45 protein-coding genes (1 of these 45 running past the window's edge) are annotated in these 57,671 nt (G+C 69.8%); 21 read left to right on the top strand and 24 right to left on the bottom strand.

Annotation, left to right across the window (positions count from 1 at the left end; all coding sequences use genetic code 11):
* Positions 1–275 precede the first annotated feature (275 nt).
* Entirely contained in the window at positions 276–2,417 is a 2,142-nt protein-coding gene (locus ACSMFO_RS35520; protein ID WP_436462000.1) for a DUF6049 family protein, read from the bottom strand.
* Positions 2,414–2,938, bottom strand: coding sequence for an NUDIX hydrolase (locus ACSMFO_RS35525; protein ID WP_016338342.1), 525 nt, complete (start codon positions 2,936–2,938; stop codon positions 2,414–2,416). The genes ACSMFO_RS35520 and ACSMFO_RS35525 overlap by 4 nt, the downstream gene beginning before the upstream one ends.
* Before the next feature lie 147 nt (positions 2,939–3,085).
* Here ACSMFO_RS35525 and ACSMFO_RS35530 point away from each other — a divergent pair, with 147 nt between their 5' ends.
* The 4 genes from ACSMFO_RS35530 (at position 3,086) to ACSMFO_RS35545 (ending at position 7,765) form a co-directional block, all read left to right on the top strand.
* Entirely contained in the window at positions 3,086–4,504 is a 1,419-nt protein-coding gene (locus ACSMFO_RS35530) for a CCA tRNA nucleotidyltransferase (protein WP_436462001.1), read from the top strand.
* Positions 4,505–4,583: 79 nt separating this feature from the next.
* Positions 4,584–5,891 carry a sensor histidine kinase gene (locus ACSMFO_RS35535; protein WP_038522030.1) on the top strand — a complete coding sequence of 436 codons (1,308 nt, stop codon included), beginning with the start codon at positions 4,584–4,586 and terminating at the stop codon, positions 5,889–5,891.
* A gap of 16 nt (positions 5,892–5,907) precedes the next feature.
* The gene (locus tag ACSMFO_RS35540) at positions 5,908–6,759 is read left to right on the top strand and encodes a class I SAM-dependent methyltransferase (RefSeq protein WP_436462002.1); all 852 of its coding nucleotides are present in this window, start codon (positions 5,908–5,910) and stop codon (positions 6,757–6,759) included.
* A gap of 19 nt (positions 6,760–6,778) precedes the next feature.
* A complete protein-coding gene (locus ACSMFO_RS35545) occupies positions 6,779–7,765 on the top strand; it encodes an LLM class flavin-dependent oxidoreductase (RefSeq protein ID WP_436462003.1) in 987 nt (328 codons plus the stop codon).
* Positions 7,766–7,825: 60 nt separating this feature from the next.
* Here ACSMFO_RS35545 and ACSMFO_RS35550 read toward each other — a convergent pair whose 3' ends face one another.
* The 10 genes from ACSMFO_RS35550 to ACSMFO_RS35595 form a co-directional block, all read right to left on the bottom strand.
* Positions 7,826–9,748: a TNT domain-containing protein gene (locus ACSMFO_RS35550; protein ID WP_436462004.1), complete on the bottom strand. Its 1,923-nt coding sequence runs from the start codon at positions 9,746–9,748 to the stop codon at positions 7,826–7,828.
* 40 nt (positions 9,749–9,788) lie between these two features.
* On the bottom strand, positions 9,789–10,904 hold the full coding sequence (locus tag ACSMFO_RS35555; protein ID WP_436462005.1) for an ADP-ribosylglycohydrolase family protein: 1,116 nt from the start codon (positions 10,902–10,904) through the stop codon (positions 9,789–9,791).
* Positions 10,905–10,907: 3 nt separating this feature from the next.
* The gene (locus ACSMFO_RS35560) at positions 10,908–12,926 is read right to left on the bottom strand and encodes a YrhB domain-containing protein (protein ID WP_436462006.1); all 2,019 of its coding nucleotides are present in this window, start codon (positions 12,924–12,926) and stop codon (positions 10,908–10,910) included.
* 11 nt (positions 12,927–12,937) lie between these two features.
* Positions 12,938–15,184, bottom strand: a complete 2,247-nt coding sequence (locus ACSMFO_RS35565) for an ADP-ribosylglycohydrolase family protein (RefSeq protein ID WP_436462007.1) — start codon at positions 15,182–15,184, stop codon at positions 12,938–12,940.
* Positions 15,185–16,654 (bottom strand): TNT domain-containing protein, encoded by a 1,470-nt coding sequence (locus ACSMFO_RS35570; RefSeq protein WP_436462008.1) that lies wholly within the window; start codon positions 16,652–16,654, stop codon positions 15,185–15,187. It abuts the gene before it with no gap.
* 5 nt (positions 16,655–16,659) lie between these two features.
* A complete protein-coding gene (locus tag ACSMFO_RS35575) occupies positions 16,660–17,106 on the bottom strand; it encodes a hypothetical protein (protein ID WP_037334040.1) in 447 nt (148 codons plus the stop codon).
* Complete coding sequence (locus ACSMFO_RS35580; protein ID WP_436462048.1) at positions 17,103–24,200, bottom strand: toxin glutamine deamidase domain-containing protein; 7,098 nt, start codon at positions 24,198–24,200, stop codon at positions 17,103–17,105. Before ACSMFO_RS35580 ends, ACSMFO_RS35575 begins: the two co-directional genes overlap by 4 nt.
* A gap of 10 nt (positions 24,201–24,210) precedes the next feature.
* Positions 24,211–24,540 (bottom strand): WXG100 family type VII secretion target, encoded by a 330-nt coding sequence (locus ACSMFO_RS35585; RefSeq protein ID WP_360083597.1) that lies wholly within the window; start codon positions 24,538–24,540, stop codon positions 24,211–24,213.
* Positions 24,540–25,160: a YbaB/EbfC family nucleoid-associated protein gene (locus ACSMFO_RS35590; protein ID WP_436462009.1), complete on the bottom strand. Its 621-nt coding sequence runs from the start codon at positions 25,158–25,160 to the stop codon at positions 24,540–24,542. Before ACSMFO_RS35590 ends, ACSMFO_RS35585 begins: the two co-directional genes overlap by 1 nt.
* An 83-nt stretch (positions 25,161–25,243) precedes the next feature.
* Positions 25,244–26,506 carry an MFS transporter gene (locus ACSMFO_RS35595; protein ID WP_436462010.1) on the bottom strand — a complete coding sequence of 421 codons (1,263 nt, stop codon included), beginning with the start codon at positions 26,504–26,506 and terminating at the stop codon, positions 25,244–25,246.
* Positions 26,507–26,714: 208 nt separating this feature from the next.
* Here ACSMFO_RS35595 and ACSMFO_RS35600 point away from each other — a divergent pair, with 208 nt between their 5' ends.
* The gene (locus tag ACSMFO_RS35600) at positions 26,715–27,296 is read left to right on the top strand and encodes a YqgE/AlgH family protein (RefSeq protein WP_007032276.1); all 582 of its coding nucleotides are present in this window, start codon (positions 26,715–26,717) and stop codon (positions 27,294–27,296) included.
* Here ACSMFO_RS35600 and ACSMFO_RS35605 read toward each other — a convergent pair.
* The gene (locus tag ACSMFO_RS35605; protein ID WP_073845925.1) at positions 27,293–27,715 is read right to left on the bottom strand and encodes an SdpI family protein; all 423 of its coding nucleotides are present in this window, start codon (positions 27,713–27,715) and stop codon (positions 27,293–27,295) included. The two genes, ACSMFO_RS35600 and ACSMFO_RS35605, sit on opposite strands and share 4 nt — an antisense overlap.
* 65 nt (positions 27,716–27,780) lie before the next feature.
* Between ACSMFO_RS35605 and ACSMFO_RS35610 the strand changes: the two genes are divergently transcribed.
* The 3 genes from ACSMFO_RS35610 to ACSMFO_RS35620 all read left to right on the top strand — a co-directional run bounded on the left by ACSMFO_RS35610 (position 27,781) and on the right by ACSMFO_RS35620 (position 32,776).
* Positions 27,781–28,932: an esterase-like activity of phytase family protein gene (locus ACSMFO_RS35610; protein WP_436462011.1), complete on the top strand. Its 1,152-nt coding sequence runs from the start codon at positions 27,781–27,783 to the stop codon at positions 28,930–28,932.
* Between the two features lie 170 nt (positions 28,933–29,102).
* The gene (gene leuS / locus ACSMFO_RS35615) at positions 29,103–31,949 is read left to right on the top strand and encodes a leucine--tRNA ligase (protein ID WP_436462012.1); all 2,847 of its coding nucleotides are present in this window, start codon (positions 29,103–29,105) and stop codon (positions 31,947–31,949) included.
* Between the two features lie 89 nt (positions 31,950–32,038).
* Positions 32,039–32,776 carry an SDR family oxidoreductase gene (locus ACSMFO_RS35620; protein ID WP_436462013.1) on the top strand — a complete coding sequence of 246 codons (738 nt, stop codon included), beginning with the start codon at positions 32,039–32,041 and terminating at the stop codon, positions 32,774–32,776.
* On the opposite strand, the gene ACSMFO_RS35625 is transcribed toward ACSMFO_RS35620, so the two are convergent.
* Together ACSMFO_RS35625 and ACSMFO_RS35630 are read right to left on the bottom strand one after the other, a co-directional pair.
* The gene (locus ACSMFO_RS35625; RefSeq protein WP_037334062.1) at positions 32,777–33,496 is read right to left on the bottom strand and encodes a TetR/AcrR family transcriptional regulator; all 720 of its coding nucleotides are present in this window, start codon (positions 33,494–33,496) and stop codon (positions 32,777–32,779) included.
* A gap of 17 nt (positions 33,497–33,513) precedes the next feature.
* Positions 33,514–33,906 carry a hypothetical protein gene (locus ACSMFO_RS35630; protein ID WP_436462014.1) on the bottom strand — a complete coding sequence of 131 codons (393 nt, stop codon included), beginning with the start codon at positions 33,904–33,906 and terminating at the stop codon, positions 33,514–33,516.
* A 190-nt stretch (positions 33,907–34,096) separates the two neighbouring features.
* On the opposite strand from ACSMFO_RS35630, the gene ACSMFO_RS35635 reads away from it, so the two are divergent.
* The 7 genes from ACSMFO_RS35635 to ACSMFO_RS35665 all read left to right on the top strand — a co-directional run bounded on the left by ACSMFO_RS35635 (position 34,097) and on the right by ACSMFO_RS35665 (position 41,780).
* A complete protein-coding gene (locus tag ACSMFO_RS35635; protein ID WP_378411006.1) occupies positions 34,097–34,645 on the top strand; it encodes a YbaB/EbfC family nucleoid-associated protein in 549 nt (182 codons plus the stop codon).
* 24 nt (positions 34,646–34,669) lie between these two features.
* Positions 34,670–35,011, top strand: coding sequence for a hypothetical protein (locus ACSMFO_RS35640; protein WP_436462015.1), 342 nt, complete (start codon positions 34,670–34,672; stop codon positions 35,009–35,011).
* Positions 35,004–36,098, top strand: coding sequence for a WXG100 family type VII secretion target (locus tag ACSMFO_RS35645; protein WP_436462016.1), 1,095 nt, complete (start codon positions 35,004–35,006; stop codon positions 36,096–36,098). The genes ACSMFO_RS35640 and ACSMFO_RS35645 overlap by 8 nt, the downstream gene beginning before the upstream one ends.
* 36 nt (positions 36,099–36,134) lie before the next feature.
* The gene (locus tag ACSMFO_RS35650; protein ID WP_436462017.1) at positions 36,135–37,247 is read left to right on the top strand and encodes a DUF6346 domain-containing protein; all 1,113 of its coding nucleotides are present in this window, start codon (positions 36,135–36,137) and stop codon (positions 37,245–37,247) included.
* 462 nt (positions 37,248–37,709) lie between these two features.
* Positions 37,710–38,570 carry a ribokinase gene (locus tag ACSMFO_RS35655; protein ID WP_038521980.1) on the top strand — a complete coding sequence of 287 codons (861 nt, stop codon included), beginning with the start codon at positions 37,710–37,712 and terminating at the stop codon, positions 38,568–38,570.
* 68 nt (positions 38,571–38,638) lie between these two features.
* Positions 38,639–40,273 (top strand): phosphoenolpyruvate--protein phosphotransferase, encoded by a 1,635-nt coding sequence (gene ptsP / locus ACSMFO_RS35660; protein WP_038521977.1) that lies wholly within the window; start codon positions 38,639–38,641, stop codon positions 40,271–40,273.
* A 103-nt stretch (positions 40,274–40,376) separates the two neighbouring features.
* Positions 40,377–41,780 carry an MFS transporter gene (locus tag ACSMFO_RS35665; protein ID WP_436462018.1) on the top strand — a complete coding sequence of 468 codons (1,404 nt, stop codon included), beginning with the start codon at positions 40,377–40,379 and terminating at the stop codon, positions 41,778–41,780.
* On the opposite strand, the gene ACSMFO_RS35670 is transcribed toward ACSMFO_RS35665, so the two are convergent.
* Positions 41,777–42,442, bottom strand: a complete 666-nt coding sequence (locus ACSMFO_RS35670) for a DUF1707 SHOCT-like domain-containing protein (protein ID WP_360120922.1) — start codon at positions 42,440–42,442, stop codon at positions 41,777–41,779. The genes ACSMFO_RS35665 and ACSMFO_RS35670 overlap by 4 nt on opposite strands.
* An 87-nt stretch (positions 42,443–42,529) precedes the next feature.
* Between ACSMFO_RS35670 and ACSMFO_RS35675 the strand changes: the two genes are divergently transcribed.
* Positions 42,530–43,558, top strand: a complete 1,029-nt coding sequence (locus ACSMFO_RS35675) for a hypothetical protein (RefSeq protein WP_436462019.1) — start codon at positions 42,530–42,532, stop codon at positions 43,556–43,558.
* Here ACSMFO_RS35675 and ACSMFO_RS35680 read toward each other — a convergent pair whose 3' ends face one another.
* Genes ACSMFO_RS35680 through ACSMFO_RS35690 form a run of 3 tightly spaced genes read right to left on the bottom strand, consistent with a single transcriptional unit; the run spans position 43,559 to position 46,574 of the window.
* Positions 43,559–44,218, bottom strand: coding sequence for a response regulator (locus tag ACSMFO_RS35680; RefSeq protein WP_073845912.1), 660 nt, complete (start codon positions 44,216–44,218; stop codon positions 43,559–43,561).
* The gene (gene macS / locus ACSMFO_RS35685) at positions 44,215–45,381 is read right to left on the bottom strand and encodes a MacS family sensor histidine kinase (protein ID WP_436462020.1); all 1,167 of its coding nucleotides are present in this window, start codon (positions 45,379–45,381) and stop codon (positions 44,215–44,217) included. The genes ACSMFO_RS35680 and macS overlap by 4 nt, the downstream gene beginning before the upstream one ends.
* The gene (locus ACSMFO_RS35690; RefSeq protein ID WP_436462021.1) at positions 45,378–46,574 is read right to left on the bottom strand and encodes an AI-2E family transporter; all 1,197 of its coding nucleotides are present in this window, start codon (positions 46,572–46,574) and stop codon (positions 45,378–45,380) included. The genes macS and ACSMFO_RS35690 overlap by 4 nt, the downstream gene beginning before the upstream one ends.
* 272 nt (positions 46,575–46,846) lie before the next feature.
* Between ACSMFO_RS35690 and ACSMFO_RS35695 the strand changes: the two genes are divergently transcribed.
* Both ACSMFO_RS35695 and ACSMFO_RS35700 read left to right on the top strand, forming a co-directional pair.
* Positions 46,847–47,854, top strand: coding sequence for a hypothetical protein (locus tag ACSMFO_RS35695; protein WP_436462022.1), 1,008 nt, complete (start codon positions 46,847–46,849; stop codon positions 47,852–47,854).
* A 194-nt stretch (positions 47,855–48,048) separates the two neighbouring features.
* The gene (locus tag ACSMFO_RS35700) at positions 48,049–51,315 is read left to right on the top strand and encodes a beta strand repeat-containing protein (RefSeq protein WP_436462023.1); all 3,267 of its coding nucleotides are present in this window, start codon (positions 48,049–48,051) and stop codon (positions 51,313–51,315) included.
* 145 nt (positions 51,316–51,460) lie between these two features.
* Here ACSMFO_RS35700 and ACSMFO_RS35705 read toward each other — a convergent pair whose 3' ends face one another.
* Complete coding sequence (locus ACSMFO_RS35705) at positions 51,461–52,651, bottom strand: ROK family transcriptional regulator (protein WP_436462024.1); 1,191 nt, start codon at positions 52,649–52,651, stop codon at positions 51,461–51,463.
* Positions 52,652–52,742: 91 nt separating this feature from the next.
* On the opposite strand from ACSMFO_RS35705, the gene ACSMFO_RS35710 reads away from it, so the two are divergent.
* The gene (locus ACSMFO_RS35710; protein WP_436462025.1) at positions 52,743–53,909 is read left to right on the top strand and encodes an MFS transporter; all 1,167 of its coding nucleotides are present in this window, start codon (positions 52,743–52,745) and stop codon (positions 53,907–53,909) included.
* Here ACSMFO_RS35710 and ACSMFO_RS35715 read toward each other — a convergent pair.
* A complete protein-coding gene (locus ACSMFO_RS35715; RefSeq protein ID WP_038521960.1) occupies positions 53,906–54,676 on the bottom strand; it encodes a dioxygenase family protein in 771 nt (256 codons plus the stop codon). The two genes, ACSMFO_RS35710 and ACSMFO_RS35715, sit on opposite strands and share 4 nt — an antisense overlap.
* 60 nt (positions 54,677–54,736) lie before the next feature.
* Positions 54,737–55,093, bottom strand: coding sequence for a MarR family transcriptional regulator (locus ACSMFO_RS35720; RefSeq protein WP_436462026.1), 357 nt, complete (start codon positions 55,091–55,093; stop codon positions 54,737–54,739).
* 61 nt (positions 55,094–55,154) lie between these two features.
* On the opposite strand from ACSMFO_RS35720, the gene ACSMFO_RS35725 reads away from it, so the two are divergent.
* Positions 55,155–55,616 (top strand): MarR family winged helix-turn-helix transcriptional regulator, encoded by a 462-nt coding sequence (locus tag ACSMFO_RS35725; RefSeq protein WP_436462027.1) that lies wholly within the window; start codon positions 55,155–55,157, stop codon positions 55,614–55,616.
* Here the strand turns inward: ACSMFO_RS35725 and ACSMFO_RS35730 are convergent.
* Positions 55,592–55,963 (bottom strand): VOC family protein, encoded by a 372-nt coding sequence (locus ACSMFO_RS35730; protein WP_436462028.1) that lies wholly within the window; start codon positions 55,961–55,963, stop codon positions 55,592–55,594. The two genes, ACSMFO_RS35725 and ACSMFO_RS35730, sit on opposite strands and share 25 nt — an antisense overlap.
* Before the next feature lie 86 nt (positions 55,964–56,049).
* Here ACSMFO_RS35730 and ACSMFO_RS35735 point away from each other — a divergent pair, with 86 nt between their 5' ends.
* Positions 56,050–57,003, top strand: coding sequence for a helix-turn-helix transcriptional regulator (locus tag ACSMFO_RS35735; protein WP_436462029.1), 954 nt, complete (start codon positions 56,050–56,052; stop codon positions 57,001–57,003).
* 4 nt (positions 57,004–57,007) lie between these two features.
* Here the strand turns inward: ACSMFO_RS35735 and ACSMFO_RS35740 are convergent, their stop codons facing one another.
* On the bottom strand, positions 57,008–57,671 hold the 3' portion of the coding sequence (locus ACSMFO_RS35740) for a serine hydrolase domain-containing protein (RefSeq protein WP_436462030.1). Its footprint extends 515 nt past the window's final position; only the last 664 of its 1,179 coding nucleotides appear in the window; its start codon lies off the right edge, out of view; the stop codon is at positions 57,008–57,010.

The raw sequence follows: 57,671 nt of genomic DNA on the forward strand, positions 1-57,671 counted from the left end.
CGGCGGCTGCTGGGGAGGCGGCGGCACGGCCCGCCACGGGCGCTCACCGCGTTCGGGCGGGGGCTGCTGCGGGGGCGGCTGGCGACGCTCCGGACGGCGTGCCGGTCCGTCGGTACGGCGGGGCGGTGGCGGAGTACCTTCGCGCCGGGGACGGCCTGCACGCTCGGGCGGTACACCCGGCTCTCTTTCCAACGTGCGCCCAATCCTCGGTGCTCGGCTACGTGATGCCCGGCGGCATCGTTCGACCCAGGGTAATCGGGAACGGCCGGAAACACTTAAACCTGTGCGTCCTCGGTCACACGTGGGGCGGTTTCGTTCGTCCGATCGGCCCGCGAGTCCTTGATCCTCCGGTAGATCCGCCGGGACGACAGGAGCAGCAGCGCACCCGCCGCGGTGATGGTGATGATGATGGTGATCGCGCCGTACTCCGTGGAGGTCAGCTCGAACCGCGCGTCGGAACCGAGCGGGGTCCCGTCGGGCGTGGTCAGTGCCACGTCGACGCTGAACCGGCCCGCTCGCAGCGCCTCGACCGGCAGCAGCTGGTTGATGGCGCCGTTCGCCGGGACGGTCCGCTCCGGGACGGCTTCGGTGGGACGCAGGCCCACGTTGTTCTTGAGCACGGTGCGGACGTTGATGCCGACCGGAAGGCCGTTGGTGATGTACGCGGGCAGGGGCGACGCGCCGGAGGCCAGCGCGATCGTCTGCTTCGGCCGCTCCACGGTGACCTGGCCGCGGATCGCTTCGAGGTCGCCGCGGGCGTTGGCGGTGACGATCGCGGCGTCCGCGCCGCGCCACGAGGTCGACGCGGCCCGGATGAGGGCGAACCGGACCGGGGCGATCACGTCGGCCGGATTCACTCGTTTGGTGGCATCCATCGTCATCGCCGACGACAGGCCCAGCGTCTCGTTGTCGATCTGGGACATCTTCGCGGTGACGTCACCGCTGGTCGCGGCCGTCAGATCCTGCGGGTCGTAGTTGACCGACGCCGTCCCGGACGGGCTGTCGCCGAGCAACTCGGGCAACGGCGCCGCCTTGATCAGACCGGCGGTGTAGAAGTCACCCATCCGCTCCAGGAACGTGGTGAGTTCCGTGCCGCTCGCGGCCCAGTGCCGCGGCGGCGCGATCAGCAGCCGAGAACGCGCCGGACCCTCGGGCTGCCCGCCGAGCCCCGCCCGGAAGGCGATGGCGCCGAGCCCGTTCTGCGTGGAGCCCGAGCCGTTCAGCGCGGACGAGATCAGCGCGTCGATCGGCTGCGCGCGCAGGTCCGTTCCCTCGATCGACACCCCGCCCGAAAGCGGCGAGCCGGACTGGAGCTTGCCCGAATCGGTCAGCACGGTCTTGACGCCGGCTTTGCCGATCGCTTCGACGGTCTGAGAATCGAGGGCGCCGCCGGGCCAGAGCACGCCGTCCTGCGGCTGGATGCCGAGCAGGTTCTTGATCGTCCCGGCGCCGCCCAGCGCGCTCGCCATGAGCGCGGTGTCGGTGGCGTCGCCCGCGCGGACCTTCGACAGCGCGGTGAGGTCGGCGTCGGCGAACGGGAGGGTGACCACGCACCGGCCCGCGACCAGCGCCTTCAGCCTGCCGAGCCAGTTCTTCGCGGTCTCGACGCCCTTGCCGGGAGCGCCGCCCGCGACCTGGTAGCCGCGGGTCATCCCGTCGACGGTCGCGACCAGGTCGGGGTCGATGGCCAGGCACAACGACGACGAGACCTTCGTGTCGGCCTCGGCCGCCCGCGCCGCTTCGACCAGCGAGTCGAGACGGCCACCCGCGGCCAGTTCACCGGCGAGCCGTTCGTCCGCCAGGGTCAGCGGGCCGCCGAGCGGGGACGAGACGACGTGCACGGTGCTGTTCGCGATCGGCCACAGCAGGCTCGTGGACGGCGCCGACGTGGGACGCGACGCGGGGGCCCTGCCGGGGACGCCGAGCACCGGCATCAGCAGGGTGACCGCCGCCAGCCGTTCGGGGCCGCCGAAATCCGGGGTGCCGTTGACGTTGACCAGCAGCGGATACACGCCGGGCCTCGGGAACTGCAGTTTCGACGACTGGCCGAGCGGGACGGACAGGTTCAGCGCGGCGCTCTGCCCCGGCTCCAGTTCGTCCGGTTCGAGGTCGACGAACTCGGTCGCCCCGAGGTCCTTGAACTTGTCACCGGCGAGGACGTCGCCGATCTGCTGCTCGCTCTGCAGCCTGGTGCCCAGCTGCAGCCGCACGCTCAGCTTGCTGATCCGCCGGTCCCCGATGTTGGTGACGCGGCCGGTGACCGTGAGCGAGGCCGAGGTCGTGGTGATCACGCGGGGATTCAGCTGGTCGAGGTCCACGCGCAGCCGGGGCTGTTCCTGTGCCTGCGCGACCGCGACGGGCGACGCGGCCATGGCCAGGAACAGGATCGACAGGACAGTGGCGGCAAGCCGCTTCACTCAGGTGCTCCCTCGGCGGTGTGCTGTTGCTGCGCGAAGAGTTCTTTGGCCTTCCGGACCAGCTTGCGCTCGTCGGAGTAGGCGAGTTTGGTCTCCAGGTCGGCGAGCGGTACCCAGGCGACCTCGGTCACCTCGACATCCTCGTCCGAAAGTTCGCCGCCGGTGGATTCCAGGATGAAATGGTGCACCGTCTTGTGCACGCGCCGTCGCTCGGCCACGAACCAGTAGTCGATGGTGCCGAGGGGCTGCAGGACGCGCGCCGAGATGCCGGTCTCCTCCTTCACCTCGCGCACCGCCGTCTGCGCATGCGTCTCACCGTCCTCGATGTGGCCCTTCGGCAGTGACCACAGCAGTCTGCCGTGCCGGTCGAGCCGCCCGATCAGCGCGGCGTTCGCCCGTTCGGCGTCGACGACGAGTCCGCCGGCCGAGGTTTCGTCGACCGTGGTCAGCCGCCGCCCCCGCCTGCGCCTCCGCCGGCGGCCCGGCTTCGAAGCGCCGGAGCGGCCGGCTGATCCAGACATGCTGCGATGCTAGAGCAAACGGCGGTACGGGTACGCTGGCTCACCGTGCCCGTGTTGGGCCGGGCCGTAGTAGTACATCCAAATCGTGGTGGGATTGTCGTGAACAAGGTGGTCGCCGGGCAGGCGATTGCGGGGAAGAGCACTGCGATGCAGAACGCTGTGACGGAGCTGATGCGCATCTCCCCGCTGGCGGACGAGCTCGCGAAGCTCTTCGCGAAGGCGGGACACAGCCTGTACCTGGTCGGCGGCAGCGTCCGCGACATGATGCTCCGCAGGCTGTCGAGCGACCTCGACTTCACCACCGACGCTCGCCCGGACCAGGTGCTCAAGATCGTCAGCGCCTGGGGCGACGCGGTGTGGGACGTCGGCATCGCGTTCGGCACCGTCGGCGTGACCAAACAGGGCATGACCCTGGAGATCACCACGTTCCGCGCCGACAGCTACGACCGCGTCGGCCGCAATCCCGAGGTCACCTTCGGCGACAGCATCGAGGGCGACCTGCTCCGCCGCGACTTCACGGTCAACGCGATGGCGATCGACCTGGCGAACAAGACCTTCGTCGATCCGCACGGCGGCCTTCAGGCGCTGCAGGACAAGGTGCTCGACACCCCCGCGACCCCGCAGGAGTCCTTCGCCGACGACCCGCTGCGCATGCTGCGGGCCGCGCGGTTCTCCGCGCAGCTCGGGTTCGCGGCGGCGCCGCGCGTGGTCGACGCGATGGCGTCGATGGCGGAGGAGATCGACCGGATCACCGCCGAGCGCGTCCAGGCCGAGCTGTCGAAACTGCTGCTCGCGGACGACCCCCGGCCCGGTATCGAGCTGCTGGTGGACACCCGCCTCGCCGATCGCGTGCTCCCCGAAGTGCCGGGGATGCGGCTGGCGATCGACGAGCACCACCAGCACAAGGACGTCTACCAGCACTCGCTGACCGTGCTGGCCCAGGCGATCGACCTGGAGAAATCGCACGAACCGACCTCCGAGCCGGATCTGATCCTGCGGCTCGCGGCGCTCCTGCACGACGTCGGCAAGCCCGCGACGCGCGAGTTCCAGCCCGGCGGCGGCGTGAGCTTCCACCACCACGAGGTCGTCGGCGCCAAGATGGCGCGCAAACGTTTGCGGGCGCTGAAGTTCTCGAAGGAGATCGTCCAGGACGTCAGCCAGCTCGTGTTCCTGCACCTGCGGTTCCACGGCTACGGCAAGGGCGAATGGACGGATTCGGCGGTGCGGCGCTACGTCACCGACGCCGGCGACCTGCTGCCCCGGCTGCACAAACTCGTGCGCGCCGACTGCACCACGCGCAACCGCAAGAAGGCGGCCGCGCTGCAGGCCACCTACGACGACCTCGAGCGGCGGATCGAAGCGATCCAGGCGCAGGAGGACCTCGACCGGGTCCGGCCGGATCTCAACGGCGAGGAGATCATGCGCATCCTCGGCCTCAAGCCGGGGCCGGACGTCGGCAAGGCGTGGAAGCACCTGAAGGAACTGCGGCTCGACCGCGGTCCGCTGGAGCACGACGAGGCGGTGGCCGAATTGAAGAAGTGGGCCGCCGAGAACGGCATAGGCTGAGATAAACCCCGTTGGTCTCTGGATCCACGCGGTCTGACCGGAGATACTCCTGCCGGTGCTCCGGGCAGGGGGAAAATCCATGGCGAAGCGGCCGCCCAGTTTTCTGGTGACGTTGCTGCGTCGTGGCGCGCCCGCGCTGGCGACGGCGACGAGCGAGCTTTCGGACGAGGTCGGCGACCCGACACCGATGCGCGCGCTGCGGCGGATCCAGCAGATGTCCGGTCCCATCGACACGGCTCATCGCGACAACCTGCTGCTCAGGGCCGCCCGCTACGTCGCCCTCGTGCCGCTGGTCTACCGGCTCTTCGCGGTGCCCGGCGCGTTCGGCGTCTACGTCTCCACGCACGGCATGATCGGGATCGGCCCGGTCGGGCTGGTGGCGCTCGGCTCGGTCGGGCTTTCGCTGTACGGGATCCGGTGGATGCTGCGCTCGGCGCCGTTCCGCCCGCAGCACGCCGCCCGCCTGCTCGCGATCGACCTCGTGTTCACCCTGCTCGCGCCGCTGGCCGTCGGAGCGCTGGTGCCGGCTTCGGTCTTCACCGAGGCGATGGCGGTGCCCGGCAAGCACCTGCTCGGCGAGGTCGCGCTGCTGGCGCTGGCGCTGGGCATGCCCGCCGCCGCGGCGCTCGCCGTCGTGAGCTTCCCGGTGCGGATGCTGGCGTCGGTGTTCGGCACCGGTCACGCCGCGCCCGGCGACGCCATGGCCACCTTCCCGTCGATCCTCGGTGTCCTCTTCACCGCGAGCGGCGCCCTCGTCCTGATCGGCCTCGGCACCCGGCTCGCTCTCGCGTACGGCATCCGCAACGGCCGGATCGCCGAACGCGCCCGCCAGCACCGGATGCTGCACGACTCCGTGCTGCAGACCCTCGAAGCGATCGCGCTGGCCAACAAGGGTGACCCGTCCACGCGGCTCGCCGAGGTGCAGCGGCTGGCGCGGGCGCAGTCGATGGAGCTGCGGCGGACGATCGAGAACGAGGCTTCGGAACGGTCGGAGGCCGGTTCGCGGCCGCTGGGCGAGAAACTCGCGTCGCTGGCGGCGGAGATGGCGCGGGACGGGCTGCGTGCCCAGCTCGTGATCGCCGAACTCGACGACGACACGCTTTCCGAGGTGCGGCAGATCGCCATCCGCGACGCCGTCCGCGAGTCGCTGCGCAACACGCTCAAACACGCCGGGACGGACAAGGTCGTCGTGCGGGTCGAGGAGCAGGAAGGCGGCGTCGCGGTGATCACGCGCGATCACGGCGCCGGGTTCAGCCTCGACACCCGGCCCGCCGGTTTCGGCATCAGCGAGTCCATCACCGCCCGCCTGAACGAGGTCGGCGGGACCGCGAGGGTGGAGTCGGCTCCGGGCAATGGCACCAGAGTCACCCTTTGGGTGCCTTTCTGACGGTAAACAGGAGAACATGAAGAAAACGGACGTCCTGGCCGAAGCGCTCACCGCGTACCGCGACGGTGACCGGGCCAAGGCAGCGGACCTCGCCGAGCGGGCCGGATCCACGCTCGGCATCGAACTGCACCGATACCTGACCGAGGGCGGCGGTGGTGCCGTCTACGACCGGCCGGCCGCGTTCACGGCGTTCATCCGCGGCGGCGGGAACGTCAAGCTCTACCGGCAGCTCAGCGCCATGCTCGCCCGGCGCTACGGCACCGTCGGTTCCCTGCTCGACCTCGGTTGCGGAGACGGGCTGGCCGTCGTCCCGGCCCTCGAACAGGCGGACCGGCAGCCGGGCAGGATCGATCTCGTCGAGCCGTCGAGCGCGCTGCTCGCGGAAACACGCAAGCATCTCGACGGCACCCGCGGCCTGCACACCTGGGAGGCCACCGCGCAGGAGTTCCTCGACCGCGAAGACGACCAGCAGTGGCAGCTGACGCAGTCGACCTTCGCGCTCCAGTCGATCCCGACCGGCGAACGCACCGAGGTCCTGCGGGCGCTGCGGCCCCGCACCTCGTGTCTGGTGCTGGCCGAATTCGACGTGCCCGAGTACGACGAAGACTCCGCCGAGTACGTGCTTTCCCTGGTCACGCGCTACGAACGCGGGATCGCGGAGTACGGCAAGGAGGCGTCGCTGGTGGCGCAGGGGTTCCTGCTGCCGGTCCTGCTCGGCCTCGTCGAACCCGGGACGGGCCGGACGAACTGGGAGCAGCCCGCCACAGATTGGGCTTCGCAGCTGAAGGAAGCGGGCTTCACCGGCATCCGGATCGAGCCGCTCGCGGACTACTGGTGGTCGCCCGCGGTGCTGATCACCGCGTCCTGAGTTTGGTTACGTTGGGGGTATGGGGATCCTGCTTTCCGCGCTCGAACTCGCCATCGTCGAGGACGGCCGCGCGGCCACCGAAGTACTCGCTTCGACAGCCACCGTCACCACGAAACTGGAGGAACTGGGGTACCACCGCGTCTGGATCGCGGAGCACCACGGCTCGCCCGCCATCGCCACGGCTTCGCCGCCGGTGCTGGCCGCGCATCTGGCGGCGGTGACGTCGTCGATCCGGATCGGCTCCGGCGGGGTGATGGCGCCGAACCACGCCCCGCTGGCGGTCGCCGAGCAGTTCGCGACGCTCTCGGCGCTGCATCCCGGCCGCATCGATCTCGGTGTCGGGCGCGGTCCCGGCACCTTCGACGAGAAGATCGTCCGTGCGTTGCGGCGGGGCGCGGATCCGGCGACGGACGACGACTACCGCGCCGACGTCGCCGAATTGCTGCGTCATCTGACCGGGGAGAGCGGAATCCGGGTGCTGCCCGGCGAGGTCCCGACGCCGGAGCCGTGGCTGTTGTGCTCAAGTGCGGCCGGCGCCCGTCTCGCCGCCGAGCTCGGCCTGCCGATCGCGGTCGCACACCACATCCGGCCGCAGAACACGGCCGAGGTTTTGCAGGCGTATCGGGAGAACTTCAAGCCGTCCCAGTGGCGCGAAGAGCCGTACGTGATCCTCTGCGTCGAGACCATCTGTGCGGACACGGACGCCGAAGCGGCCTACGTCGCCGGGCCGTGCGCGGTGATCAAGTCTTACCTGCTCAACGGTGAGGGCGGCGACCTCGCCTTCCCGACCAGGGAGCAGGCCGCAGCGCACGAATTCACGCCGGAGTCGAAGGAGCTGATCGCGCGGTTCACCGCCGCACAGGCGCACGGCGGACCGGAGAAGGTGGTGCGGTCGCTGAAGGATCTCGCCGCGGCCACCGGTGCCGACGAGCTGATGCTGACGGCACCGGTGTACGACGCGGCCGCTCGGGCCCGGTCCTACGAGCTGGTCGCGAAGGCCTCTTAGCGCCCCGCATTTCGTCCTCTGAATGCGATCAATCGCATTCAGAGGACGAAATGCGGGTGGTCAGACGCGGGAAAGCGCGCCGGTTTCGAGATGCTGGGCGATCGGCCGGGGCAGCACGTAGGCCACGGCCCCGCCCGGTGTCCCGTTCCACGGCGCGGTGATGCCGGTGACCACGCGCAGCGGCCGCAGGACGCGGTAGAGACGGCGCTCCCGTTCGCGGTCCGCGGCCAGCGACGTCTCGATGAACCGCGCCGATTCGGCGTGCACGAGGTTCCCGGTCTCGTTCCCGAACCGCTGCACCGTGGTGCCCGCCGGGAGGACGACGATCCGCTTGCGCCGGAAGAAGTTCAGCGGCGGCTCACCGCGCAGCGGCAGGATCGGCCAGTCGGCCGGGTTGTCGGCCTCCTCGCTCGCGCCCACCGCGGCCCGTGCCGGATACAGCAGCAGGGTGCCGAGGAAGAACCGCGCCGCCTCTTCGATCTTGGCGAACGCCACCGGCTCGTCGGTCGGCGGACGGGACACCTCCCAGCCGCTTTCGGTGCGGCGCAAGGTCCAGAGCCCCGGCTCCGGTACCGCGTTCGCGCCGATCCGGTAGGCCGTCGGCGCCACGCCGTGCTCGGCCAGCCGCTGGTACAGGACGTCCAGCACCTCGACGGCCCGGATGTCGCGGACCGGTTCGCCGTCGCGTTCGACGCGGGTGCGGGCACTTTCGTCCGGCAGATCCGCGGCGGTCTGCGGCGGCCGCGGCTTGCCGACGATCTCCGCCTCGGCGGTCGCCCGCACCAGCTCGCCGACCAGCGGCGGCCGGAAACCGGCGGCCCGGATGTGCTCGACCAGCTCGGGCTCCGGCGGCACCCCGTACTTCCGCAGGTAGTGCGGGACGGCCGCGGGCCAGATCCAGACGCCGTCGGTGTGGAAGGCGTTCGGCACGTCCGGCGGGCCGTTCGGAGTGAAGATGTCGGGCTGCGGGCCCGGCCGGGTCAGCGCCACCGGCGAGCGGAAGAGATAGTCCAGGACGCCGCGCATCATCTCCGGCGGCACCGGCGGCCGGTTGACGACCGGACGTTCGCCCTCGTTGTGCGCGTCGACGACCTGCGCGTGCCGGAACACGACGTCGAGCGGCAGACCGGCCTTGGCCGAAAGCCAGGCCGGGACGTGCTTCTGGTCGCGCGGGAAGATCGCGAGCTCGGTCGCGTACGCGCGCGGAGACGGCTTCCCACCCTCGTTCGGCGCGAGCCGCCACGTCGGCTCCTGGTCGGCGTCGAAATCGAAGTCGAAGTGCGACTCCGAGTCGAGCGTGAACGTGCCCTGGAACCACGTGCCGGTCTCGGGCTGGTGCATCGCCGCGCGCAGCCGCGCGAACAGCGAACCGAGCTCCGGCGGCGCCGCGATCGACACCGACACCGGGCCGTTGCCCTCGTCGCCGACCGAGCGGACCTCGAGTTCGGAGTAGTCGCCGACCTGCCGGAACTGGGCGCCGACCCGCTGCCAGCCGGCGGGCAGCACCCGCAGCAGCGTCCGGCCGATGGCGCGCAGCAGCGCGGCCTGATCGCCCGTCCCCGGCTGAAGCCGGGATTCCGGCGTCTCGACGAAGTCGTGCCTGGTCTGCCACAAGGCCGTCAGCCGCGTCGGCGCGGCCGTGGTCGAGAAGTCCGTCAGGCCCAGTTCGGCCGCGCGGGCCGCGTCCTCGCCCGCCCAGCGCAATGTCAGGTCGCCGCCGGTGCTCGGCGCGATCTGGAAGTGCTCGTCGTCGAACCGGCCGTACGACTGCAGGCTGAAGGTCGCGCCCGCCTCGCCGTTCAGCACGACCCTGGCCGGACGGCCGTTCCAGTCGCGGTCGAAGCCCTCGGGCGCCGCTTCCCCCGGCGGCGCGATGAGCAGCAGCGTGCCGTCTTCGGTCGACCGCTGGGCCGCGAAGACGGTGTCCCCCCAGACGGCGTACAGGCCATCAGGCCGCTCCGCCGCTTGAACCCGGTAACGCACTATGTGTCCCCTCCCCAAGTACCCCAAACCGGAGGTAAATCTAGTGGGCCGGATAGCGGGCGTACCACCGGTCGTCACCCGGTGCGCTCCCGCCGAACTCCGCGAGCGCGTCGTCCGCCAGCCGTCCGATCACCTCGGCCAGCTCCAGCTTCGCGAGCCAGTCCGTGTTGAGCGCTTCCTCGCCGTACATCGCGCCGACGAGGTTTCCGCAGATCGACCCCGTCGAGTCGCTGTCGCCGCTGTGGTTCACCGACGCGAGCAGCGCGGCGTTCGCGTCCGTGGTGGTCAGCGCGACGTAGACCGACATCGAAAGCGCGGTTTCGCCGATGTTCCCCTGGCCGAGGGTTTCGAGCTTCTCCGGTGTCGGGGCCCCTTCCCGTGACAGGGCGAGCGCCTGGTCGAGTGCGACGCTCTGCTCCTCGTGCCCCCGGTACTTCTCCAGCTCGGTACGCGCGGTCGCGACGGCGTCGAGCAGCGGTTTCCCCACCAGCAGTTCGCGCACGATCACCGCGAAGGCGCCCGACGAGAGATACCCGCTCGGGTGACCATGCGTCAGTGCCGCGCTCTCGGCGCCGAGCCGGAACACCTCGGCGAGGTCGTCCGACCACAACGCGACCGGTGCCGCGCGCATGATCCCGCCGCAGCCCTTCGAGTTGTTCACCGGCCTGTCCATGCCGACGCGCACGCCTGTCCTGCCGTACGCCTCCAGCTCGCCGAAACAGGTGAGCCCGGGCGCGCGACGGCTGAACAGCTCGCGGTTCGTGATCAGCCAGCCGTCCGGTTCCGCGCTCGTGTCCTTCGGGCCGCGGGCCCGCTCCCACGGGATGCCCTGGGTGTGCAGCCAGCGCTGGTAGGCCTGTTGGAGCGACTGCTCTACTGGGGTGGTAGCAAAGGTCCCTTGCTCCCGGCGGGCGGCGGCATGGGCCCTGATCAGGCCTTCGAGGGTGAAGAGCGTCATCTGGGTGTCGTCGGTGATCCGCCCGACGCCGCCGTACGCGGGGATGAGGTCGGTGATCCCGGCGGGGCCGGCGATCTCGCGGATGCGGTCGATCGAGTCGAACTCGGTCTTCGCGCCGAGCGCGTCGCCGATCGCCCCGGCGAACAGGCTGCCGCGCAGCCGCGACCTGGTCGCCGGATGTTGAAGCCACTCGCGCATTGCCTACTGATCTCCTCGTGGATACCGGTTCGCGTCCCAGCGCCGCCGCTCTTCGGGCTCGCGGGGCAGGCCGAAGCGGTTGAAGTAGTAATAGGCGTCGCCAGCCAGATTGTCGATGACGCCGAGGCCGTCGTACGCGGCGAGCCAGGCCTCCGGCAGTCCGGGCACGGTGAGCCTGGCGCCCACCATCGCCCCGGTCAGCGCGGCCGTCACCGAGCCGCCGCGAGCGGCCAGCGCCAGCGCCGCTTCGGGGTCGTACCCGCGCTTGGCGGCGGCGAACAGGGCCCGGCCGAGCACCGAAAGCGGCGTCCTGCCGTCGCCGATGCTGTCGAACTGCTCGACGTCATCGCCGTCGATGTCGTTCCGGAGGTCGAGCACGGTTTTGACCAGCTCGCCGACCTCGCCGCTGTACTCGTCGAAGCCTTCGAGGAAGTTCGCGACCGCCGGTTCGCCGTTCTGGGCCGCGAGCTGGGCGCGGAACACGTTCACCAGCAGTTCGGCGCCGTGGACGACCTCGTGACCGGCCGCGGAACCGACCAGTTCGCGGACCACCTTCATCGCGTAGAAGGTGCTGTCGGCGGGACCCTGCACGCCACCGGTCACCGTCGCGGCGAGCGCGGTCGCCAGCATGGCCGAGAACTCGGCGGGTGCCGGTCCGGCGGACGCGGTGGCCTTGGCGACCCAGCCGTCCGGCCGTCCGCCCGCGGGCAGCGAGGCTGGGATCTCGGGCTTGTCCGGCGTCGGGTCCAGGCCGCGGATCACCGATTCGGTGTGGAACAGCAGCTGCCGGGTCAGGCCGCCGAGCGGCAGTCCGTCGGCGGGATCGGCGCCCGAGCCGAGTGCGTCTCCGAGCGCGAAGCCGACGTACGCGCCGAGAAGCCGCGGGTACGCGAAGCTGCCGACGGGGAGCGTCGGGTCGTAGAACTTCCCGAACGTCCAGGCGCTCGGACGCGGCTCGCCGTTGTCGTAGTAGTGCGTGACCAGCCCGTTCGCGAACAGGTCTTCGGGTAGTTCGGGCAGCGGACGGCCGTCGTACTTCGCCCGCGAGCGCTCGAACGACAGCGTCGAGGCCTGCGTGAAGAGGGTGAGCTCTTCGCCGCTCAGCGGGTAGCCGTTGTCCCGCGCCTGGTCGACGAGGCTCCGCAGATTCGCGACGGCCGGAGTGTCGTACTCCCCGCTGAAGTAGGTGGGACGTCCGACGGATTCGGGGCGCTCGGTCCCGGCCGGGAGTTCGAGGTCGGCGACCTGCCGCAGCGTCTCCGGGTAGACGTTGAACGTCTCCGGGCGGCCGGGGTTGACCAGCAGCCCGAGGCCCGGGGTGTCCTTGCCCCGGCGCAGGAGCACGCGGGGCTGGATCCGCTGCCACACCGTGTACTCCGACGGGACCTGGGCCTCGGAGGTGTAGACGACGAAGCGCACGCCCGCGTCACCGAAGTCGCGGACCTGCAGGTGTCCGTCCTTCGCCGGGGCCAGCACTTCGAGGTCGAGCATCCAATGGACGAATTCCTCCGGCGTGATCCACTCGACGCGGAGATACCCGAGAAGCGTCTCGACCGGGCTTTCCGGTGCCGGGCGGCCCGAGAATCGAGGTCCGGGGCGGTGCTCCGGGTTCGCGCGGACCGCGCCGGTCGGCTCGCCGAGAAGCGTGTGCTGCTCCCAGCGCAGGATCGCCGCTTTCGGCACGGGCAAGCCGGGGACCGCGGCCGGATCGAACTCGGGGTCGACGATTTCCGCCCACCGGGTGAACGCGTCCGGGTCGTCGCCCGCCGCCGAAACGGCCATCAGCTCCAGGTCGAGGCGGATCTCGCCGCCGTCGTCCGGGACGAACGCGACCGGGCTGGGGAACAGGCCCGTGCCGGGGTCGGTGCCGTCGAGCCAGCCGACGGTGTTGTAGGTGACGTTCCAGCCGTCGGTCGCGCGCACGACGTACTCGCGGCGGACCCGCAGCGCGCCGGTCCCCTCCCCGCCTCGGTCCGTCAGCCATTCCTCGACGCGGCTGACGGCTTCCTCTTCGTTCATCATCCCCATTTCGTTCACCAGCGGGGATACCGCTGGGACCAGCCGTCGACCTCGTGCAGCGCCGAATGGCGGTCGAAGTGCCAGAACGCGTCCGTGGCGATGTTCTCCAGCAGGTAACGCAGTTCCAGCTGCTCGACCCACTTCTGCGGCAGCCCCGGGATACCGGTGCGGGCGCCGAGCAGCGCGCCGGCGATGGCGCCGGTGATCGCGCTGCGGCCCGAGTGGTTGACCGCCCGCAGCAGCGCCTGCTCCGGATAGTTCTCGAACCCGGACAGCGCCGCGAACGCGCGGCCCAGCACGGAAAGCGTGCCCTTGCCGTCGCCGATCAGCTCCGGGACCCGCAGGTCGGGCAGGCCGTGTTTGCCGAAGAACGGCACCGATTCCGCGACCATCGCCTTGAGATCCGCCCAGACCGGTCCCCGCTGGTGCGGGTTCTGGTCACTGAAGATCTCGCGGGAGGTGTTCCAGATCGGGTAGCTGAACGCCTCCGAGGTCAGCGCCGGTTCGAACAGCCAGGTCAGGTAGGTCGCCGCTTCGACGTCGACCTCGCCGGGATGCGTGACCGCGACGAGGTCGCGCACCGCCTGCCGGACGCCGCCGCTCATCGCGCTCCCCGGCCCGGCCGCGGTCATCGCCGCCGGCAGCGCCGCGACCAGCGCGTCCGGCCCGCTCATCGGCATCGCCGTCGGCGAGACGGTCGCCAGCGCGTGGTACGCGTTCAGCTCGGCGTCGTCGGGGGTGCGGCGGACGCGGAGTTCCGGCACCTTCACGAGCCAGCCGTCGGCGTTGTCCAGCGGCGCGCCCTGGGTGTGCAGCCAGCGCATCAGCGAGTTGCGGGCGACCGTGCCGAGCGCCTTTTCGGCGTCGCGGTTCTCCGGCTGCTCGCGATGCGGGCTGCGGATCACGGCCTCGGTGTAGAACAGCAGCCGCTGGGTGAGCGGCCCGACGCGACCGGGCAGGTCGAAGGCGACCGTCAGGTCCGAGACGCCCTCGGGGCCGTACGTGTTGTGGATTTCGTCGAGCCGCATCCGATCGACAGCCGCCCCGAGTGCCTCGCCGAGCGCGAAGCCCACGTACGCGCCCGTGACGCGCTGCCAGCCGTAACGCGAGCTGGAGCGGTCTCGGTCGAAGTACTTGCCGAAGGTGTCCAGACGCGGCTGGATCTGCCCCTCGTTGTCGTAGCCCGGCGCCAAGCCGTTCGCCCGAAGGTCGTTCGGACGGGCGCGAGGCGGCTCCGGCTGCTTGAGCCGGGCCAGCCAAGACTGACCGAGGACGGTCTTCTGGCATTCCTCGGCGCTCAGCTCGAAGCCGCGACGGCGTGCTCGCTCGGCCGCGGCCAGTGGCGGCTTCACCGGCTCGGCCAGGCCCATCTTCGCGGCGGTTTCGGCGGCGAGGGCCTCCAGCTCCGGCTCCGCTTCCGGGCAGCGTTCGTTGACGTCGACACCCGGGCCCCGGCGGGGGAACCGCTGCGCGGTCTCGGCGAGCTCGGCGCCGCTGACGTCCTCGAACGTCGCGGGACCGCCGTTGATCACGAGGTTCGGCGGGCTCTCGTACCCGGCCAGGGTGGCGATGTCGACCTTCCAGTACCCGTGTTCGCGGGACGGGAGATTCCTGGTGGAACTGAAAACGCGCAGCTCGGCGCGTTCCTCGTTGAAGTAGAACCGCTCCGTCTTGCCCGACGCCAGGTCGAGCGGGACGTAGACCTCGCAGCGCAGCAGCCCGACGAGCAGCTGTTCCCTGGTCAGCCAGCCGACGCTGGCGAACGACAGCAGCGTTTCGAGCTTGTTCTCCGGCTTCGGGTAACCACGGCGGACCGGACCGGCCTTGTACTCGGGGTTCTCCCGTTCCTCCCCGGTCTGCACGCCTTCCGCGTTGACCTTGACCCAGCCCGCGACGACCGCCGGCGGGACGCCGAGGTCACCGAGACCGGACTTGGCGTACTCGGGGTCGACGACCTCGCGCCAGGCCTCCTGGCCGGGGAACGCGACCGGGACGCTGAGCCCGCCGGGTTGCGGATGCGCCTGGCGCAGCTCGCCGTCCGGCTCGCGCACGATCACCGACGGCGGCGGGAAGATCTCCTTCTCGGCGTGACCCTCGTCGAGGAAGGCGATCGTGTTGTAGGGGACCGACCAGCCCTCAGGGATGCGCAGGACCTTCTCGTGGTTCACGCGCAGGCCGGCGCCGCCCGGTTCGGACACGTCCGGACCGTGGACCGCGCGCAGCCACTCTTCGACCTTGGCTACCGCTTCCGCCGATTCCACCTACTCGATCCTCTCCAGGCTGCCGTCGGACACGTGCTCGGCGATGGTCCTCGGGAGCACGTAGGCCACCGCCCCACCAGGCATGTTCGCCCAAGGGACGGTGACACCGATGATCACGTGGAGCGGGCGTCGCAGCCGGTAGGTCCCACCGACGCGCTCCCGTTCCAGCGGCAGGGACGTCGTGGCGAACCGTACCCCTCCGTGGTGAACCAGATTGCCGGTTTCCTCGCCGAACCGCAGTACGACCGTACCGGCGACCATCCGGCTGACGCGCTTGTTGCGGAGCAAGGTGAGGGGAGGCTCACCCGGCGCCGCGTGCACCGGCCAGTCGGCGAGTTCCTTCGCCGTCTCCAGCGGCGTCTCGTGTCCGGCGGTCATCCGCGCCGGATGCAGCAGAACCGCGCCGAGAAGCTGATGCGACGCGTCTTCGAGCTTGTCGAAATACTTCGGCGAGACCGCGGCGCCGTCCGAGTAGGCCGCGACCTCCCAACCCTTCTCGGTGAAGTTGAGGCACCAGGCGCCGTCCGCGCGGTCGCCGATGCGGTAGGCCTCGGGCCAGACGGCGTGCTCGCCGAGTCTGCCGACCAGCACGACCAGGAGTTCTTCGTCGGTCAGCTCCGGATTCGGCGACGTCTCCAGCTCCGCGGCGATGTCGCCCTCGGTCTTCTTGACGTCGGAGCGGCCCGGTCTCGGTCTCGGCTTCCCGAGCAGATCCGCTTCCGCGGTCCGCCGCACCAGATGTTCGACGTACGGCGGCTGGAACCGCTGGCCGCGGATGTGCGCGACCAGCTCCGGCTCCGGCGGGATCCCGTATTTCCGCAGGTAGTGCGGCACGGACGCGTGCCAGATCCAGGTGCCGTCGGTGTGGTAGCTCTCCGGGACGTCGCCGTCGGCCTCCGGATCGAAGATGTCCTTGCCGAGGCCGCTGCCGGACAGGATCGCCGGTTCCCGTTCGAGATACTGCGCGACCAGCGGCGCTTCGGAGTCGTCGAGCTCCGGCCGGTCCACCACCGGCGGCTCGCCCTCGGTGTACGCGTCGACGATCCGGGCGTGCCGGAACTCGACGCGCAACGGAAGCTGCGCGCGCAGCCGCCACCAGTCCGGGACGTGCTCGTCGTCGCGCGGGAACGCGGCCAGCTCGTCCGGGTACGCAGAAGACGGCGGTGCCTCGGTCCACGACGGCTCGTCGTCGAGGGTGAAGTCGAAGTCGAAGGTGCCGTCGGGTTTCAGCGTGAACCGCGACTGGAGCCAGGTCCCCCGGCCGGTCGCGTACATCCCGGTGCGGAGCCTGCCGAAGAGCTCGTTCAGCTCGGGCGCGGGTGCGAGGTTGTGGCCCTCGAGTTCGGTGTGCTCCCCGGCCTGCCGGAAATCGGCGACCGCGGCGTGGGCGGGGTCGGTGATCCCCGCCAGGATGAGCCTGCCGATCTGGACCAGCAGTCCGCGCTGGTGTTCCGGAGTGAGTTGTTCCACGTGAATCATCGCGCCCGGTTCGGGAAACGGGGCTCCGCGCGGAACGACGGCGGCTCACCGGCGGCGCGGCGGGCCAGCTCGTCCTCCCACATCTTGAAGGTGCGTTTGCGCAGCGACTTGATCAACGCCGATTCCTGCGGCTCCACGCGCCGGTTCTCGCTCTTGGCCTGCTGGTAGAGGCCGTCGATGGTCTCGTACAGCGCGAAGATCGGACCGTCGCCCTTGAGTTCGTACGCGCGGGCGCGTTCGGTCTCCTGGACGAACTTCTCCTCGGGCACCTTGCTGATGTCCGAACTCGCCATCGCCCGCAGGACCTCGCGCACGTGCTCCGGCTTTTCGTCGAACTCGCCGGAGCTCAGGTTGAGGAGGTAACCCGTCAGGCCCCCGTCGGGAGTCGACTCGACGCGGTACGTCTTCCCGAAGTACGTGTAGAAGGACGGTGTCTGGATCACGTGCTCTCCTCCGGCGGCAGGCCCTTGCGGAGACCGGCCATGAACTTCTCCCGGACCCGGTCCATCAGGGCCGCTTCCAGCAGGGCCTGCTCCGGGGACAACCGCTTCTTGTTGTCCGCGTCCAGTGTCCGGTTGTACGTCGGGAAGTCGCGGCGGACCTCGTACAAGGCGTGTTCGTAGGCCGAGACGGTGTCGATATGCCGCAGGTGCAGCCGCAGTTCGGCGACGTGCCCGTTCGGCAGCCGGACGTTCATCTGCAGATCGCGGTACCCGCTGTCCTGCGGATTCGCGAACCGATCGTCGAAGCTGACGATCCGGAGGTCCGGATCGGCCATCACCGCGTTCAGCGCGTTGTAGACGTCGGCCAGCGTGTCGAACTGGATCTTCACGCCCACCAGGTCGGTGAGTTTCGACGCGTCGCCGTCGTAGCCCTCGATCTTCGCCTTCGCGCGGTCGTCGTCCTTCGGGCCGGGACGCCCTGAGGACTCTCCGTTGTTGTCGGCCGCGATCCGCTCGGCGATCCGGTTGAGGTCGCCCTGGTTCTGCGGCCACGCCTCCCGTTCGGCGTCCAGGAACTCCTGGATCTTCGCGGTGTCGCCCTTGTCCGCGCGATCGAAGCCGGCGTGGTACTGATCGCCCGGTTCCACGTCGGCGGCGATGTCCGCCGCCGCGTTCGCGAGGTCCCGCTGCTCCTGCGTCAGCGGGGTGTCGCCAGGACCGTCCTGGTGGACGTCGTCGATCATCCGGTGGCCGCGTTCCTCGACGTCACGCAGCGCGTCTTCGAGGATCGGGATGGCTTCCGGATGCAGCAGCAGGCTGCCGATCGTCATCGGGTTGTTCAGCAGCGAAGCCCGCAGGTACGCGTTGTCGGGGTGCTCCATCAGCCGGACGAGTTCCGGATGCGCGGGCAGGTGCTCGCGGATGAAGTCCCGCATCGGGCCGACGTCGTGCTTGACCCCGTTTTCGTCCTCGTGGACGGCCCGCTTCTTGTCCGGGTCGAGCCCGTCGACCGCGGCCGCGACCTCGGGATCGTTCAGGAACCGTTCGACGTCGGCCCGGGGTTGCTCGTCGTGGGCCATGCCGTAGCCCGCGTCGTGCGGCGGCGTCACGATCGGACGGCCGTCCGGCCCGATCCGCGACGGCTGCACGTCAGGGGTGTCTTCCCTGGCGAACGCGATCCGCGGGTCGACGGGCCGCGTCGACGAGGTCTCCGTCCGCGTGGTGTGCCCGTCGGTGTGCTGCGCGGCCGGGCCCTCCGGGACACCGACGTGCATCAGCTTCATGCCCAGCGGCGGATGCGGCAGGTTCATCAGCGCGCCCGACTGCGGGTCGAGGAACGCGACGCCGTCACGCGTGTTCGCCACCATCGCGACGTGCCCGCGCTCGACGCCGTTCTCGTCGAGGTACTTCACGGCGACGACCGCGTGGTGATCGGTCGGCATGCCGCGCATCTCGCGGATCACGGTGTCGTAGTCGGCACGGTCGGAGAACTGCCCGCCGAACCGCTCTTCGACGTGTTCCAGCGTGCCGCGGCTGTCCATCTCGTGCACGAGCAGCGGATCGGCGGTCGAATCGATGCCGTTCAGCCGGTCCATGTACGCGCCCGGCGTGCGGGTGCAGTTGGAGCGGTAGCCGTTCGCCAGCGCGTCGGGATCGTTGAAGTGCGGGTTGACCTCGCCGAGCCGCGGGTGCCGGTCGGCGATGTACGCGGCCTGCTGCTCGGGGCTCGCCGAACCGGCGTGGATCGCCGGTTCGCTCGGCGGGTTGGTCGCGACCGCCATCGACGAGTAGTCGCGCTCCGGGACCGGCAGTTCGGCCGTGTCGTCGGTGGCGGAGTGGTCCTGAGCGGGCTGCTCGCCGTACTCGGGACCCTTGTCGGCGTCCGCGACCCCGTGCTCCGCCGGGTTTTCCGCGGTGAGATGCGGGGTCTGCGGCTCGTCGAAACCACCGAGGCGCGCCATCGACTGCGCCTGGGCGAGACGGGCGAGTTCCGGTGCCTCCGCGGCGTGCCGGGCCCGCCGCTCGTCCATCTTCTGCTTGGCGGTCTCGGGGTCGAGGTAGCGCGGGTCGCCGGGAGTGACCTCTTCGGCGTGGATGACCCACTTCGGCCGGTCGACCAGCGGCGGAGTCTTGAACTCCTTGCTGTGCACGTAAAGCTGCGTGGCCGGCTTGTTGATGGCCTCGTTCTCGCCGGGGTTCTCGGCGAGCGACGAGACGTCCTTGCCCGTCTTCGAGACGATGTGGATCTCGACGTCCTGGCCGAACTTCGACTTCGTGTCCGGCGACGTCTTGATGGTGGAGCTGGTCATCGTCGGCTCGGGGACGGTCTGCCCCGGCTCGTAGTGCGCCGCCATGATCGCGGCGGCCCGCATGTCGCCCTTGGTGTCGATGCCGCGGATGGCCTCGCCGTGGAAGTCCGGCAGCTCGTTGAGCGCGCCGACGATCGCCCGGGTGCTGCGCTGCGCGTTCTCGAAGTCAGGGTGCGACTCACCCTTACGATTCGCTTCGTTGATCGCGTAGGCGTGTTCGCGCGAGTACGAGTAGATCGCTTCGGCCGCTTCGGGCGAGACGCGGTCCTTCAGCGGGCTCGCTTCGAGACGCCTCTGCGCCTTTTCGCGGGCCTGCTCGGCGAGGTCGGCGGAGTCGTAGCGGTCACGGAGGCTCTTGTGATCCTCAGGCGTGCCACGGAAGTTCTCGTCGCCGAGGTAACTCTCGTCGAGCCGCGCCGGCGTCTCTTCCGGACCCTTGAGCCGCTCGGCGATGTCGACCTCGGTCTTGGGCGCCTGCTCCTGAACCGGGGTTTCGGCTTCGTCGGTCTTGTCGGTCTTGTCGGCGTGGGTGGTTTCCGGTGCTTCCGGCGAGTGGACGTGCGGAGCGTCGCCGCCGCCCATCGGCATCGCCTTGATCGACGTCGGATCGTCGGGCAGTGTCGCGAGCCGCCCGGTCATCGGGTCGGCGAAGACGACGCCGTGCGGCGTGTTCACCGCGGCGACGATGCGCGTCTCGATCCGGTCCTTGGACCGCGGCGAGCCCTCCGGCGCGTTCGGATCGGCGGGGGCGTGATGCTCGAACGCCACCGCGGTCCGCGCGCCGACCGGACGTTCGCCCAGCTCACGGGCGACGTCGGCGAAACCGTTCCGATCCGACCACTGCCCGCCGAGCCGGTCGCTGACGTGCTGCAGCGGCGAACCCGCCGTCGCTGGCCCGGCGACGGCGTCGCCACCGTCCATCCGGTTCTCGAACGCGACGAGCGCCTCGGCCGAGTTCGTCTGGTAGCCGTCCTTCCACGATTCGGGCGCGTAGTAGTTGCGGGTGTTGGCCTCGCCGATCGCGGGAAGCTCGTCCATGACCAGCCGGACCTGCTGGTGCGGCGTCTCGGTCGAACCGGCGTGGATGACCGGCGTCCCGCCCTCTTCGAGCGGCTTCGCCAGCTCGGACCAGCCGCCGTCGGGAGCGTGCTCCCGCGGCGGCTTCGGGGTCTCCCGCACCGGGACGTCCGACGCGTCGACCCAGCCACCCTTGCCGTCGGCCAGCTTGGTTTCGAACGCGTCGAGGCCTTTGGACTGGAAGAGCTCCGGGTGATCGCGGCGCAGCTGGGCTTCCTGGTCGGCGGCTTCCTGCGCCAACCGCTCCTGCACGGCGTTGTTGTAGTCGCGCCGCTCGGCGACCTTCTGGTGGACCTCGTCCGGGCTCAGGTGGCCGTCGTCACCGGCGACGACCTCTTCGCATTCGACGATCCACTTCGGCAGGTCGTTCGGCGAACCGTCGTCCAGCCGCTTCTTGTAGTCCGGGTGGTCGGGATGCCCCGGGCCCATCTTGACGTCGGTGACGCGCAGCTGCGTGGCCGACTTCATCAGCACTTCGCGTTCGTCCTTTTTGGACGCGAGGTCTTCGATGTGGCGGCCGGTCTTCGACTGGATGCGCATCTCGACTTCGCCGGGGAAGGTGCTGCGCGGATGGTCCGGCGTGACCCGCGACGTGCTCAGCATCTGCGGGTCGACCATGACCTGGCCCTTGGCGTGCGCTTCGAGGAAGGCCCGGATCGCGCTCTCGTTGCCGTTGAAGTTCACCCGCCGCGAGACGAGACCGTCGTAGGCGGGCATCTCGTTGAGGCCGGAGGTGATCGCCTCGATATGCGGCCGGAGCGCGTCCAGCTCCGGGCCGCCGTGGCGCTGGGCGTGCGTGATCCGCTCGGCCATGTCGGTGCGCGTGTAGCTGTGCACCGCGTACGCGCCCTGATCCGACATCTGCTTGACGCGCGGATCTTCGTGGGCGTCGCGTTTGGCGAGACCTTCGCGGCGGACCTGCTCACTCCGCGCTTCCCCGGTGTCCTTGTCGAAACCGCGTTTGTCGATCTGCGTCTCGGCGAGCGCGCGGTAGGCGGCGGGATCGTCGGTGTGGAAATCCGGGTCGGTCAGATACGGCTCGTCGACAGTGGCCCTGTCGTCGGGCGTGGGCGCTTCGGTGTCCTTCGGTGCCTCGACGTCCTTCGGCGTCTCCGTGTCCTTGGGGACTTCCGTGTCTTTGGGGGCCTCGACGTCCTTCGGCGCCTGGGTGTCCTTCGGGAGCTCGGTGTCCTTGGGCGCGTTCGCGCCGTGGTCCTGAGGCACCTGCTGCGGCGCGTGCTCCACCGGCCGCACCGGCGGCTGCTGCGGCGGACGCTGCGGCTGCTGGGGACCCGCGTTCCCGTCGTGGCCGGGGCGCGGGGCCGGGACCTGCGGCGGACGTTGCGGACCACCGAAACGCGGCGGCTCGGCGCCGGGCGGCATCGGCCGTCCGGGCTGCTGTCCGGGACGTCCCGGCTGACCGGGGTGGTGCCCTGGCGGAGGCGGCGGCATCGGGCCGCGGTTGCCGGGGAACGGACCGTTGCCCGGGTGCTGGGGCCGCGGCGGAGGCGGCGGGTAGCCCGCCGGACCGCGCTGGCCCGGATGCTGTCCGGGCGGCGGAGGTGTCTGCGGGCGCGGCGGAACCCCGCCGTTCGGACCAGGTCCGGGGCCGGGCCTGCCCTGATAACCCTGCGGCGGCCGCGGCGGACCTGGAGGCTGTGGCGGTTGCTGAGGACGCTGACGCGGCCCACGATCCTGCGGGTGTCCACCGTGACCAGGGGGCGGCGGCTGCGGCCCGGTCGGACGCGGACCCATCGGGCCCGGCTGTCCTCGGTGCGGCATCGGTCCGCCGCCACCACCCGGAGGCGGCGCGAACCCACCCGGAGGAGGCGGCGGCTGCATCGGCTGCTGGCCCTGGAAGGGCATCGGCGCGGGCGGCTGGTCGAACCGCGGCTGCTGCGGTCCGCCGTTCCCGGCGAGACCCGCGGCCTGGACGCCGTCGTTCGGCCGGGGAGGCCGGGACGGATCGTGTCCGCCGGGCGGGAAACCACCTGGTGTGGGCCCGTTGCCCGGCGGGTTGCCGCCGGGCGCCATGCCGTAGCCACCCGACGGAGCGGACGAGCCGGACGCCATGCCGTAGCCGCCGGAACTCGACGGCGCGCCCGAGGAAGCGGCGGGCGGCATCGCGCTGGACTGCGACGGGCTCGGCGAAGGACTCGGTGCCGGACTGGACGCCGGTCCTTGTGACGGGCTGGACACAGGTCCTTGCGACGAGCTCGGTGCCGGGCTCGAAGCCGGTGTCTGGGCAGGGCTCGCCGCCGGAGCCTGCGCCGGAGTTTGCGACTGGGCGGCGGGCGACTGCTGCTGGTTCCCCGCCGCGGCCTGCTGCTGTTGTTGGTGCTGCTGACCGGATCCGTTGTCCGCGACCGGTGCGTTCTGGTGGGTCTGTGCCGCCCGCTGACCGTCGCCGGTGTCCGCCGGACGTTCCGGAGCCTGCGTCGAGGACTGGCTGACCCGATCGCCGTCGGCCGCCCGCTGGGGTTGCGGATCGGCGGACGAACTCCGCGGCGAAGGATCACTGTCCGAAGTGGACCGTGGCGCCGGGTCCGGCGAAGAGTCCGACCGCGACGAGGAATCCGACGAAGAACCCGAGTCCGACCGCGAAGAGCCCGAGTCCGAAGAAGAAGAGTCCGATCGCGAAGAAGAACCGGAATCCGAAGAACCCGGCGTACGCGAAGGCGTCCCGGAATCCCCCGAGTCCACATCCGGCGTCGAAGGCCCGTCACCCGCCGCGGGACCGGGCGTGTTCGCGGCCTTGATGTCGCCGATCTGGCTCTTCGCCCCGTCGACACCACCGCCGACCGCCCCGCCGGACGCGCCCATCAGCACGTCCTTGGCCGAAAGCTTGTCCAGGTCACCGGTGACGGCGGCCTGCCCGACCGTGCTGGCGACGCCTTCGGCCGCTCCGCGCACGGCACCCCGCGCCGCGCTGTCGACGATCTGGCCGCCGACGCTGTCGGACAGTCCCTTGGTGGCGCCCTTGCCGATACTGCTGCTGCCCGCGCCCACGACACCGTCGACGGCGCCGCTGATCGTGGAATCCTTGGTCTTGCTGAAATCCCAGCTGTCGCGGTCGCCCTTGGCCATCTGCAGGCCCTGGATCCCCGCGTCCATGGCGAGGTTCATCGCCGTGTTCTGCAGGACCTCTTTACCGATCTTCTTCAGGCCCTCTTTGAGAAGTTTCTCCAGGAGTTCCTTCGCGACCTTCTTGAAGCCTTCCTGCGCGAGCTTCTGCATCAGCTGGCGGAAGATCATCTGGACGGTCATGCGGGTGGCGATCTGCGCCGGCGCGATCCCGGCCGTCGAACCGCCGAACGTCACCGCCGCGGCCGCGATCATCGCGACGATCTGGGCGGCGAGGATCACCAGCGAGATGATGATCATGTACTTCGTGTACTCGACGTCCAGCGCGGTCGCGTTGCACGAGTCGCCGAGCGCCTTCGAAGAATCGGCGAGCGACTTGAAATACGCCTCGTCGCCCTCGACGAACTTCTTCCAGGCCTCGGCGAATTTCTCCGCGCCCTGACCGCTCCAGCCGCCGAGGACCTCGGTGGCGCCCTTGGTCGCGGTGTCGGCGATCGGCTGGATCGCCTTCGAGGCGTTGTGCCAGGCGTCGCGCAGTTCGCGGAGCTTGTCCTCGTCGCCTTCGGGCCAGCTTTCCCCGACGACGATCGGCAAGAGCCACTTGACCGCGTCGGGCATCTCCATACCCACGGCGCTAGACCTTCTTGTCCAGCGTCGACTTGATCTCTTCCTCGGCGTTCGTGAACGCGGTCATCGAGCGTTCGACGTTGTGCTGCATGCCCCGCAGCGCCTCGACGATGTTCGCGAACCCCTCGGACGAGCCCTGCGCGCCCGGCTCGTAGTCCTTCGCGAACTCCTTGCCCGCGTCGTCGCTGCCCCAGCACTGGCCGAGCGAGTTCATCGCGGCCAGCAGTTCCTTGCCCGCCTCGTCCAGCTGGTCCGCGGCGATCCCCAATTTGGCCGCGGCCGACTTCACCGCATCCGGATCCGCGGTGAATCCGGCGCCGCCCCCACCGTTCGGCATCAGACTCCCCTGGTCAGCCAGCTCGAAGGCGGCTCTTCCTCATCGTCGTCCTGCTGACGCACCCGTTTCGGAACCGGTTTCGGCGTCGGCGGCGCGGGCGGGGCGGCCGGTGGCGGAGGAGGCGGCGGCGTGTCGTCCTTGATCATCAGCGGGGCGTCGAAGTCTTCGTCGGACTTCGCCGGCTCCTCTTCCTCTTCGGCAGCGAGGAAGTCCGGAATGGCCGGCATCAGCCCTTGCAGCGAAGGCGCGCCTTCGATGAGGTCCGAAAGGTCCGGCAGCCCTTCGGTGATCGGGGCCATCAGCTCGGCGACCTGCTGCTTGACCTGCAGCGATCCCTGGCGGACCAGGGACAGCACGGTGTTGGCCAGCTGCGCGGGGTTGGTGCGCTCGAAGGCGTTCGGCTGGATCTCGAGTTTGGCGAGGGTGCCGGTCGCGTCGATGGTGGCGCGGACGAGGCCGTCCTGCGAGACCACCGTCGCCGAGGTCTGCGAAGCGGCTTCCTGCGCGTCCCGGAGCTGGGCCGTCTGGCGCTCGAACTGTTCGAGCAGCGTGTCGACCTGGTCCTTCATGGCGGCATTGCGCGCTTCGAGGCGTGCGCTGTCGTCGCCGGCCGTCGTCACTTGAGCCCCCGCTAGTGCTGGATCCCGGGCATACGCCACCCGGTGTCGGTAAGCGTCACCCTAATGCCAACGCCCGCGCCATATCACCGGATCTGGTGTTTTCGCACGGCGAGCAGATGACCGGCGGCTCCCGCCACGTAGAGGACGGTCGCCGTGACGAGCAGCCCCGGCGAGCGTCCGTCGGCCGGGATCACCGTCGCGGCCAATGAGACCGCGACGACCTGGGTGATGTTGAAGAGCGTGTCGTAGAGCGCGAAGACCCGCCCCCTCGCTTCGTCGGCGACGTCGAGTTGCACCGAGGAATCGACGCAGAGTTTCAGCACCTGTCCGGCGCCGGTCACCAGGAACGCCGCGAGCAACGCGGTGGGGATCGTCATCGGCAGGCCGAGCGCGGACTGCGCGGCCGCCGCCAGGACCAATGCCCCCACCACGACGCGAACCCTGCCGAACCGCTTGATCAGCCAGGCGGTCAGCAGCCCGGCGACGAGGATCCCTGCACCGGCGAACGCCGCCATCTCGCCCAGCCCCGTCATCCCGGCGGCGAAGTGGTCGCGCATCAGCAGCACCGTCACCAGCAGCGAGATCCCGTACGACGCGCGATGGGCGAACAGCGCGACGAACCCGGCCGTGACGCTGGGCGTGCGCCAGGCCGCCTTCGCGCCATCGGCCAGGCCGCGGGCGACGGCGAGGGCCGGGTTCGACGGCTCGTCGACCGTCGACGGCCCGAGCAGTCCGCGCGCGAATCCGGCGGCTAGGACGGCGGCGCCGATCCCGCCCAGCGCGGCGACGGCGGTGACCCAGGCGGAACCGGCGTCGTCCGCGCCGGTCAGCGCCCGGAGGCCGATCGCGCAGCCGCCCCCGACGACGGCGAGCACCGAACCCCAGGTGGCCGCGAAGGCGTTCGCGGCGACCACGGACTTCTCTTCGACGACATGCGGAAGCGACGCGGACAGACCCGAGCCGATGAACCGTGAGATGCCTTCGGATGCCAGCGCGAGGGAGAAGAGCCCGATCCCGGCCACACCCGTGCCCACGGCGACGGCCGTCGCCAGGATGGTGGCCGACCGCAGAAGGCTCGCGAAGATCAGGACCTTCCGGCGGTCCCAGCGGTCGAGCAGCGCGCCCGCGAACGGGCCGACGATCGAGTACGGCAGCAGCAGCGCCGCGAATCCGCCCGCCATGGCGAGCGCGTCGGCGGCGCGTTCGGGGTTGAAGAGGACGGCACCGGCCAGTCCGGCCTGGTACATGCCGTTGCCCCAGTGCGCGGAAAACCGCGTGAACAGCAGTCGGAGGAAGTCACGGTCGCGGACGAACGCCCTGGTGGGCGCCGTGGCGGTGGTCGTCACGGGAGCAGCCTATAAAGGTGGCCGATGCGCTTTGAGGTCGCCTCTCGGCGGCTATGCGCAGTGTGGCTCCAGCCGGACGGTATTCCACAAAGGCGGTTCTTCAGTGAGCCCGGGGGACACGGAAAGCGCACCGACCGTTGTGTCCAACGGTGCTCGTGATGCTGTTGTTCCCAGAGCCGGACGATTTGTCCCCGCTCGAAGTGGGATCATGGCGGACGTGCCAGCGGACGCCGAGGTCGAACCGGGAACGCTCCTGGTCGCCGCCCCCACGATGTTCGATCCCAACTTCCGGCGAACCGTCGTGTTCGTCATCGATCACCGGGACGAGGGAACGCTCGGCGTCGTGCTCAACCGGCCGAGTGACGTGCCGGTGTACGACGTGCTCCCCAACTGGGGCGGGCACGTCGCCGAGCCGCAGTCGGTGTTCGTCGGCGGTCCGGTCGAGAAGAAGACCGCGTTGTGCCTGGCCGCGTTGCGGACCGGTGAGACGGCGTCGAGCGTGCCGGGCGTGATCGCCGTCCGGGGCCCGGTCGCGTTGGTCGACCTCGACACCGATCCCGAGATCCTGGTGCCGAAGGTCCGCGGTGTGCGGGTGTTCGCCGGGTACGCGGGCTGGGATTCCGGCCAGCTGGCGAACGAGATCGAACGCGACGACTGGGTGATCGTCCCGGCGCTGCCCAGTGACGTCCTCGCCTCGCCGCACCACGACCTGTGGGGCCAGGTGCTGCGGCGTCAGGGCATCCCGCTGGCGCTGCTGGCCACCCACCCGGGAGACCTCCAGCGCAATTAGGCGGTGGCGGTGTCGGCCTTCTTGAAGACGCCGCAGGTGCCACAGGCACAGCCGCTGCAGCCGGCGGGCCGCTCCGGTTCGGGCTCCGGCACCGTCGCGGCGGCGCGGTTGCCGAGCACTCCCCCGGCCGCGACCAGCGCGACCATCCCGGCCACACCCACGAACGAGGCGAGCAGCAGCCCGAACGTCGTCGGCATGACCAGCGCGGCGATCCCCGCGAGCACGGCGATCACGCCGCCGGCCAGCGTCGGGACTCCGGCGACCTTGTTGCCGAGCCGGAAGGCCTCTTCGCTGCGCATCGTGGCGGCGGTGCGCACGCCGGCGCCGCGGTCACGCGGCAGCTTCTCGCGCAGGCCGAGGAACCCACCCCAGCCGACGAGGACACCCAGCACGATCGGGACCAGCGCTATGACGAACACTCCACGAGGATAAGCGTGACGTCCCGGCAACCTGCCGGATACCCTGATCGACTGTGCTACAGGCCATGTCACGCCGAGTTCTTGCCACCGCCCTGATCGGGGCCGTTCCCCTCACCCTGATGGCCGCACCGGCCGCCGAAGCGGGTCACCGTCCGCTTCGCCTGATCGGGGAACAGCTCGTCCCGAACGCCCTGCCCTACGAGGGCACCGTCGTCGGCGGCCTGTCCAGCATCGACTACGACCCCCGCACCGGCGAGTACGCGCTGATCTGCGACGACCGCTCCGCCATCAACCCGGCGCGGTTTTACACGGCGAAGTTCTCCCTCGACGCCAAGGGCCTCGGCCCGGTGACCTTCACCGGCACCAAGCCGCTCCTGCGTCCCGACGGCACGCCGTACCCGCCGCTCGCGAAGAACGACCCCGCGCAGCCGCCGAACATGCAGACCATCGACCCCGAAGAGCTGCGCGTCGACCCCTGGACCGGCCGGTACGTCTGGTCGCAGGAGGGCGAGCGGTCGGCCGCGGCCCGGATCGACCCGTCGATCCGCGAGGCGGAGCGCGACGGCTCCTACACCCGTGACCTGCCGATTCCCGCCAACGAGAAGATGACCGAGACGGCGGGGCCGCGGCAGAACCTCGCCCTCGAAGGCCTCACCTTCGCGGGCTTCGGGTCGCTGGTCGCCAGCTCGGTCGAAGGCCCGCTGCTCCAGGACGGCCCGGAGCCGAACACCACGTCGGGCGCCCTTTCGCGGATCACCGTCCAGTCGCGGTTCGGGCCGGTCCTCGCGCAGTACGCGTACCCGCAGGAGAAGGTCTTCGCGTCGCCGAACCCGCCCGGCGCGTTCGCGACCACCGGCATCTCGTCGCTGCTGGCCGTCGACCAGGCCGATCCGACGCGCTACCTGGTGATGGAGCGGTCGTTCGTCACCGGCGTCGGCAACAAGATCCGCATCTACGAAATCGACACCAAGGGCGCCACGAACGTCCTCAAAACGCCCTCCCTCGCCGATGCGACGAAGGTCAAGCCGGTCAAGAAGCGCCTGTTGGCGGACCTGGCGGACTTCGAACTGTCCACGGTGGACAACGTCGAGGGCATGACCTGGGGCCCGCGCCTCCCGAACGGGGAGCGGAGCCTGGTCCTGGTCAGTGACAACAACTTCTCCGCGACCCAGGTGACCCAGTTCATCGCTCTGGCGGTCCCCTCGGAACGCCTTTGACCTGGGCGTTAAACTGGACCCATGAACACGGCTCGGCTGCTCCTTAGCCTGCCGCGCTGAACTCGGTCGAACGGCCGGGACCAGCGCGGCGACCCCTCATGCCCTCCGGGCTGAGGGGTCGAGTTGTTTCTGGAGTGGCTTGACGTGGATGAGCACGGAGGATTTCGGCGATGAACCAGGCGAGCGAAGGCGCCGACGCGGCCCCTCAGCACCGCTACACCGCGGAGCTGGCGGGCCAGATCGAGCAGCGTTGGCAGGACTACTGGTCCGACCACGGCACTTACCACGCACCGAACCCGGTGGGCCCGCTCGCGGACGAGAGCGGTGAGGTCCCGTCGGACAAGCTGTTCGTCCAGGACATGTTCCCGTATCCGTCGGGCTCCGGCCTGCACGTCGGGCACCCGCTGGGCTTCATCGCGACCGACGTCTTCGCGCGGTATCACCGCATGATCGGCCGCAACGTGCTGCACACGATGGGCTTCGACGCCTTCGGCCTGCCCGCCGAGCAGTACGCGGTGCAGACCGGGCAGCACCCGCGCAAGACGACCGAAGAGAACATGGAGACCTACCTGCGCCAGATCCGGCGCCTGGGACTGGGTCACGACGAGCGTCGCCGGATTTCGACGATCGATCCGGACTACTACAAATGGACCCAGTGGATCTTCCTGCAGATCTTCAACTCGTACTACGACGAGAAGGCGGGTAAGGCCCGGCCCATCGTCGAGCTGGAGACCGAGTACGCGCAGGACAAGCGCCGCACGCCCGACGGCCGCAACTGGTGCGAGCTGACCCGCGCCGAGCAGCTGGAGATCATCGACACGCACCGGCTGGTCTACTTCTCCGAGGCGCCGGTGAACTGGTGCCCCGGTCTGGGCACGGTGCTGTCGAACGAAGAGGTCACCGCGGACGGCCGCAGTGAACGCGGCAACTTCCCGGTGTTCCGGCGCAATCTGCGGCAGTGGATGATGCGGATCACCGCGTACGCCGATCGCCTGGTCGACGACCTGGACCTGCTGGACTGGCCGGAGAAGGTCAAGTCCATGCAGCGCAACTGGATCGGCCGCTCGCACGGCGCGCGGGTCTCGTTCGATTCCGGCGACAAGAAGATCGAGGTCTTCACCACCCGCCCGGACACCCTGTTCGGCGCCACGTACCTGGTGGTCGCGCCCGAGCACCCGCTGGTCGACGAACTGACCGCCGCCACGTGGCCGGAAGGCGTCGACGCGAGCTGGACCGGCGACGCCGCCACCCCGGCGGAAGCCATCGCCGAGTACCGCGCCGCGGCTTCGCGGAAGTCCGAATTGGACCGTCAGGAGAACAAGGAGAAGACCGGCGTCTTCACCGGCTCCTACGCGGTGAATCCGGCCGACGGCAAGGAGATCCCGGTCTTCGTCGCCGACTACGTCCTGATGGGCTACGGCACCGGCGCGATCATGGCCGTCCCCGGCCAGGACACCCGCGACTGGGAGTTCGCCGAGAAGTTCGGCCTGGAGATCATCCGTACGGTCCAGCCGACGGAAGGCTTCGACGGCAAGGCGTTCACCGGCGACGGGCCCGCGATCAACTCGGGCTTCCTGGACGGCATGGGCGTCGACGAGGCCAAGAAGACGATGATCGGCTGGCTGGAGGAGAACGAGCACGGCCGCGGCACCGTCCAGTACAAGCTGCGCGACTGGCTGTTCTCGCGTCAGCGCTACTGGGGCGAGCCGTTCCCGGTGGTCTACGACGAGGACGGCCACGTCCACGCGCTGCCGGAACGCATGCTGCCGGTCGAACTGCCCGAGGTCGCCGACTACTCGCCGGTGACGTTCGACCCGGAGGACAAGGACAGCACCCCGTCCTCGCCGCTGGCGCGCGCCACCGACTGGGTCGAGGTCGAACTGGACCTGGGTGAGGGCAAGAAGACCTACCGCCGCGACATCAACACCATGCCGAACTGGGCGGGTTCCTGCTGGTACCAGCTGCGATACCTGGACCCGACGAACCCGGACGTGTTCGTCGCGCCGGAGAACGAGGCGTACTGGGTCGGCCCGCGGCCTGCCGAACACGGCGTCGACGACCCCGGCGGCACGGACCTGTACGTCGGCGGTGTCGAGCACGCCGTGCTGCACCTGCTGTACTCGCGGTTCTGGCACAAGGTGCTGTTCGACCTGGGCCACGTGTCGTCCAAGGAGCCGTACCGGAAGCTGTTCAACCAGGGTTACGTGCAGGCGTACGCGTACACGGATGCCCGCGGTGTGCACGTCCAGGCCGATCAGGTCGTGGAGCGGGACGGCAAGTTCTTCTTCGGCGAAGAAGAGGTCAAGCAGGAATACGGCAAAATGGGCAAGAGCCTGAAGAATGTCGTGACGCCTGACCAGATGGCCGCCGACTACGGCGCCGACACCTTCCGCTTCTACGAGATGTCGATGGGCCCGCTGGACGTCTCGCGGCCGTGGGCGACCAAGGACGTCGTCGGCGCGCAGCGCTTCCTGCAGCGCCTGTGGCGCCTGGTCGTCGATGAAGAGACCGGCGAGCTGCGTGTGTCCACAGTGGACGCCACGGATGTCGACCGCAAGCAGCTGCACAAGGCGATCGCCGGGGTCCGCGAGGACTACGCGGAACTGCGGTTCAACACGGCCGGCGCGAAGCTGATCGAGCTGAACAACCACGTCACCAAGGTCTACGGCGGTGCCGAGGCGACTCCGCGCGAGCTGGTGGAGCCGCTGGTGCTGATGCTGGCGCCGCTGGCCCCGCATCTGGCCGAGGAGCTGTGGAAGCGGCTGGGGCACGCGGATTCCCTGGTGCACGGGCCGTTCCCGGTCGTCGACGAGAAGTACCTGGTCGAGGATTCGGTGGAGTACCCGATCCAGGTCAACGGCAAGGTGCGTTCCCGCGTCACCGTGCCCGCCGACGCGGGCAAGGACGCCGTGCAGGCGGCCGCGCTGGCCGACGAGAAGGTCGCCGCGCTGGTCGGCGACGGCACCCCGCGCAAGGTGATCGTCGTGCCGGGGCGATTGGTCAACATCGTGCTGTAACGCCGTGGCCGAAAGGCGCCAGCGTCGAGGGTCATGAGGCGATTCGATGGAGTTGTTCAAGGACAACGAAATCGAACGGAGAACACCGCATGACCCTCGACGGCAAGGTGGCTTTGGTGACCGGCGGCAGCCGCGGGATCGGTGCCGCCACGGCGATCCGGCTCGCCGAGGACGGCGCCGACGTCGCGCTCACCTACCAGAACAACGCCGAACTCGCGGCCGGTGTCGTGGACAAGATCAAGGCGCTCGGCCGTCGTGCGCTGGCGATCCAGGCCGACAGCGCCGACGCCGCGGCCGTGGTCTCCGCGGTCGACACGGCGGTCGCCGAATTCGGCAGGCTCGACGTGCTGGTCAACAACGGCGGCGTCGGCTTCGTCGGCCCGCTCGACCAGACGAGCCTGGAGGACATCGACCGCGTGCTCGCGGTCAACGTCCGCGGTGTCTACGTGGCCACCCAGGCCGCGGCCCGGCACCTCGGCGACGGCGGCCGCGTGATCACCATCGGCAGCTGCGTCTCGGACCGCGTGCCCGGTCCCGGGATGTCGCTGTACGCGGTGAGCAAGACCGCGCTGCTGGGCCTGACCAAGGGCCTGGCCAGGGAACTGGGGCCGCGCGGCATCACCGTGAACATCGTCCACCCCGGCCCGACCGACACCGACATGAACCCGGCCGACGGCCCGTACGCCGCCGACCAGCGGAGCCTGACGGTGTTCGACCGCTACGGTTCGCCGTCGGAGGTCGCCGCCACCGTGTCGTTCCTGGCACGGCCGGAAAGCAAGTACGTGACCGCCGCGACCGTCTCGGTCGACGGTGGGCACGCGGCCTAGCTACTCGGTGGACAGGCCGATCTCGCGCGCGAGATCGGCCAGCATCGCGTCGAAGAGGACGTCCGGTTTCGAGAACGGGATCGGGTAGTTGCCGAAGACCTCGAGCGTGACGTGCCCGTAGAGCCGGGCCCAGAACTGGATCATCAGGTACGTCACGCCGAGGTCGAGCTTTTCGAGCGGGAACGTCGCCCCGGACTCCTTCAGCACGGCGAGCAGTTCCTCTTGGAACGACGTGAGATCGTCGCGCAGCTCGGCCGGGACCACGTCGTTCGACGGCGTCACCAGATCGTGCATCGCGAGCACGCGCCCCGCCGCCGCGAGGAAGATCCGCCCGAACGGCTCGTCCAGCCTGCTCAACGTGTCGTCGCCGGCCGGCGACGCGAAAACCAGCGTGAACTCCTTCGTGTGCGTGAGCGCCCACCGCCGGAATCCCTTGCAGATGGCGAAAAGCTGCAGCGCGCCCTCATCCGGCAGCTGCGCGATGTCCTCGGCGAGCCCGGCCGCCAGATCCGCGACGACATCCGCGCGCAGATGCTCGACCAGATCGTCGCGGGAACCGTAGTAGCGGTACAACGCCGGTGCCGTGATGCCGAGCTCGCGCGCGATCGCCCGCAGGGTCACGGCCTCCGGCCCCTGCTCGACCAGGAGCGCCCGCGCCGTCCGGCGGATGTCCTGATCGGTCGCGGCCCGCTCGCGACCCCTGCGGCCGGTGTTCGTCATCCGGGCATTCTAGGTGGTCAGTGCGCCCTTACCGGGGAAGAACCCAGAAGCCGGGACTGGAGCCGCGTGAGCGGCCGGAGCGCAAGGAAGATCGGGATGGCCATCCCGGCCGCGATGAGGAAGTGCACGATCCACGCCCCTGCCAGCGTCGGCCCGCCCCACGTGCCCTCGGGATCGCTGCCGGTCCAGAAGAGCCCGTAGGTCGCGATGCGCCCGACGAGGTAGAACAGCGGCAAAGCGAGCAGGAACGCGGCCGCGCTCGGACCGAACGCCGCCACGAACCGCGGCCGGGACCCACTCTCGTGCCCGAGCCAGCGCCGCGTCAGTCCACGCTGGGCCTTCGCGCCGCCGAGATACCCCGGCAGCACGAGAAGCGCGTAGACCGCGCGTTTCCAGTCCGAAATCGTCATACCGGCCACGCTAGGGCCCGCTGACCTGCGGGAACATGAGGTAAGCCGTCGGATCCGGTAGGGAAAACCGGAGGTCGCTGTGGTGATCCACACGACCGGGGTGCGGATGTCCGCCAAACGTTCCCCGATGTCAGACGGGTATGCCACACTCGGTCGCCGAACGGCTACGACGTGAACAGGGGAGGTTCGCGTGTCGAACCCTGAGCAGCTCTTCGCTGATTTCGAGGCCAAGCTGGCCGACGCCCAGCGGAAGGCCAATCAGATGCGCACCGAGATCGAGGGCGTCTCGGTGTCCGAACGCAGCAAAGACGGCCAGATCTCGGTCAAGGTCAACCACGCGGGGAACCTGGTGGGTCTGGAGATCGGCCCGTCCGTGCGGGACAACCCCGCGCTCGCGCAGGAGATCCTCCGCGTCGTCCAGAGCGCGCAGAGCAAACTCGCGGCCGCGATGCAGACCGGCGTGCCGTCCATCGCGGGCACCGAAACGATGAACGAGCTGGTCAACCAGCTGCACAACGAGTACCCGGAACCCGAACCGACGGGCTACGTCGAGGGCGGTCACCAGGAGGCGGACGAGGACGACCGCTTCGTCGCCGAAGACGAACTCGACGCGCCTCCGCCCCCTCCCGCCCCGAAGCCGCCCGCACCCCCGGCCCCGCCCGCGCCGCCGCGCGCCGCGCGCCGGCAGCAGACGGACCACGAGGACGACTACTTCACCGGCGGCGACTTCCTGCGCTGAGCGGGTTCTTGAGGGAGGGAAACCATGGGGCAGCCACAAGGTGACCAGGGCTTCAATGTAAATCCGGACCAGATCGACGAACACGCCAAGCAGGTCGCGACCACGCTGGAAACCATTCAAACCGCATTGGCGGCTGATCAGCAAAGCCGGATCCAGGCAGGCGACTTCGGTTTGATCGGGCAACTCGTCGCCCTTGACGTCTGGTGCAGCAGCACCGCTGACAAGGCAGCAGAGGCGCTTAAGAGTGCTGTCGATGCGGGCGAGCATCACGTCACGACAGTACGAAAGTGGGCCCAGGCCCGTCGGGTCGACGAGGCGTCGGCGATTGAGCTGATCAACCGCTCGGGGCAGGTGCGACATGGCTGACGGAGAGAACAGCATCCTCCATGACGCCAAGGAGGAGACCGATTCCGAGAAGAGGCCTGTCGATAGCTTCCTCGAAGGTGCGGGTGCAATTCAGGACACCTACGGCGGGATCGAGAAGCTGGCTCAAGGTGACTGGACCGAAGGCCTGCTGAGCCTGGGTTCGGCGGGATTCGACGCAGCGTCGTTGATCGCCAGTGGCGGGAATCCGCTCGAGACTCTCTTGAGCTGGGGACTGGGCTGGGTGATCGAGCACGTCGACTTCCTGAAGGAGCCTCTCGACTGGCTCACCGGCAATCAGGACGCGCTTGATCTCGAGGCCCAAAAATGGACGGCCATCAGTAAGAAGGTCCAGGAGACGGCTGAGCAGCTGACGGCCGAGGTTCGGAAGAACACCGTTGACTGGACCGGTGCGGTGGCCGACCGTTACCTGGAATACGTTCAGGAACAGTTGCATTCGTACCGGGCATTGTCCGACGCCGCACGTGACGCCGGCGCCGTCGTCGAGGTCTGCAAGATCATCCTCGATGTCGTCCGGACGGTGATCCGTGACCTCATCACGGATACCTTGGCGAAGATCATATTCATTCTTATGCGCTACCCCCCGCCCGGGTACCCCGCGGCCCTCGCGGCCGAGGGAGTTCCATTCGCCATCAAGAAGGCGGGAGAATCGCTGACGTGGGTGCAGAAGCTTCAACGAGCTTTCGCCAACGCCATCGCACTTCTGAAGAAATTGGACGTCGTATTTGTCGACTTGGTGAAGAAGTGGGCGAAAGACGGAGGCAAGTACGTGGCCGACGTCGTCAGCCACGTCGGTGGCGTCGCGATGCACGCGGGCCTGGACACGTTGGGCGGAGTCGGTAAGGCCGCTGTCAAAGAGGTGGCCAAGGGCGCGCTGGATTATGGTGCCTCGACTGAGAACAGTGAAAGCGCGGACGATGAGAAGGAAGATGAGGAGAAGACCACGATCGACCCGAACAAATCCGGGGTTGTCGGTAAGGGCGCCGCTCCGGCGTCATCTGAGGTGAGGCAAGAGGAAAAACCCATCTTCGGACAGCAGGGTGGCCAGAGGATCTCGGGGTCGCTGTAATGGCGACGCTGTTCAGCGAAGGCCTGTGAGGCGAATTTGAGCTCAACCGCCAAGGGGCTGTCCGCCTCGTTCGCAGTACTCATCCTGGCCTTGGGGCTGGCGGTGCTCCCGGCTCTCACGGTCCATCGGCTCGCTTCGGCTCCGGCCAGTTTGTCCAGTTGGTCGGACGAGGGCAGGGACGGCACTGCCTCAGTGACCGCATGCGTTACTCGCGGTCCGATCGGCCTTGGCGGCGTCGGCTACTACTGGGTTTGCACGGCGGACGTCGTCACAGAGGCTGGAACGCGGACCGGTATCGAGTTCGAAGGGGAACTCACACCGGGCGATCAAGGAAAACCAGTTTCCGTCATCGACGATGACGGAAACTGGAAACGCAATGGCGCTCATCCATATTGGTTCCTGGACTACGTTTTCGGTGCCTATCTCTTCATCTTGATGTTCATCGCCGTAGTCGTGGCCGGCTCTGTCTATCACGAGTTCAAGAAGGAAGGCCAGGAGGAGAGTGCCGCGGAAGCGGCGACGGCATCGGTGGACCTGCCGGTCAGGCATCATGAGGCGCACGAGGCCAACCCGAGCTGGGGGAAGGTAGGAGCCGGTCTGGGGTTGATCCTGGCGGTTGTGGGGATCTTCACCGGCTGGCTGGTCTTCGTGGGACGGGTCTCCGGCGTCTGGGACCCGGCCTACCTCGTCGCTGGAGCGATTTTCGTCATCGGTGCGACGATCGTTTACTACAGCCTGAGAAGAAGAGAACCGCTGAAAGAAGTGACGTTCTTGGTCGAGGCCGAGGGGCTGAGGGTGGTGACCAGTGATGGTCGGGGGACCCTGTTGGCTTGGTCGATACTGGAGCGGATCGTCTTCGATCAGCCTCGCGCCATGCGGTTCCGGGATGTCGTTTCGGTCCTGCTCGTTCCCGTTCCTTCGAAACGGGATGGGCTTCACGGCTGGATTCGGACGTACTTTCGCGGGGTGGGGACAAGCTTCGGGTACGAGTTGTCACCCGGCGCGCGTCGGGCGGCGGCCACGACGTTCTCGGACCTGATCGAAAAGCATCGTCCTGGTCTCACCCGGTGGCCTCGGCGTGAGATCCGGCGTTGGGGCTTCGGCCTGTTCGGACTCGTTGATCGGTTCCGCCGGACCAAACGGCAGTAGGACGGAAAGCGGCTAGCCCGGGGAACCCGACCAGTTGCCCGCGTGATCGCTGCCAACCTCTTCCTGCCGATACCAATCCGGAACGGGAAGACCAGGCCAGTTCCTTGCGCGCGTCGCCGCACTGTATTCAAGGTGTTGACCAACACAGGATGGCGAAGCCGGGGCGCCGCCGGCGCCGATCACTCGGGGGGCTACGTGATCGACGCCGGCGACCCGATGCCCTCTTCCCGACGGAAGCCGGGATCGGGGCAACGTCACCGCTTGGAAGCGGCAACGCATCTCAAGAGCGGGCGTGATCGCCGAAGTGACGCCCGGGGGAAGGTTATCCTCCGAAAGAGTGACGGCGTTCCGCTGCTCGCCTGATTGTCGCACTACGCGCCGAGAAAGTTACAAAGTTCTTCACATCTTCGTCTGGAGAAGGGGCACGCCCGGACAACCGCTGGTCATGGCATCGTCTCTTCCATGACTTCTCAGGTGCTGGTCATCGGGTCCGCCAATGCCGATCTCGTCGTCCCGGTCGATCGGCGACCCGGTGGTGGCGAAACCGTACTCGGTGGCGACACGATCTTGTCGCCGGGTGGCAAGGGCGCCAACACCGCGGTCGCCGCGGCCAGGCTCGGGGCGGACGTCGCGTTGCTCGGCGCGGTCGGCGACGACCCGTACGGCGAGTTGCTCAAGCGGTCGCTCGCCGAGTCCGGGGTGGACACCGGCTCGCTGCGCACGAGTGAGCGCCCGACGGGGATCGCGTACATCACGGTCACGCCGGACGGCGAGAACTCGATCCTCGTCTCACCCGGCGCCAATTCCGCTTTGCGGCCCGAGGACGTCGACCTCGACGGCGCCGAGATCGTGGTGCTCTCGCTGGAGATCCCGCTCGAAACCGTCGAGCATGCCGTCGCGAAAGCCGTCGATCACCACGTGAAGACGCTGCTGAATCTGTCGCCCGCCGCCGAGCTTTCCGCGAAGACGCTGCAGGGGCTGGACGTCCTTCTGGTCAACGAGCACGAGGCCGCGTTCCTGCTCGGTGGCGAGGCGGATTTCCCCAAGCTGCTCGATCTCGGTCCGAAGGCCGCGGTCGTGACGCTCGGCGCGAAGGGGGCGGCTGTGGTGACGGCCGACGGGGTGACGGAGGTGCCGTCGCCGAAGGTCGAGGCCGTCGACACGACGGGCGCCGGTGACGCTTTCGCGGGGGCGCTCGCCACGTCGCTCGCGAAGGGCGAGGAATTGGTCGACGCGGCACGCAAGGCGGTGAAGGTGGCGGCGATCACCGTGACCCGCCAGGGTGCGCAGCCCTCGTATCCGACGGCGTCCGAACTGGAATGATGTCCTCTTCTGTGTTCTGCTGATGGCTATGAGCCAGCTCACGCCGCCTATGAGATATGGTCTAGACCATGCCGTCTGAGTCACTGTCCGGGGTCGCTGTCAGTCCCGGCCGCGCGAGCGGTCCTGTCGTCCGGGTCGCCGAACCGCTCGGTGAACCCGCGAGCACGCCGGCACCGGCCGATCCCGCCGCCGAGGCCGCCCGGATCGCCCCGGCCGCGCAGATCGTGGCCGGCAGGCTCGAGAAGCTCGCCGAGACGGCGACCGGTGAGGCCGCGACGATCCTCATCACCACCGCGGCGATGGCGGCCGATCCGGCGCTCGTCTCCTCGGCGGAGCAGCTGGTCAAGGACCAGCATCTGCCCGCGCCGCGCGCGGTGCACCAGGCGGCGGGGAAGTTCGCCGACGCGCTCGCCGCCGCCGGCGGCTACATGGCCGAGCGGGCTCGCGACGTCCTCGACGTGCGCGACAGGCTCATCGCCGAACTGCTCGGCATCGCGCCTCCCGGCGTTCCCGACCTCGCCTCGCCGAGCGTGCTCGTCGCCCGCGATCTCGCGCCCGCCGACACCGCCGGTCTCGACCCGGACAAAGTGCTCGCGCTCGTCACCGAAGAGGGCGGCCCCACCAGCCACACCGCGATCCTCGCCCGCGCGCTCGGCATTCCCGCCGTCGTCGCGGTCCGCGGGCTCCTCGCGCTCGACGCGCAAGCGCTTGCGGTGGACGGTGACACCGGCGTCGTCGAGGTCGCGGACCCGGACGCCGAGGTCGTCACGGCCGTCAAGTCCGGCGCGATCGAGTGGGACGGCACCGGCGCGACCTCCGACGGCCACCGGGTGAAGGTGCTCGGCAACGTCGGTTCCGCCACCGACGCCCAGGCCGCCGCCGAGGCGGGCGCGGAAGGCGTCGGCCTCTTCCGCACGGAGTTCTGCTACCTCGACGCCTCTTCCGAGCCGAGCGTCGAAGAGCAGCGCAAGGCCTACACCGCCGTGCTCACGCCGTTCCGCGGCAAGCCGGTCATCGTCCGCACCCTCGACGCGGGCGCGGACAAACCCCTCGCGTTCCTGGAGCCCGAGGACGAGCCCAACCCGGCGCTCGGCGTACGCGGCCTTCGCGTCGCTTTCGACCGTCCCGAGATCCTCGACCGCCAGCTCGAGGCCATCGCGGGTGCCGCGCAGGACTCCGGCGCCGAGGTTTCGGTGATGGCCCCGATGGTCGCCACCGCCGCCGAGGCCGCCTGGTTCGCCGAGCGCGTCCGAGCCGCCGGAATCGCCCGTGCGGGGGTGATGATCGAGATCCCGGCCGCCGCGCTGACCGCCCGCGAGATCCTCGACGCGGTCGACTTCGTCTCCGTCGGCACCAACGACCTCGCGCAGTACACCTTCGCCGCGGATCGCCAGCTCGGCGCGGTCGCCAAGCTCAACGACCCGTGGCAGCCCGGTCTGCTGCGCCTGCTCAAGGTGATCGGCCAGGCCGCGAAGGACACCGGCAAGCCCGCCGGCGTCTGCGGTGAGGCCGCCGCCGATCCGAGGCTCGCGCTGGTGCTGGCCGGGCTCGGCCTGACCAGCCTCTCGATGAACGCGCCCGCCGTGCGCGCGGTCGGCGCGAGCCTGGCGGCCACGACGCTGGCCGAATGCGAGGCACTGGCCGACGCGGTCCTCGCCACGTCGGACCCGGTGTCCGCGAGGCAGGCCGCCGCCAAGCGGTAGCAAAGGTCCCCCGCTCCCCGAAAAGATCGGGGGGCATGTCGAAATCCGGTTCGCCGCTTCGACGCCTAGGTGAAAGACACCGAAGCGACGAAAGGACCGGACCATGACGACCACCGTGACCCCGACGCGGGCTGGACGCCGGGAATGGGTCGGGCTGGCCGTACTGGCCCTGCCCACGTTCCTGGTCTCCCTCGACGTGTTCGTGCTGATCCTCGCGCTGCCGAAGCTCAGCCAGAGCCTCGGCGCCGACAGCACCCAGCAGCTGTGGATCATGGACGTCTACGGCTTCATGATCGCCGGGTTCATGGTCACCATGGGCACCCTCGGCGACCGCATCGGCCGCCGGAAACTGCTGCTCATCGGCGCAACGGCGTTCGGGCTGGCCTCCGTGCTGGCCGCGTTCTCGACCAGCGCGCTGATGCTCATCGCCGCCCGCGCGATCCTCGGGATCGCCGGTGCGACGCTGGCGCCGTCGACGCTCGCCCTCATCAGCAACCTGTTCTCCGACAGCCGTCAGCGTTCGCTCGCGATCGGCATCTGGGCAGGCTGCTTCACCGTCGGCGCGATCGTCGGGCCGATGGTCGGCGGCGTGCTGCTGGAGCACTTCTGGTGGGGTTCGGTGTTCCTGCTCGGCGTCCCCGCGATGGTCCTGCTGCTCGTCGTCGGCCCGAAGCTTCTGCCCGAGTACCGCAACGAGAACGCCGGCCGCATCGACCTCGCGAGCGTCGCGCTTTCCCTGGTCACGATCCTGCCCGCGGTCTACGGCATCAAGGAACTGGCCCGCGAGGGTGTGCACGTGGTCCCGGTGGCTTCGCTCCTGATCGGTCTCGGCTTCGGCGTGGTGTTCGTGCGGCGCCAGCGGACCCTCCAGGACCCGCTGATCGACCTGACGTTGTTCCGCGGCCGCGCGTTCACGACGGCGCTGGGCGGGATGTGCGCGTTCTCGATGCTGGGCGGGACGACCATGCTCTTCGTCGCGCAGTTCTTCCAGATCGTGCTGGAGCTGTCCCCGGTCGGCGCCGCGCTGGCGCTGCTGCCCGGGATGCTGGCGTCGACCGTCAGCTTTCTGGCCGCACCGATCCTCGCCCGTCGTATCCGCCCCGCGACCTTGATCGCCACCGGGCTGGCCGGCGCGATCGCGGGATTCCTGCTGCTGACGCAGGTCGAGCCCGGAGCCGGTCCGGTGGTCCCGGCGATCGCCTTCGCCATCACCTGCCTGTGCGGTGGCCCGCTGATCACCCTGGGGACGGATCTGGTCGTCGGCTCCGTGCCGCCGGAGAAGGCCGGTTCGGCGGCCTCGCTTTCGCAGACCGGCAACGAATTCGGCTACGCGCTGGGTATCGCGACCGTCGGGACGCTGGGCAACGCGGTCACCCGGTCACGGCTTGCCGACGCCGTCCCCGCGCACGACGCGTTCGCCAGCGGGATGCACGCGGTGTCCGCGCTGGCCGCGCTGGTGCTGGCCGCGGTCGCGTTCTTCGTGGTCCGGCACCTGCGCCACATCTAGCCGAAGAACCCCCGCCGCGGGTACTTGATGATCAGCGACCCCCCGTGCACGCGCCCGGTGATGACGAACCGGGGCGTGCCGGGGCGGCCGTTCGAGCGGGTCCGGTCGTCGAGGTTGCCGAATTTGATGTCGGTGATCGAGTTCGTGTCGACGGCGCCGTCCTCGGGGATGGTGATCTCCACCGGCCCCCATTTGGCCTGCAGTTCGATGTGCACCACGGGGTACCGGATCTCGGCCTGGGAGAAGTCCAGTTTCGTGGCGCCGTACTTGTTCCGGATCACCATCGACTCGGGGACGAGCCAGTTCCCGTTGCGCTGCAACGCCGAGTACTTGCCGTTGAGCTCCATGACCTGCCCGGACGCCTGCGCGTAGGCGTGCTGCTGCGGCGGCGGCGCCCACGGGTTCTGCTGCTGCCGGGGCACCATTCCGGCCTCGGGATGCACCAGGCCGGGCAGATCCGTGAGCACCGCGTTCAGCTCACCGCGGGTCTTCGAGGCGAGGGCGCGGTCGGTCCGTTCGGTGAACTCGTCGAGGTTCAGCATCCCGAGGCCGATCGCCTTCTGCAGGACCTCGACGACGTGTTCGCGCTCCGCGTCGGAGACCCGGATGTCCCGTCCGGTCAACGGCTTGGTTTCGGTCGCCGGCTGCTCTTCCTCGCCCATGCCAGGAATGGTAGAACCGATTCTCACGCGCGAGATCGGGGAAATACCCTGAACAGACCCGCATTTCTCCCCTGTGCCGCCCTGCTGGTGGCCGTCCTGCTGCTGGCCGGATGCACTGTCGAAGCAAATCCGCCGGAAGCCGTCCCGGAGCCGACCTCGCCGCCACCGTCGAAACTCGAAGGCGTACCGGTGGACTACAGCGGTTTCCGGCTCGTCATGGCGACCTCACCGCCGTCGATGCTCGATCCCGCCACCGGCGCCACCACGCCGCTGCCCGGTGCTCCGGGCGGTGACCGGGTCAACGACGTCATCCGCGTCGGCAAGTTCCCGGTCGTGTTGTCGGCGGGCCGCTGCGGGCCGTCTTGCCTGGAGCCGTCCGAGGTGCTCGTCTACGGCGACCCCAAGAACCAGCCGTGGAAGCTCGGCAGGGCTCGCAGTGTCGCCCCCGCCGCCGACGAGAGCGGCGTCTGGCTGATCCGCGACGACGGCAACGACCTGTGCCGCCTCCAATACGTCTCCCTGCTCGGTGTCGAGCGTGGGCGTGGACGCCCGGCGAGCTGCACGATGGCGGTGCGCCAGGAGGTGCCGCAGGGCCTGCTGATCACGGTGAACACCGGGACGGCCACCGCCGAGGACGTGCTGATCGACCCCGCCACCGGCCGCGCCGTGCGCCAGTTCCCTCGCGTCCTCGCGATCACCAAGGACCGGATGCTGCTGGCCGAGCTGACCGAGTTCTCCGTGCTCGATCTGCGGAACAACCAGCGCACGCCGGTGAAGCGGCCGGTGGCCAACGGCACGCCGGGCGCCGCGGTGCCGAGCCGCGACGGCTACAAGGTCGCCGTGCTGTTCGGTGACCCGGCCTGGGCCGGGACGGCCACGCAGACCGCCGACGTCTGGGTGCTCGCCCTCGACACGCTGACCTGGACACACGCGCCCTCGACCCCGATCGCGACCGAGCTCAAACGGGTCGCGGTCGAGTGGACCGAGGACGACAGCCTGGTGCTCGCCACGGACGTCGTCGCGAGCTGGCGGCTCGACCGGCCACAGTGGACGGTCGTCAAGACCGCGTTGCCCGCCGAACGGAATCGTTCGGTGGTGACGATCGGCCAGGGGTGACTATTCCTCGTCCAACCCGTGCTCGATGGCGTACCTGGCCAGTTCGACGCGGTTGTGCAGCTGGAGTTTGCGCAACGTCGACTGGACGTGGTTCTCCACCGTCCGATGCGAGAGCACGAGTTTCTCGGCGATCTGCCGCGCCGTCATCCCCTTCGCGACCAGGCGCAGGACGTCGGTCTCGCGCTCGGTCAGCCGCGGCGGCGCGGGCCCGTCGTCCGGCGCGTCCGCCATGCGGCGGTACTCGCCGAGGACGAGGCCGGCGAGCCCGGCGGTGAACACCGGGTCGCCCACCGCGGTCCGCTTGACCGCGTCCACCAGCTCGCTCGCCGAGGCCGATTTCACCAGGTAGCCCGACGCCCCGGCCTTGACCGCCTCGAGGACGTCGCTGTGCTCGCCGCTCGCGGACAGCACGAGCACCTTCGTCGACGGCAGCTCCGCGGTGATCTCGCGGGTGGCGTCGACCCCCGACGTCTCGCCGAGGTTGAGGTCCATCAGCACGACGTCCGGCCGGACCGTGCGCGCGATCCGCACCGCGGCGGGCGCGTCCGGCGCGGTGGCCTTCACGTCGAATCCGTGCTCGGCCAGGTCGCGCGCGACGCCGTCCCGCCACATCGGATGGTCGTCGACCACCATCACCGAGACCTGAGGCGTTTCGGTCATCGCTTCCCCCTCGCCGCCACTGGAACCTTGACTTCCCATTCCGTGCCCTGGCCGGGCGCGGTGTCCAGGGCGACGCTCCCGCCCAGATCCCGCACCCGTCCCTTGATGGACTCCGCGATACCTAGATGTCCCTCGGCCGCCGCGCGTTCCAGGACACCGGGCGCGATTCCCGGCCCGTCGTCGCGGACGCTCACCACGACCTCGGTGCCGAGATCCTCCAGCAGCACCCAGGCGTGAGCCTCTTCGCCCGCGTGCTTCTCGACGTTCGACAGCGCCTCGCGCGCCACGGCCACCAGCTCCGTGGTGACGTGTTCGGGCAGCTGGACCTCGCCCGCGGGCGTCGAGACCTGCACGGACGGCGTCGCGAGCAGCTGCAGCGCGGACCGGAGGTCGGTGGTCCCGTTCTCGCTCGGATGCGTCGGCTCGGTGGTGACCAGCGCCCGCAGCGCGATCTCCTGCTCACCGGCAAGTTTCGCCAGCTCGGCGGCCTCCCCGCCGAATTCGGCGCCGCGTTTGCGCACGCGCGCGAGCACTTGGAGGACGCTGTCGTGGATCGAGCGGGCGAGCCGCTCCCGTTCGGCCGTCGCGGCCTCCATGCGCAACGCCCTGGTCAGCGCGTCGGCCGACCGGCGCGCCATGGTCGCGGCGAGTCCGATGACGAACCCGCTCGCGGTCAGCAGGAAGCCGTCCCTCGCGACGTCGACGTCGAACCGCCAGCGCACCAGCCCGGTGACCACCGAGACCACCAGCCCGGCGAGCACCCCGCCGAGCGCGCCGAACCGCGTCCCGGCGGCCGCGGGCGGGACCGCCGCCCACACCGTGGTGATGAGCGGGGTGTTGGCGTCGAACTGCGCGGTGGTCAGGATCCACGCCGAGGTGAACATGAGGACGACGGTCAGCGCGAGATCGACACCGACCAGCCACGGCCAGCGGCTCGAGGGCCGCGCGTAGAACACGCTGCTCAGCACCGTCCACAGCGTCATCACGCCGAACGACGTCCACGCGAGCCACTTATTCGCGTAGCCGTCGTAATGGACGATGAACGAGCCGAGCGCGAAGAGCAGCGTCGTCACGCGAAGCACGATCACCCCGCGCCACAGCGGAGTGGCCGGGTCCCGCGTGCCGAGCGCCGAGACGGCGCGCCAGAGCGGGGGCTCGGTCATGACTTGGCTTCGGACTCTTCCCCGGGATCGTTCGGCTGCGCCGCCTGATCCCGCAGGACGTCGATCTCGGCCGGATCGGGATCGTGTTCGTGCAGCAGGGAGCGGATACCGGCGTTGAGCACCGCGAGCAGCGGCACCGACAGCAGCGCGCCGGCGATCCCGGCGGCGACGAGACCGGCGGTGATCGCGAGCACCACGGCGAGCGGGTGCAGCTTCACCGCGCGGCCGAGCAGGATCGGCTGCAGCACGTGGCTCTCCAGCTGCATGACGCCGATGACGATGGCCAGCACGATCAGCGCGCCGACGACGCCCTTCGTCACCAGCGCGATCAGCACCGCGACCGCGCCCGCGATCACCGCGCCGATGATCGGGATGAAGGCGCCGAGGAACACCAGCGTCGCCAGCGGGATCACCAGCGGCACGCCGACGATCGCCAGGCCGACGCCGATACCGACCGCGTCGACCACGGCCACCGCCGCCGTCGCGCGCACGTAGCTGACCAGCGACGCGAAGCCGCGCCGCCCCGCGACGTCGACCCGGTTCCGCACGCGGCCCGGCACGCCGCGCACGAGGAACGTCCAGATCTGGTCGCCGCCGGAGAGGAAGAAGATCAGGATGAACAGCGTCAGGATGAACCCGGTGACGATCTCGCCGACCGTGCCCGCGGTGGTGAGCGCGGTGGTGGTGATCGAGGCCTGGTTGTTCTGCAGGAAGCTGATCGCCTGGTTGATGAACTCCTGGATCTGCTCCTGGCGCAGGTGCAGCGGCCCGTCGATGAGCCAGACCTTGATCTGGTTGAGGCTCTCCGTCAGCTGCTTCTGCAGCTCCGGCAGGCCGGAGGAGAACTGCGCGACGACGAACGTCAGCAGCCCGCCGAGCACCGCGAGGCCCGCGATCAGCACTATCCCGGCCGCCAGCCCGCGCGGGAATCTCAGCGCCGTCAGCTTGGAGACCGCCGGCGCGAGCAGCGCGGCGAGCAGCAGCGCGATCGACAACGGGATCACGACCACCGACAGATAGCCGATGAGGAACACGATGACGTAGAGCGCGGCGATCACCACGATGAACCGCCACGACAACGCCGCGCCGATCCGCAGGCCGCGGGGCACGAGGTTGGTGACGTCCTCGGTGGATTCCGAAAGGAACGGGTTCGCCGGGTCGAATTCCGGCTGCTTGCGCTGGGGCTCGCTCACGCGGACACCGTATCGGTCCGAGGCGACGTTTCTTGAACATTCCGGGCAACGCGCGAGCGGCGAATTCGCCCGATGCGACGCTTGACACATCGTCGGTGGATGGACTCCGGAGTAACCGGGCTCCGCCAGCCTTGATCACCGATCGTGATTTCGGGTTACACCGAGTGTTCTTCACACGATCGTGCCATCAAGGCCTTTCAAACTCGCGCATGCCTTCCGCACTTTGCTTACCTCGGTCCCGCAACCGACGAATCGAAGCGACAGGAGACCGAGTGACGAACGCGGCGAAGAACGAGAGGCGTGGCGCTGTGCGCTTCGGCCGTCTCGCTTCGCGTGCGCTGTTCGTGCTCGGTGGTGCCGTCGCCGGTTCCGCCGCGGCGTGGGCCGTTTCCGGCGCTTCCGCTTCCGCGGACATCGCCCCGGTGGTCTCCGCTCCGGACGCCAGCGTCACCCCGGTCGCCGACGCCACCGCGGCGGGCTTGACCGACGTTTCCGGTGGCGCCTCGAAGTTCGCCGGCGATGTCGCCGGAGCGATGTGCGGCGAAGGCCACCAGGACGCCACCACGTGGTCGATGCCGGGTGAGAACGGATCCGCTCCCGCAAAGCGCCACTGTGGCGACCTCCGTGCCGACCGGCACGAGGTCTCCACCCGCGTCAGCGACGCGGTCACCGACTTCGCGGACACCTCGGTGGTCACCCCGGTCAAGCGGACCCTCGGCGCCGTCGAGCACATCGTGCGCAAGCCGCAGGACACCCGTCAGGTGCTGGACGAGACCTTCGCCCCGTCGCCCGACTTCGGCCGCGACGTCTGGGATCTCCTGGACCCGAACAAGCACGGCGACCTCGTCCCGGAACTCCCGGTCGGCGAATCCCCGGTGAACCCCGGCTCCCCGCTGGACACCATCGGCGCCGGCGAGCAGGTCACCGACTTCGCGCAGCTGGCGACGACGCAGTTCCCCGTTTCCTCCGAGACCGTCCTCCCGATGCCGGCGTTCGCGCAGTCGCACGATGCCTTCGATCAGGTCGAGGACGCTCCGGCGCGTGACGGTCACCGTGGCGACTTCCCGCGTCCGATCACTCCGGCGCCGCTTCCCGCCGCGCCTTCCTTCCCGACTGTCCCCGGCGGCTCCGCCCCCGGTGGTCACCTCGACGGCCTGACCCACGGCGTTCCCGCCTGGGTCGCCGCCGCCGTCGAGCGTTCCCTGACCGGCTACGCGCTGGCAGGCACGCGGTACATGCCGCTCACCCCGGGCTCGCAGCCCGGCGTCACTCCCGACTGAACACCTCCCTCCGCGGGGTAGCCGACGCGCCTCACGCCTCCCGAATCCGGGCTTGGCTTCGCGTCCGCTCCTGATCCCCGCGAAACGGCGGTGCGCTTTTGTGCGCCCGCAGCCAGTTCCACCCCCCTCTGGTGCCGCTTCGAAGGCACCTCCTCAGACCCGAAAGGGAACCCGAAATGAAGGAGAACAACCCCATGCAATCCTGGGCAAAGCGCGGACTCCAGACCGCGTTGGTCACGGGTGGGCTGTTGATGCTGGGTACCGGCATCGCTTCGGCTGACGAACAGGTCAACCCCGACACCCCGGCCTCCCCGCTCGACGCGAACGTCACCGTTCCGGTCGAGATCGACAACAACGCCGTCGGCACCCCCCTCGGCCAGGCCGACCTCCCCGGCTACAAGGGTGAGATCAGCACGAAGGCCGTCACCAAGCCCGTCTCGGACGCGCTGGACTCGGCTTCGTCGCCCGGTGGCAGCACCGACGGCATCGGTGGAGGGCTCCCCGGCCTTTCCGGCAAGAACGCCGCGGTCCCGGCGCCGCTGGCCGCGAAGGACTCGGCCCGCCAGATCACCGGCGGCCCGACCGGTGGTGGGTTCACCACCACGGACGACATCCTCAAGGGCAACAAGGTCGTCGGTGACGTCGTCGTCCCGATCCAGATCGTCGACAACGCCATCGGCGTGATCGGCGACGCCGAGGTCGAGGGTGGCACGCACGACCAGACCTGGGCGCACAACCAGGACATCGAGACCACCGGTGAGGACTCCAGCCTCGCCGGGAACGTCGTGTCCCTCGACTGGGCGCTGCCCGTGCAGATCGCCGGCAACGGCGGCGGGCTCGCCGGCGGCACCGGCCGCGTGGTCGGCGGCTCGGCCAGCCAGAGCACCACCGAGACCGGCAACATCACCACCGACGGCGAGGGCTCGGCCCTGTCCGGCAACGTGCTGGCCGGTCAGTTCGCCACCCCGGTCCAGGTCACCGGCAACGCCGCCTCCTGGATCATCGGCAACGCCAACAGCTCCGGCTACGAGGCCGAGACCGACGCCACCTCCGGCGGCTGGGTCGAGACCGACGGTGACGACTCCGCCCTCGGCGGCAACGTCGGCGCGGTGCCGATCGCCCTCCCGGTGAAGGTGAACGACAACGCGGCCGCCGCGTGGGGTTCGCTCGCGAACTCCAACAGCAGCTCGTCGGCGGACGCCACCGCCGGTGACACCACGCCCGGCTGGAGCAACGTCCCCAGCTACGTGCAGACCTCCGGCGAGGACTCGGCCGTCGCGGGTAACGCGATCGTGCCGCAGACCGCGGACGTCGCGAACGTCGGCGGCGTGGCCGCCAGCTGGATCGGCCTCGCGAACACCGGCACGGAAGGCGGGACCAGCCAGTCCAGCACCGTCGACGCCGGTGGGTTCGTCAGCAGCGAGGGCGAAGGCTCCGCCGGTGGCGGCAACATCGTCGACCCGGCCGTGGCCGCTCCCGTCGAGGTGACCTGCATCGCGGGCACCTACATCGGCAGCGCCAACGTCGCTTCGTGCGAGAACACCGTCGACGCGAACGCCGGCAACGGCACCCACACCACGGGTGACGACTCCACCCTGGCGGGCAACGTCGTCAACACCCAGGCCGCGCTGGCCCCCGAGGTGTTCGGCGTCGCCGGCTCGCACATCGGACAGGCGACCGCCGAGGCGTCCGAGACGAAGACCGTGACCGCGGGTGCGTACGACGGCACCACGGGCAACGACTCGTCCGGCTCGGGCAACATCGTCCAGGTCCCGGCCGCCGTTCCGGCCGAGGTCTTCGGCGTCGGTGGCTCGTTCATCGGTCAGAGCACCGCCTCGGCCGAAGAGACCAAGGTCGTCTCCGGTGGCGGCGGCGGGAACACCGCCGACGACAACGGCTTCCTCAGCTCCAACCTGGGCACCGTGCCGGTTTCGCTGCCGGTGCAGGCGTTCGGGATCGGTGGCGCGTTCATCGGCCAGGGCCACGGCGGCGCCGACGGCGACACCACCTCCAACGCGGGTGGCGACGTCCACGCGACCGGTGACGGTGGCGCGGGCTCGGGCAACCTGGTCTACGGCCCGGTCTCCCTGCCGGTCCAGGCGCACAACTTCGCCGCGGTGCTCGGCGGGATCGCGTCGGGCAAGGGCACGAACCTCACCGACTCGAACGCGGGCGGCGACGCCACCGCGAACGGTGAAGAAGGCGCCCTGGCGGGCAACATCGTCCAGACGCCGATCGGTGGCGCTGTCCCGGTGACCGGGCACGGCATCGCCGGTGCGGGCATCGCCGAGGGCGAGAGCGTCAGCGACGTCCTTTCGGAGGCGGGCGGCGACGCCACCACCAACGGTGACGCGGGCGCGGTTTCGGGCAACATCATCGGCGCGCAGGCGCTGCCGATCGTGCCGGTCACCCACGACGCGGTCGCGGCCGCCGGTCTGGCCGACGCCAACGGCGCCAACACCGTCGACGCCCTTTCGGGCGGGGACGTGGAGACCTCCGGTCTCGACGGATCGCTCTCGGGCAACATCCTCGACATCCCGGCCGCGGTCGACCCCGAGGTGTTCGGCGACGCGATCGCCGCCGCCGGTGGCGTCGCGGAGACGGAAGCCGACAGCATGATCACCGGCCAGGCCGGTGGCGACAGCATCACCGACGGCAGCGGAGAGGCCCTCTCGGGCTTCAACTTCCACCACCCGCTGGTCTTCGTGATCCCGCTGAACGAGCTCGAAATCCCGATCCTGGCGATCGCGGACGAGAACTCGACCGACTCCACCGTGATCAACGAGGAGGAGTACACCCGCGCCTTCACCGACTCGGTCGGTTCGGAGATGCCGATCGACGCGCTGCCCGCGCTGCCGTTCGGTTCGGTGCCGTCGCTGAACGGTGCCGGCGCCCTGCCGACCACCCCGGAGATCGGTGGCGCCCGCGCCGACGGTCCCCAGGTGGCGACCCTCCCGGTGCAGGTGGCCGGCCTGACCGCGCTGAAGCAGCTGGGTGCCATCCCGACGCAGCTGCCGAAGTCGGACCTGCCCGAGCTGCCCGGCACCCCGGCCCTGCCCGGTGTCCCGGCCCTGCCGAAGACCCCGGGTCTGCCCGGTGACGCCGCTCGTGCGGACGCCCCCAAGGTCGCGCAGCTGCCGACCCTCCCGGCGCTGACCAACGGCCTGCCCACCACGGGCAAGCTGCCGGTGCAGCTCCCGACCGCGGGCAACCTGCCCACCGCCGGCAACCTGCCGGTGCAGCTCCCGACGGCCGGCGCCCTGCCGACCGCGGGTGCGCTGCCCACCGCCGGCGCGCTGCCGGTGCAGCTGCCCACCACGGGCACCCTGCCCGCGGTGAACGGCACCCCGGCGATGCCGACCGCGCAGGTCCCGGCTCTGGCGGGCGTCGACTCGTCGCCGCTGAGCATGTTCCAGCGTTTCATCGGCACCCTGACCGGCAAGAAGTTCCACACCATGTGAACCTGCCAGTCGGCTAGCGCCACTGAATGAACCGAAGCGGGCCCGGGAGACACTCCCGGGCCCGCTTTGTGTTCCGCCCCCGATCACGCGTGTTCGCTCTCCAATCACGCGTGTCGTCCGTCTGATCACGCGAGATCGCCGGTTTTCAGCCCCGCGGGGTGAAGAGCGCGTCCTGCGCGGCGCCCATCGCGGTCAGCACCGCGCCCTCCAGCACCGCGCCGCCGCCGACGGTCCCCGGCCGCACCTCGGTCCGCAGCGGCGAGATCTCCGAGAGCCGTCGGCTCACCCGTGCCGCCAGCGCGTCGCCGCCTGCCCGCCCGATCTCCCCGCCGAGGACGAGACAGCCCGGGTCGAGCACCGCGGTTACCGCGGCGGCGCCGATCGCGATCCGCTCCGCGACGATCTCGAGGAAGTCCTCGGCGTTCGAGTCGATCGCGTATCCGACGGCCGCTTCGGCCGCGGCGGCGTCGTCGGCCGATGACGCCGGGATGCCGTGCTCGCGGGCCAGCTCGCACAGCGCGGCGCTGCCCGCCAGCGTATGGAAACCGCCGTCGCAGTCGGTCGCGGTCGGGAGCCGTCCGGGCCCCAGCATCGGCAGGAACCCGATCTCCCCCGCGCCGCCCGACGCGCCCCGCCGCAGCGAACCGTCGAGGACGACGGCCGCGCCGACCCCGAAGCCCAGCCACAGCAGGACGAACGTGTCCCGGTCGCGGGCGGCGCCGAGCCGCTGTTCGGCGGCGGCCGCGAGGTTGACCTCGTTCTCCAGCAGCACCGGGACAGCCAGCCGTCGCCGGAGTTCGTCGACGAGTTTCCCGTGCCACGCGGGCAATCCCCCGGCGTGCCGCAGCCCGCCGGTCGCCGGGTCGACCAGACCGGGGGCACCGACGGCGATCGTGTGCAGCGCGGTCGCGCCCGCCTCGGCGGTCGTGGTCTTCAGCAGGGCGATCGCCCGCTCCACGGCCTCGTCGGTGTCGACGTCCAGGTCGAACGGCAGCGACGCCTCCGCGCGGGTCCGGCCCAGCAGGTCCGCGACCGAAACGGCGAGGCCGTGAGTGCGGACGTCGAGCCCCGCGAGGTACGCGCGTTCGGCGACGATGCCGTACAGCTTCGCGTTCGGGCCGCGGCGGTCCGCGCCCGCCTCGCCGACGATTTCGATCAGGCCCGCGTCCTGCAGACGCTCGACGAGGTCCGCCACCGTCGGCCGGGAAAGCCCGGTCAACGTCTTGAGCTGGGCGGCCGTCAGCGAACCCTCGCGGTGGAGCAGGTCGAGGGCGAGGCGGTCGTTGATGGCGCGCGCCGTGCTCGGGGAGGCGGACGGCGTCCGGATGACACTCACCGGCAGATCCTCCCAGAATTAATTATCAGGTTCCCTTCCTGATAGTTTACGCTGACGGCCGTCGAGTCGTCTCATGGACCTTGGGGGCCCAGTGACCAACACAGTGGAAACCGTCGGCGGGCCGACGCGGCGGGTGCGGCAGGCGCGGGTCGCCATCGCCGCCGTCTTCGCCGTGCACGGCGCGGTGACCGGCAGTTTCGCCACCCGGATCCCGTGGATCCAGGAACACGCGGGGATCAGCGCCGGCCAGCTCGGCCTCGCGCTCGCCTTCCCCGCCATCGGTGCCTCGCTCACCATGCCGCTCGCCGCGCGGATCGGGCACCGGCTCGGCGGCAGGCTGGGCCTTCGGCTGCTGCTCGCGTACTGGACGCTGGCGCTGATCCTCCCGTCCCTGGCGGGAAACCTCGTCACCCTGTGCCTCGCGCTGTTCGTCATGGGCACCGCGGCCGGCACCTCGGACGTGCTGATGAACGCCCTCGGCGTCGACGTCGAGGAGAAGATGGGCAAGTCGGTCATGTCGGGGCTGCACGGCATGTGGACCACGGGCGCGCTCGTCGGCTCGGCCGCGGGCACACTCGCCGCACACGCCGGATTGGACGCCCGGATCCACTTCGTGATCGCGTCGGCGGTGCTCACCGTCGCCGGCGCGCTCCTCTGTCAGGGCGTTTTCGACGTCCGGAGCGCGCCCGACGAGCACCCGCCGCCGAGGTTCGCGTTGCCGCCGAAATCGGCCGTGATCATCGGTGCCGTCGCGTTCTGCGCCGTCTTCGCGGAGGGGGCGAGCCTCGACTGGTCCGCCGTCTACCTGCGTGACGTCCTCGGCACTTCGCCGGGCATCGCGGCCGCGTCGACCACCGCGTTCACCTGCACGATGGCGGTCGCGCGGCTCACGGGCGACGCGCTGGTGCGGCGCTTCGGCTCGGTCAAGACCGTCCGCGCGGGCGGGGTGTTCGCGACCGCCGGTGGGTTGCTGGTCGTCTTCGCCGTCCATCCGGTGATGGCGATGGCCGGTTTCGCCCTGATCGGGCTCGGCGTCTCCGTCGTCGTACCGCTCGCCTTCGCGGCGGCCGGACGCAGCGGGCCGACCCCGAGCCAGTCGATCGCGGGCGTCGCGACCATCACCTATTCGTCGGGTCTCGTCGCACCGTCGCTCATCGGCGGGATCGCCGACCTGACGTCGTTGACGATCTCCTTCGCGGTGGTCACGCTGCTGGCGCTCGGCTTGGTGGCGGGCGCCGGCGTCCTGCGGTCCCGCTAGCCGAACTGGAGGGATCGCTTGGCGAGGCCGTGCCAGTAGCCGTCGATGACGGTCTCACCCTTGCCCTCCGACGAGCTCGCGCCGAGCGACACGAACAGTGGCGCGAAGTGTTCGATCCTGGGGTGCGCGATGGCCGCGGCGGGGGCCTTGTGCTGGAAGTCCAGCAACGCGTCGAGGTCGCCCTCGCGCAGGGTTTCCGCACCCCAGTGGTCGAATTCGCTCGACCACGACGGCGGCGTCCCGTCGGTGCCGTCGGTCTCGCGCATCGCGCTCAGGTTGTGGGTGAAGAAACCGCTGCCGATGATCAGCACGCCTTCGTCGCGCAGCGGCGCGAGCTTGCGGCCGAGGTCGAACAGCTCACGCGGGTCCAGCGACGGCATCGACACCTGAAGCACCGGGATGTCGGCGTCCGGGTACATCTCCACGAGCGGGACGTACGCGCCGTGATCGAGACCGCGGTCGGGCGCGTCGTGGACCGGCGTCTGGGACGAGCGCAGGAGTTTGCGAACCTTGTCCGCCAGCGCGGGAGCGCCGGGCGCGGCGTATTCCACCTGGTAGTAGCGGTCCGGGAAGCCCCAGAAGTCGTAGACCAGCGGCACCGTGGTGGTGGCGCCGAGGGTCAGCGGGGCCTCTTCCCAGTGCGCCGAGACGACGAGGATCGCCTTCGGCTTCTCGAGGTCCGCCGACCAGCCGGCGAGCTGGCGGGTCCAGGTGGCGTCGTCGGCGAGCGGCGGCGCGCCGTGGCTGAGGTAGAGCACCGGCGTCATGTCAGCTCCAGGTGTTTGAACTTTCAACTACCAGGATAGACGACGCCGCCCGCCTCCGCCTTATTCCCGGGCGAGGTTCGCCGCCATGCGCTCCAGCACGCCGACCGTCGCCCGGTACTCGTCGTCGCTGATGCCTTCGGTCACGCGTGCTCGGAACTCGCCGACCTTGGTCTTCAGCCGGAGGTGTGCCGCCTGGCCTGCTTCGGTCAGGCCGTCCTCGTCCATCCAGCCGCGAACGCGCAGGTCGGCGATGGTTTCCCGGAGATCTCCGAATGACTTCAGTGCCTCGTCGGTCGACGCTCCCGTGTTCAGGGCCTGCCAGTGGCGGCGGGTCAGCGATTCGGCGGCGAGGAGGTGGTCCAGTGAAGATTCGAGAGCCTGGTGAAGATGGGCGAACCAGAATCCGATGGGTTTCATGGATACTCCTCAGGTAGACGCAACTACATGTAAAAATACATGCACTTGGTGAGGACGGGCAATGACGGACGCCGTGGCCGACGTGGAACGCGCGATGATCGCCATCCGGCGAAGCCAGGCGAGGCGATCGCTGTCGAAACTCGCCCGCGATCGCGCCGAAACGATGCCGGACCAGGCGATACAGGGACTCCTCGATGCCGTCGAAGCGGCCGAGGAGAGCGGCGAACCGGGTACCGTCACCAGCCTCGCGTCGGCGTTGACCATCGACCAGCCGCGGGCGAGCCGCCTGGTCGCCCGCGCGGTCGAGGGTGGTTTCCTCCGGCGCGAAGCCGATCAGCGCGACGGTCGCCGCGCCGTCCTCGTGCTCACCGAAACCGGTCGCGCCGAAGTGACGCGGATGCACGAATTCCGCCGCTCGGTGTTCGCCGAGGCGATGGCGGACTGGCCGGACGGCGACCGTCGCGAGTTCGCGCGGCTGCTGACGGCGTTCGTCCGGAACTACGGGGCGCTCGGCGTGAAGTAGTTGACCAGGTTGCCGTCGGGGTCGCGGAACAGCAGCGACCGGTTCCCCCACGGCATCGTGGTCGGCTCCTGCACGATCTCGGCCAGGTCCGCCAGCCGCTCGTACTCGCGGTCGACGTCCTCGACGCGGAATTCGAGGATCGCGGTCCGGTTCGATTCGGGCACGGCGGCGCCCGCGCCGAACAGCTGCATCGTCTCGGCGCTGCCGATCGCCAAGGTGCACGACGAGCCGACGAGTTCGGCGAACTGCTCGGAGCGCCACCGCGCGTCGAGGCCGGTCGCCTTCTCGTAGAAACCGGCGAGGCGGGCGACGTCGTGGGTGATCACGCGGACGGAAACGAACTGCACGAGGGATCCTTTCGGGTGCCGGAAAGCGGGACACCGGCCACGCTAGGAGCAATACCGGGCAGAATCCGCCCGGTATTCTCCGGCTTGTGACCAGGCCCATCGCCCGAGTGCTCGCGTTGCTGGAGATCCTCCAGAGCGGCGGGACGCGGACCGTCGCCGAGCTCGCCGACCGGCTCGACGTGGACGAACGCACCGTCCGGCGCTACGCCGAACACCTCGTCGACCTGGACATCCCGGTGCGCTCGGTGCGCGGCCGGTACGGCGGTTACCGGCTGGCCCCCGGTTATCGGATGCCGCCGCTGATGCTCACCGACGAGGAGGCGCTGGCCGTCTTGCTCGGTCTGGTCGCGGGGCGGCGGGCGGGGCTGATCACCACGTCGGTCGCGGCCGTCGAGAGCGCGGTCGCGAAGGTCCGGCGGGTGCTTCCCGAAGCACTGGGCCGCCGGTTGGACGCGCTGCTGGAGACCGCCGACTTCACCGCTCCCGCCCGGAAAGCCCTGTCGGCCGAGGCCGAAGTGCTGCTCACCGTCGCGGAGGCGGCGCGGGACCGGCGTCCGGTCGGGCTCGCGTATCTCGCAGGTCACGGCGGTGCGAGCGAACGCGTCGTCCATCCCTACGGAGTTGTGGCGCACTCCGGACGGTGGTACCTGACGGGCTTCGACTCGGCCAGCGGCGAGGTGCGCACCTTCCGCGTCGACCGGATCCAGTCGGCCGAGACGCGGGCCGGGACGTTCGAGGCGCCGGACGGCTTCGATCCGGCCGAGCGGGTGCTGACCGCGCTGGCCGAGACGCCGTACCGGTACGACGTCTCCGTGCGGATCCACGCGACGCCCGAGGAGATCCGCGCCGTCCTCCCGCCGTCGGTGGCCACTCTCGAAACCGACGGCGACCGGGTACGCGTCCGCATCCGTGCGCAGCGGCTGGCCTGGATCCCGCCGCTGCTCGCCGCGCTCGACCGGCCGTTCGTCATCGAACGGCCGGCCGAGCTCCGAGATCTGGTCGGCGCGCTGGCGACCCGGCTGGCCGAGCGGGCGCGCTGACCGGTCACTTACCGCAGAACACCGTCCGGACGAGCTTGTTCAGCGCCGCCGGGAAGGCCTGCGTCGGGTCGTTCGCGGCGTCCCCGCCGGTGACCGACGCGGTCAGCGTCTTGCTGCCGTCCGGCGTGCTGTACATCAGCGATCCGTAGCCGTTGAGGCCACCGTTGTGGTTGAGGACGACGCCGACACAGCCCGGGCCCAGGTCCTGCGAGAACTGCCCGAGACCGTAGAAGCCGTAGAGGCTTTCGCTGCCGGGGTGCGTCACGCGCATCTCGGCCAGCAGCCAGGCCGGGAGGAGCTTTCCGCTCTGCAGCGCGGAAAAGTACGTCTGGAGATCCTTGGTCGTCGAGATCATGTCGCCGGCGCTGGAGATCCAGGTCGGGTTCTGGTGGGTGACGTCGATCGTCTTCCACTGGCCGGCGTTTTCGTAGCGGTAGTAGGCGTGGGCGTACGGCTTGGGCATCCCGGCCCACGCCCCCGGCGACAAGGTGTCACGCAGCTTGAGCGGCCGAAGGATCCGCCGGTCCAGCTCGTCGGCGAACGGGCGGCCACTGAGTTTCTCGACCAGCAGCCTGGCCACCACGTAGTTGGTGTTGGAGTAGCTCCAGCCCGCCCCCGGCGCGAAGACCGCGGGCTTGGACACGGCCAGCCGCACCAGTTCCTCCGGC

It is taken from the genome of Amycolatopsis sp. w19 (assembly GCF_051373225.1).
GTDB classification, from domain to species: domain Bacteria; phylum Actinomycetota; class Actinomycetes; order Mycobacteriales; family Pseudonocardiaceae; genus Amycolatopsis; species Amycolatopsis japonica.

What these genes read in the sequence shown, in the direction of transcription:
- ACSMFO_RS35670 (WP_360120922.1), bottom strand. Translation starts at nt 42,442, where the DNA reads ATGGGCGAGGAAGAGCAGCCGGCGACCGAAACCAAGCCGTTGACCGGA.
- ACSMFO_RS35525 (WP_016338342.1), bottom strand. Translation starts at nt 2,938, where the DNA reads ATGTCTGGATCAGCCGGCCGCTCCGGCGCTTCGAAGCCGGGCCGCCGG.
- ptsP (WP_038521977.1), top strand. Translation starts at nt 38,639, where the DNA reads ATGCCGTCTGAGTCACTGTCCGGGGTCGCTGTCAGTCCCGGCCGCGCG.
- ACSMFO_RS35545 (WP_436462003.1), top strand. Translation starts at nt 6,779, where the DNA reads ATGGGGATCCTGCTTTCCGCGCTCGAACTCGCCATCGTCGAGGACGGC.
- macS (WP_436462020.1), bottom strand. Translation starts at nt 45,381, where the DNA reads ATGACCGAGCCCCCGCTCTGGCGCGCCGTCTCGGCGCTCGGCACGCGG.
- ACSMFO_RS35535 (WP_038522030.1), top strand. Translation starts at nt 4,584, where the DNA reads ATGGCGAAGCGGCCGCCCAGTTTTCTGGTGACGTTGCTGCGTCGTGGC.
- ACSMFO_RS35585 (WP_360083597.1), bottom strand. Translation starts at nt 24,540, where the DNA reads ATGCCGAACGGTGGGGGCGGCGCCGGATTCACCGCGGATCCGGATGCG.
- ACSMFO_RS35580 (WP_436462048.1), bottom strand. Translation starts at nt 24,200, where the DNA reads ATGGAGATGCCCGACGCGGTCAAGTGGCTCTTGCCGATCGTCGTCGGG.
- leuS (WP_436462012.1), top strand. Translation starts at nt 29,103, where the DNA reads ATGAACCAGGCGAGCGAAGGCGCCGACGCGGCCCCTCAGCACCGCTAC.
- ACSMFO_RS35665 (WP_436462018.1), top strand. Translation starts at nt 40,377, where the DNA reads ATGACGACCACCGTGACCCCGACGCGGGCTGGACGCCGGGAATGGGTC.
- ACSMFO_RS35640 (WP_436462015.1), top strand. Translation starts at nt 34,670, where the DNA reads ATGGGGCAGCCACAAGGTGACCAGGGCTTCAATGTAAATCCGGACCAG.
- ACSMFO_RS35645 (WP_436462016.1), top strand. Translation starts at nt 35,004, where the DNA reads ATGGCTGACGGAGAGAACAGCATCCTCCATGACGCCAAGGAGGAGACC.
- ACSMFO_RS35655 (WP_038521980.1), top strand. Translation starts at nt 37,710, where the DNA reads ATGACTTCTCAGGTGCTGGTCATCGGGTCCGCCAATGCCGATCTCGTC.
- ACSMFO_RS35610 (WP_436462011.1), top strand. Translation starts at nt 27,781, where the DNA reads ATGTCACGCCGAGTTCTTGCCACCGCCCTGATCGGGGCCGTTCCCCTC.
- ACSMFO_RS35725 (WP_436462027.1), top strand. Translation starts at nt 55,155, where the DNA reads ATGACGGACGCCGTGGCCGACGTGGAACGCGCGATGATCGCCATCCGG.
- ACSMFO_RS35700 (WP_436462023.1), top strand. Translation starts at nt 48,049, where the DNA reads ATGCAATCCTGGGCAAAGCGCGGACTCCAGACCGCGTTGGTCACGGGT.
- ACSMFO_RS35720 (WP_436462026.1), bottom strand. Translation starts at nt 55,093, where the DNA reads ATGAAACCCATCGGATTCTGGTTCGCCCATCTTCACCAGGCTCTCGAA.
- ACSMFO_RS35630 (WP_436462014.1), bottom strand. Translation starts at nt 33,906, where the DNA reads ATGACGATTTCGGACTGGAAACGCGCGGTCTACGCGCTTCTCGTGCTG.
- ACSMFO_RS35555 (WP_436462005.1), bottom strand. Translation starts at nt 10,904, where the DNA reads ATGCGCGAGTGGCTTCAACATCCGGCGACCAGGTCGCGGCTGCGCGGC.
- ACSMFO_RS35625 (WP_037334062.1), bottom strand. Translation starts at nt 33,496, where the DNA reads ATGACGAACACCGGCCGCAGGGGTCGCGAGCGGGCCGCGACCGATCAG.
- ACSMFO_RS35600 (WP_007032276.1), top strand. Translation starts at nt 26,715, where the DNA reads ATGGCGGACGTGCCAGCGGACGCCGAGGTCGAACCGGGAACGCTCCTG.
- ACSMFO_RS35680 (WP_073845912.1), bottom strand. Translation starts at nt 44,218, where the DNA reads ATGACCGAAACGCCTCAGGTCTCGGTGATGGTGGTCGACGACCATCCG.
- ACSMFO_RS35715 (WP_038521960.1), bottom strand. Translation starts at nt 54,676, where the DNA reads ATGACGCCGGTGCTCTACCTCAGCCACGGCGCGCCGCCGCTCGCCGAC.
- ACSMFO_RS35540 (WP_436462002.1), top strand. Translation starts at nt 5,908, where the DNA reads ATGAAGAAAACGGACGTCCTGGCCGAAGCGCTCACCGCGTACCGCGAC.
- ACSMFO_RS35530 (WP_436462001.1), top strand. Translation starts at nt 3,086, where the DNA reads ATGCAGAACGCTGTGACGGAGCTGATGCGCATCTCCCCGCTGGCGGAC.
- ACSMFO_RS35620 (WP_436462013.1), top strand. Translation starts at nt 32,039, where the DNA reads ATGACCCTCGACGGCAAGGTGGCTTTGGTGACCGGCGGCAGCCGCGGG.
- ACSMFO_RS35560 (WP_436462006.1), bottom strand. Translation starts at nt 12,926, where the DNA reads ATGATGAACGAAGAGGAAGCCGTCAGCCGCGTCGAGGAATGGCTGACG.